Origin of the sequence: uncultured Ralstonia sp. (assembly GCA_913056305.1) — a bacterium.
Classification (GTDB): Bacteria; Pseudomonadota; Gammaproteobacteria; order Burkholderiales; family Burkholderiaceae; genus Ralstonia.
Genome location: CAJXMR010000010.1, coordinates 1 through 55,554, shown reverse-complemented (window position 1 = coordinate 55,554; position 55,554 = coordinate 1). Strand labels below are relative to the sequence as shown.

Sequence of the window (55,554 nt, the reverse complement as noted above, 5' to 3'; positions counted from 1 at the left end):
GCGCTCGATGCCGTACTGGGCGCGCCAACCCAGCAGCGACGCGGCCAGAGCCGGATCGGCATAGCATGCGGCGATGTCGCCGGAGCGGCGCGCGACAATTTCATAGGGCACCGGGCGGCCGCTCGCGCGTTGGTACGCCGCAACGACTTCGAGCACCGAGTAGCCCCGGCCGGTGCCCAGGTTGACGGTAAAGCCGCGGCCATCACGGCGCAGCACGTCCAGTGCGCTCAAGTGCCCGCGTGCCAGATCCACCACATGGATGTAGTCGCGCACGCCGGTGCCGTCGGGCGTCGGCCAGTCGCCGCCATAGATGGACAGTTTCTCGCGCTTGCCGACGGCCACCTGCGCCACGTACGGCATCAGGTTGTTGGGAATGCCGCGCGGGTCCTCACCGATCAGGCCGCTATGGTGCGCGCCCACCGGGTTGAAGTAGCGCAGATGGCCGATCTGCCAGGCCGCGTTGGAAATCTCCAGGTCGCGCAGCACCTGCTCGCCCATCACCTTGGTCTGGCCGTACGGGTTGGTGGCCGACAGCGGAAACGATTCGGTGATCGGCACCGTATGCGGATTGCCGTACACCGTGGCCGACGAGCTGAACACCAGTTGCCGCACGTTGGCATGGGCCATGGCGGCGCACAGCGTCACCAGCCCGCCGAGGTTGTTGTCGTAGTAGGCCAGCGGCTTCTGCACCGATTCACCCACCGATTTGAGCGCCGCGAAGTGGATGACCGCCGAAATGCGCGTGCTGGCAAACAGGTCATCGAGCAGGCGGCGGTCGCGCACGTCGCCCTGTACGAATTTGGGCGTCTTGGCGGTGATCTGCTCGATGCGCGCCAGCACCGTCGCGCTGCTGTTGCACAGGTTGTCCAGGCCGATCACCTGGTAGCCCGCATCCAGCAGTTCAACCCAGGTGTGCGAGGCGATATAGCCGGTGGCGCCGGTCAGCAGAATGGTTTCGTTCATTGCGTGCAGGGGTTCGAGGAAGAGAGCGGTTCGTGCCGCGCTTGTGTGGTGCCCGCGCGCGGCATCGGTGGTCTGGCCGGCCACGGCCTGGCGAGCCGACGAGACAGCGCGATCATAGCAAAGCGCAGCAAGGGATTACGGACCGAAATGCCAAAAAAATGGCGTTACGACGCGGGCCCTGGGTGGTTGGCCGCCAGCCACTCGGTGTACGCCCCGCGCAGGCGCCATGCCGAGGTCTGGTCGCGCAGGCCGAGCGCATACCCCACTTCAGCCGGGGCCGCCCCCGCATCGAACAGCGCCGCGGCATAACCGTTGCGCAGCGTTTGCGGCGAGAGCCGTTCGCTGCGATGCACCAATGCCGGCAGCGCCGCCAGCCATGCCTCCACACGCCGGTACACCGACGCCGCGTGCATGACGCGTCCGCTGGCATCGGCCACGAAGATGCGCTCACCGGGCACCTCGGCGTGGCCGCGCACGGCGAGCCAGGCGGCCAATGCCGGGCGCGCCCGCTCGAGCAGCGGCGCCACATACGATGGCCCGCGCACCGGCTCGACGGTGATGGTCTCCAGCGCGTCGCCCACCTGGCGCAGCAGCAGCGATTGCACCTGCGCCACCTTGAGCCCCGCGCCATGACACACCGCCACCAGCGCCCGATCGCGCGCCAGCTTGAAGGCACTGGCGTTGGCCGCGGCCTCGCCGGCACGCGCGCCCACCTCCAGCGAGGCCTCGATGGCCCCGCGCTCGGTCGTCGACAGGAAGGTGGTCGGATCGTTCTCGCCCTCGGCCAGCTTCTGGCGCACCGCCGAGCTGGCCGGGTTATGCGTGCCGGTGCGCAGCAACTCCAGCTGATGGAAGACGCGCTCGATCAGGCGCGCGTAGCGGTAGCGGTGCAGCTTGGTGAGGCCGGATTCGTCGAGAAAGGCGGCGATGTCGCCCGCGCTCCAGTCGGCCAGCGCGCGCTGATGCGATTCCGTCCAGCGCAGCCATTTGCGCCACATCGCGCGGTACACCGTGGCCGACGACTCGCGATAGCCGCGTGCGGCCAGCCAGTGCTCGAAGGCTTGCGCGGGCTGATCTGCCCAATCCCGCAGGCTGGGCTGGAAGAGATCCGGCGACGACGTGGCGGGTGGCGCGAGGTGTGGCGATGGGGCAGCAGACATGCAGGAAAAACGGGCGATCGCGAGCCCGTGCGGGCATTTAGCGTATCCTGCCGAGCGTAACACGCCGTTATTGGATCGCATCGTGAAGAAAACCGACCTCGAAAAACTCAAGGGCCTCAAGATCAACAACAGCCTCAAGCGCGATGGCCAGCGCGCCGGCAAGCCCGGTCAGGGCGCCAACAAGGCGACGCAGCAAAGCAAACTGCTGAACAAGCTGCTCGGCAAGCCCGCACCGGAGCAGGACAAGCCCTGACGCGCACCCTGTAAAACTAGAACCCTGCCCTGTTGTTCCAACGGGTGTCAGGGTGCTACCGTCCGGCGCGTTCCCACACCACAGACGCGCCGGCCCCATGTCCGCACCCTCCACGCCCTACCCCCACCTGCTCGCCCCGCTCGATCTCGGCTTCACCACGCTCAAGAACCGCGTGCTGATGGGCTCGATGCACACCGGGCTGGAAGACGGCAACCACTTCGATCGCCTGGCCGCCTACTTTGCCGAACGCGCACGGGGTGATGTCGGCCTGATGGTCACCGGCGGCTTCGCGCCGAACATCGCGGGCTGGACCAAGCCGTTTGCCGGGCGCCTGGCCACGCACGGCGCCGCCCGCCATCACCGCGCCGTGACCGACGCCGTGCACCAGGAAGGCGGCAAGATCGCGCTGCAGATCCTGCACACCGGCCGCTACGGCTACCACCCGTTTGCGGTCGCGCCCACCGCGCTGCGCTCACCCATCAGCCCGTTCACGCCGCGCGAGTTGTCGGCACGCGGCATCGAACGCCAGATCCGCGCCTTCGTGCGCTGCGCCGTGCTGGCCCGCGAGGCCGGCTACGACGGCGTCGAGATCATGGGTTCCGAGGGCTACTTCATCAACCAGTTCCTCGTCACCCACACCAACAAGCGCACCGACGACTGGGGCGGCAGCTATGCCAACCGCATGCGCCTTCCGGTGGAGATCGTCCAGCGCACGCGCGAAGCCGTCGGCCGCGACTTCATCATCATCTACCGCCTGTCGATGATCGACCTGATCCCCGACGGCAGCTCGTGGGAAGAAGTCGTGCAACTGGCCAAGGCGGTCGAGCGCGCCGGCGCCACCATCATCAATACCGGCATCGGCTGGCACGAGGCGCGCATCCCGACCATTGCGACCAGCGTGCCGCGCGCGGCCTTCGCCTGGGTGACGCAAAAGATGAAGGGCGAGGTCGGCATTCCGCTGGTCACGTCCAACCGCATCAACACGCCGGAGGTGGCAGAGAGCGTGCTGGCCGATGGCTGCGCCGACATGGTGTCGATGGCACGCCCGCTGCTGGCCGACCCCGACTTCGTGCGCAAGGCAGCGACAAATCGCGCGCAGGACATCAACACCTGCATCGCCTGCAACCAGGCGTGCCTGGACCACGCCTTCAAGGCCAAGACCGCGAGCTGCCTGGTCAACCCGCGTGCGTGCCACGAGACCGAACTCGTCATCCGCCCGACGCCCGCCCGCCGACGCTTTGCCGTGGTGGGCGCGGGGCCGGCAGGCTTGTCGGCGTCGATCACGCTGGCCGAGCGCGGTCATGCCGTTGACCTGTACGACGCCGCGCCCGAGCTGGGCGGCCAGTTGAACATGGCCAAGACGGTTCCCGGCAAGGAAGAGTTCCACGAGATGCTGCGCTACTTCACGCGCCGCGTGGAGGCGACCGGCGTGGCGCTGCGCCTGGGCGCGCGTGTCGACGCGCAGCAACTGCTTGCAGCCAAGTACGACGCCATCGTCATCGCGACGGGCGTGTCGCCGCGCAATCCGAAGATCCCGGGGCAGGATCACCCGAGCGTGCTCTCCTACATCGACGTGCTGCGCCATCGCAAGCCGGTGGGCAAGCGCGTGGCGATCGTCGGCGCGGGCGGCATCGGCTTTGACGTGGCGGAGTTCCTGGCGCTTGATGGCCACTCGCCCACGCTGGACCTGCCCACGTGGCGCACCGAATGGGGCGTTGGCGATCCGACCGAGGTGCGCGGCGGCGTGGATGGCATCCGTGCGCAGCCCGAAGCGCCCGCGCGCGAGATCGTGCTGCTGCAGCGGCGCGCCGGCAAGCTGGGCGCGGGCCTGGGCAAGACCACTGGCTGGATCCATCGCACCAGCCTGAAGAACATGGGCGTGCGCATGGTCGGCGGCGTCAACTACGAGCGCATTGGCGACGAGGGCCTGCTGGTGAGCTACGGCGACAAACGCGAAGCTGCTGAATGGCTGCCGGTCGATTCCATCGTGCTGTGCGCTGGCCAGGAGCCGCTGCGCGAGCTGGTCGAACCGCTGCAGGCGGGCGGTGCCAAGGTGCACGTGATCGGCGGCGCGGACGAGGCGCGCGAGCTTGATGCCAAACGCGCCATCGACCAGGGCACGCGGCTGGCCGCGTCGCTCTGAGGCGAAAGCACGCCGGGTGCGGTGGCCACCGCTCGCGCGGGATGTAAAGGATTTGCATCAAAACCGCGCTTTTACACGGGTGCCCACCCTCATATCGGCCGCAGATGTTGCTCTGACAACGCTTTCCCTGATCGGCCCGCTTCTTGCGTGAATTGGCGTATCCCGCACCCGTTCACGCATTGGCTTGCCTCAGACTGCTGCCCCCACTCCCCCGCCACACACGGCGCCCCTGCCGCCGGTCGATCCGGCGCGCACCGCCTTCCTGCTGGACTTTGACGGCACGCTCGTCGATCTCGCGCCGCAGCCGGATGGCGTGCACGTCCCGCCCACCCTGCGCGCAACCCTCACGGCGTTGCAGCGCGCCAGTGACGGCGCGCTGGCCATCATCAGTGGCCGCACGGTGCAGGACATCGAAACGCATCTCGCGCTGCCCGAGCTGGTGATTGCCGGCGTGCATGGCGCCGAACGCCGGCACGCCGACGGCATCGTGCACCGCCTGCCGGCCGACTATGCCGCGCTGGCCGCGCTGGCGGACGAACTGCGCGCGCAATTGCCCACCGTGCCGGGCGTGGTGCTGGAAACCAAAGGCATTGCCTTCGCGCTGCATTACCGGCAGGTGCCGGAGGCCGCTGATGCCGTGCACGCACTGGCGCAACGCCTGGCCAACCGCTACGCCGAGCACGTGCGCCTGCAGGCCGGCAAGATGGTCGTCGAACTCAAGCCGCACGGCGCCAGCAAGGGCGATGTGATCGGCCACCTGATGGCCGCCAAGCCATTCGCGGGCCGCATCGCGCTGTTCGCTGGCGATGACCTGACCGATGAAAGCGCGTTCGAGGCCGTCAATGCACTGGGCGGCTGGACCATCAAGGTGGGCACTGGGCCGAGCGAGGCACGCTGGCGCGTGGCGGATCCGGCCGGCCTGCGCGACTGGCTGGCAACCGTGGCGATGCCCGCACCGGGAGGTGCCACGTGAGCCGGCTGATCGTGGTGTCAAACCGGGTGGCGCCCATCGTCGAGGGCCAGGCCAGTTCGGGCGGTCTTGCCGTCGGCGTGCACGACGCGCTGCGCGACACCGGCGGCCTCTGGTTCGGCTGGAGCGGCGAGGTCATCCCCAGCACACCCACCGAGTCGAACGGGCCGTCCATCGTCCCCAAGGGCGCAATCACCTTTGCCACCGTGGCCCTGAGCCGGCGCGACTACGACCAGTACTACCGCGGCTTCTCCAACGCCACGCTGTGGCCGGTGTTCCACTACCGTGTCGACCTGGCCCGCTACGAGCGCCAGGAATACCACGGCTATCGGCGCGTCAACACGCGCTTCGCGCACCAGATCAAGGACCTGGTGCAGCCCGACGACATCCTGTGGGTGCACGACTACCACCTGATCCCGTTTGCCGACGAGTGCCGCGCGCTGGGCCTGCGCAACCGCATCGGCTTCTTCCTGCACATCCCGTTTCCGACGCCCGAGATCCTGACCACCATCCCGCCGCACGAAGAGCTGATGCGCGCCCTGTGCGCGTACGACCTGCTCGGCTTTCAGACCGAGACCGACCGCGTCGCCTTCTACGACTACATCGAGCGCGAGGCGCACGGCTACATCGAGCAGAAGGATCAGAACGGTGCCGTGCATGCCTACGGCAACACCCTGCGCGCCAAGGTCTACCCGATCGGCGTGCACCCGGATGAGATCGCGCAGCAGGCCATTTCATCGCTGGCGCGGCGCAATCCGTTCGCGCGCAACCCGGGCGACCGCGGCGACCGCCCGCTCAAGCTGATCATGAGCGTGGACCGGCTGGACTATTCGAAAGGCCAGCCCGAGCGCTTTCGCGCGTTCGAACAATTGCTCGATGATTTTCCCGACCACCGGCGGCACGTGACCTTCATCCAGATCGCGCCGACCTCGCGGCAGGATGTGCAGAGCTACCAGCAGATCCGCCAGCGGCTGGAGGCGGAATCGGGCCGCATCAACGGCAAGCACGCGGAGCTCGACTGGACACCGATCCGCTACATCAACAAGCAATATGAGCGGCGCATCCTGATGTCGCTGTTCCGCACCGCGCAGATCGGCTACGTGACGCCACTGCGCGACGGCATGAACCTGGTCGCCAAGGAATACGTGGCCGCGCAGGACCCGGAAAACCCGGGCGTGCTGGTGCTCTCGCGCTTTGCCGGCGCCGCGCACGAGCTGGATGCGGCGCTGATCGTCAACCCATATGACACGCGCGGCATGGCCGAGGCGCTCAACCGTGCGCTGACGATGCCGCTGGAAGAACGCAAGGCGCGCTACGCACACATGATGGAACGGCTGCACGCCGGCAACCTGACGCTGTGGCGCGAGCGGTTTCTGGCCGACCTGCGCAGTGCACCTGCCCGCTAGCGCGCGGGGCGACGTCGGCCCCGGCGTCGTTACAAAAAAATTGCTTGCTATTAGATAGCACGCAATCTAATATCCCGGCCATGGAACCGCGCAAGACACCCTCCCCGCACCCGAGCCTGGCCCTGGACCAGCAGCTGTGCTTCGCGCTGTACTCGACCATGATCGGCCTGAACAAGGTGTATCGCAGCCTGCTCAAGCCGCTGGGGCTCACGTATCCGCAGTACCTCGTGATGCTGGTGCTGTGGGAGCGCGACGCGGTAACGGTATCGGACATTGGCGAGCGGCTGTTCCTCGACTCGGCCACGCTCACGCCCATGCTCAAGCGGCTGGAAGCCGCGGGCCTGATCGAGCGGCAGCGTTCGGACGCGGATGAACGGCAGGTGATCATCTCGCTGTCTGCCGAAGGCCGGCAGTTGGAAGCGCGCGCCAAGGACGTCCCCGGTTGTATCGGTGCCGCCATGGAATGCGCGCCTGGCGAGCTGGAAACCTTGCGCACGCAGTTGAACGACATGCGGGGACGGCTCTTCAAGAACGCTGCCTGATCCGCACGGAACCACCCGACGGGTGCCTCATTGGGCCCGTTTTTTTGAATCAAATATATAGCACACTATTTAATAGCAAACTATTTTCAACACCTCGCAGCGGCTCCGACTTCCGCTGTACATCACCCCACCTCTTCACAAGGAGAAGCAATCATGTCGATCGAAACCGTCCTCTACCGTGCCCACGCCAACGCCACCGGGGGCCGTGATGGCCGCGGCATCACCGACGATGGCCGTCTGGATGTCCGCCTCGCCACGCCCCGCGAACTGGGCGGCGCTGGCGGTGAAGGCACCAACCCCGAGCAACTCTTTGCCGTCGGCTATAGCGCCTGTTTCCTCGGCGCGATGAAGTTCGTCGCCGCACGCGACAAGCTGCGCATCCCGGCGGACGTGAGCGTGCAGGGCTCCGTTGGCATCGGCGCCATCCCGAACGGCTTCGGCATCGAGGTGGACCTGAACATCAGCCTGCCCGGCATGGACCGCGCCGAAGCGCAAACGCTCATCGAGCGGGCCCACATCGTCTGCCCGTATTCCAACGCCACGCGCGGCAACATCGACGTGCGCCTGAATCTGGTCTGAGCTGCCCGAAAACGCCAACAACGATCTCAGGAGTCTTTGCCATGAACCGCATTGCCAAACTTGCCGCCGGTACGCTGCTGTCCGTCGCCGCGGGCGCCGCCTTCGCCGCTGGCAGCCCGGGCGTGGAGCGCAACACCCAGGCCTTCCTCGACGCCCTCGCCGCCGGTGGCGGCAAGCCGCTCGAAACGCTGTCGCCGGCCGATGCCCGTGCCGTGCTGGTCGGCGCGCAGGCGGGCGCCAAGGTGCCGCTGCCGCCCGCCGACGTGAGCGAAAAGACCATCACCGCGGACGGCCAGCCGATCCGCCTGACCATCGTGCGCCCGGCCGGCGCCAAGGGCGTGCTGCCCGCCTTCATGTTCTTCCACGGCGGCGGCTGGATCCTGGGCGATTTCCCGACCCACGAGCGTTTTGTGCGTGACCTGGTGGCCGACTCGGGTGCGGTGGCGGTGTTCTTCAACTACACGCCGTCGCCGGAAGCACGCTATCCGGTCGCCATCAACCAGGCCTATGCGGCAACGAAGTGGGTGGCCGAGAACGGCGCGCAGATCAACGTGGATGGCAAGCGCCTGGCCGTGGCCGGCAACAGCGTGGGCGGCAACATGGCGGCCGTGGTGGCGTTGATGGCCAAGGCGAAAGGCGCGCCCGCGCTGCGTTCGCAGGTGCTGTTCTGGCCGGTGACGAATGCCAGCTTCGAGAACGCGTCGTACGACGAATTTGCCGAGGGGCACTTCCTGACCAAGCCGATGATGCAGTGGTTCTGGAACGCCTACACGACCAACCCGGCGCAACGGCAGGAGATCTTCGCCTCGCCGCTGCTGGCCACGCCCGAGCAATTGAAGGGCCTGCCGCCCGCACTGGTGCAGACCGCCGAGAAGGACGTGCTGCGCGATGAAGGCGAAGCGTATGCGCGCAAGCTCGATGCGGCGGGCGTGAACGTGGTGGTCTCGCGCTACAACGGCATGATCCACGACTTCGGGCTGCTGAACGCGCTGGCCACCGTGCCAACCACACGCGTCGCACTGCACCAGGCCAGCGAAGAATTGAAGCTGCGTCTGAAGTAACCCGGCGTTCCGCATGAGGCATCCGCCGCGCACCTGCGCGGCGGTTTGCCATGCGTCTTACAACCGCGCGCTTCCGCTACGCAGCAATCGCTCCACGCCTTCGGCCTCGTCGTCGGCATGTGGTGCCAGCATGTTGGCCAGGACGGCGTTCATGCGCGCCCAATGCGAGCCGGGCCAATACACGCGCCGGCACACGTCGCAGGTGCTGAACAGGTGCTGACGCTCACGCACGCGCGGCGGCACACTGGCGGCGGCCTGCTCTGCGCTCAGCTGACGCAGCGGCACGTTGCACTCCAGGCAGCGCGAGAACGGCCGCGCCGCTTCGGCCAGACAGAAACGCGCCACGATCTCGCGCATCTGCGCCTGTGGGTCGCGTGCGCGGATGAAGGCGCCCCGGCGGATGCCGCGCCGCTTGAGCAGCTCGCGATCGCGTGAGAGGACGATCCAGTCTTCCGCCTCGGCCAGCGCCTCGATGGTGGCATCGGCGTAGTTGTTGTCGTAGGCGGTATCGAAGCCGGCCATGCGCAGCAGGCGCGCCGTGGCGCCCAGGTGCGCATCGCACAGGAAGTGCATGGGAGCGGTGGGCAACGCCGGTTCCACGTCCATGACGTCGACCGTACCGCACGCCGGCAGCAGGTCATCCAGCAAGGCGATGCGCCCATCGACATGCACGGCCCCCACCTCGGTATGCGGCACACCACAGGTTTCGATCGCGTGCTTGAGCGTGGCACCGGCCGGCCAATCGCGCGCTGCGGGCCGTGCACGTTGGGCGGACGGCAAAAGCGGCGTCAGGCTGGCATCGAACGAGAACAGGACGGTCGGCATGCTTCCCACGATACTCCGACCGCGCTGCGGCGGAAATGACAAACGCGGCGTGGCCTCAAAAGACCACGCCGCGCGAATGGAAAGCCTACGACGAGTAGCGGTGGCCCGAGGTGGCCCGGAGCTCAGGCCGCGCTGGCGAACTGCAGCCGCGGACTCTCCTTGAGCTGCAGGCACGGATGATCGGCAAACAGCGTCGCCACCCAGTCCACGAACACGCGCACCTTGGGCGACAGGTGACGGTTGTGCGGATAGATGACCGACACCGGCATCGGCTCGGAGATGTAGTCCGGCAGCACCTCCACCAGCTCGCCCGACTTGAGGTGCTCGTACACCAGGAAGCGCGCCGTCTGCATCAGCCCCAGGCCATGCAGCCCGCACGCCAACGCCGATTCCGCATCATTGACGGACACCATGCTGCGCACCTTGTGGATCTGCTTCTGGCCGTCGATGACGAAATCCCAATCCATGCGGCGGCCATTGCGCGGCGAAAAATAGTTCACCGCGATGTGGTCCTGCAGATCCTCCAGCGAGGTGGGCGTGCCATAGCGCGCAAGGTAATCCGGCGAGGCGCAATTGACCATCGAGAGCTGCCCGATGCGGCGCGCCACCAGGCTGGAATCCTGCAGTTCGCCCACGCGCACGGCGCAGTCCACGCCTTCCTGCACGAGGTCGACGGTGCGGTCGCTCATGCCGATCTCGAGCTGCAGATCGGGATACGCATCGTGAAAGTCGCGGATACGTGGCACCAGCAACCGTTTGCCGATCGAGCCCGGCACGTCGATACGCAAGTTGCCGCGCGCGCCGGAAGCGCTTTGCGAGAACGCGGCCTCGGTTTCTTCGAGGTCCCCCAGCAAGCGCACGCAGCGCTCGTAGTAGGCCGCGCCGTCAGCGGTGACATTCACGCGGCGGGTGGTCCGGTGCAGCAAGCGCACGCCGAGATGCGCCTCGAGACTCTGCACGAGGTTGGTGACGGTGGCGCGGGGTAATTGAAGGTTGTCGGCAGCCTTCGTAAAACTGCTGGCTTCCACAACGCGCGTGAAAACCTGCATGGCCTGCAAGCGATCCATCTGCGGCTCCTGAGGGTCGGACTCCACGGGCGAGGCGCACTACCGGAATCAGAACGGCAATGCGCAAGAACTGAGGAATCTGAAGGGGTGCACCCGGGCGGCGCGATCAGGACAGCAGCGACTACGGATTCTCGCAGTGCAACAGGACCGGCCTCGAGCAATGACACTTTGTAGCACAGCCGTCGATTTAGATTGTTCGGCTGTGACTAATAGTGATGTCCGATTATAGGCATTTATCCTCGTTCGTCTAATCACCATCATTCAGCCCATCGATATCCGGGTGTTCCGTAAAGGTATGCCCCGCCTGACATCATGGGTTCTTCTCCACCGCGTCTGGTTGTTTCGGACCGATCGCTTTCCGCTGTAGCGCCCGCCACCGACGTGCGTGCGACGGTGGCGTGCTCGCTTTCCGGTGCGGCGAATGCTGCGCACAAGCAGGAATTGCGCGGCGCAACATCCAGCTTGCCTGAGCAAGGGACCGCTTCCCCCGAAAGCGTGGCCGAGGCGCCGCTGCCGCGCGCCGTCGGTGTCGAAGATTATTGGACGCAAGGTTATGCCGGCCGCATCCGCCTGCGCGTCTTCCGTCCGGACGCGCTGGCCGAGGAGGCCGCAGCCCCGCTGCGCCACCCGGGCGTGCTGTACCTGCACGGCGGCGGCTTCGTGGGCGGCTCGATCGACGATGCGGACCTGCCCGCCCGCCATCTGGCGGCGACGCTGCCGGCGGTGGTGGTGACGGTGGGCTACTCGCTGGCGCCGGCTGCGCCCTTCCCGGCCGCGCCGGAAGACGCCTACGCCGCGCTGTGCTGCATGGCCGAGCACGCCGCCGCCTGGGGCATCGACCGCCGCCGGCTGGCCGTGGCCGGGCACGACGCGGGCGGCAACCTGTCCGCCGCGCTCACCATGATCGCCCGCGACCGTGGCGGCCCCGGCCTGGTTGCGCAGGTGCTGATCGCGCCCATGCTGGACCCGACCATGGCGCGCGTGCGGCCGGACCGCCTGGCCAATGCCGACATGTCGGCCGAGGAATGCGCGGCGTGCTATCGCCAGTATCTGCCCCGCCCGACCGAACGCGTGCACCCGTATGCCGCGCCGGTGGAGTCGCGCCGCCTGCAGGGCCTGCCGCCCGCGCTGCTGCTGACCGCGCCGCAAGACTTGCTGCGCACGGAAGCCGAGCGCTACGCCGGCGCGCTGATCGAGGCCGGTGTCGCCACGCAGGTCGTGCGCGTGGGCCATGCCTGTCACCACTCTATCGCCATCGACCGTGCGGCACTGGATGAAGTCGCGTGCTTCCTGCGCTGGCACCTGGGGCTGACACGGCAGGCGGCGCCGCGCAAACGCCGCGCTCGGACCGACCGGAAGGACCGGTCGGCCACGGCAGAGGAAGCGCCCGACTGATGCGACACGGCAGAAGCCTCCCCTCATTGCACTCATGAATTCAGCTCAATAGGGCATGCGGTTTATGTGGCTTTATCAATCACTGGCGCTGGTTTTCAATCCCGGAGCAACGTAGACCTGCGAGCCAGGCCCACTGCCCCGTCCGGCGCGAACGCGGGAGTCCCTGGCACCACCCTGACACAACAAGAAACGGAGTGCGAGGCCGCGCGCATGCGAAGCATGCTGCGGCCCAAGCGTTTTCCAAAACTTTCCTCTTTGCCCATCCCAACGAAATCGAGTGACATCATGAGCCTGTCCAAACGCACTATCGCCTTGGTCGGCGCCGCCGTGGTTGGCGTCGCTGTCGTGGGCACCTACGACCTCGTCTCCAGCGCCGGTGCCTCGCAGCAGCCGGCCGCCGCCCCCGCTGCCACACCGGTGGACGTCGCGCCCGTCATCGCGCGCAACGTGACGGAGTGGGACGAGTTCTCCGGCCGCATCGAAGCCGTCGAACGCGTCGAGATCCGCCCGCTGGTGAGCGGCACCGTCACGGCCGTCCACTTCAAGGACGGCAGCATCGTCAAGAAGGGCGACCCGCTGTTCACCATCGACCCGCGCCCCTACGCTGCCGAAGTGGCCCGCACGCAGGCGGCACTGACCGCCGCCAAGTCGCGCGTGGCGTACACCACGTCGGAGCTGGACCGTGCGCAGAAGCTGGTGGCCGACAACGCCATCGCCCGCCGCGAGTTCGAAGAGAAGGAAAACGCCGCACGCGAGGCACAGGCCAACCTGCAGGGCGCCGCCGCCGCACTCGATGCGGCCAAGCTGAACCTGGAGTACACGCACATCGTGGCGCCGGTCGCGGGCCGCGTGTCGCGTGCGGAGATCACCGTGGGCAACGTGGTGGCCACGGGTGGCGCCGCACCGGTGCTGACCACGCTGGTCTCGGTCTCGCCGATGTACGTGGCCTTCGATGCCGACGAGCAGAGCTACCTGCGCTACTCCGCCAAGGCAGCCCAGGGCACGAAGACGCCGGTCTACATCGGCCTGGCCAATGAAGACGGCTACACGCGCGAGGGCGTGATCCAATCGGTCGACAACCGGCTGGATGTGCGCTCAGGCACGATCCGCGTGCGCGCCACGCTGGACAACGCCGACGGCCGCCTCACGCCGGGCCTGTACGCCCGCGTGAAGATGAGCAGCGGCGCCCCGCACGACGCCGTGCTCATCAGCGACAAGGCCATCGGCACGGACCAGGACAAGAAGTTCGTCCTGGTGGTGGATGCCGCCAACAAGACCAGCTACCGGCCGGTCACGGTGGGCGCGTCCATTGATGGCCTGCGCGTGGTGAAGGCTGGCCTGAAGGCCGGCGAGCGCATCGTCGTCAACGGCATCCAGCGCGTGCGCCCGGGCGACGCCGTGGCACCCAACGCGGTGACCATGGACAGCCTCGTGGCCAAGCGCGCGGTGCGCCCGGGCGCGCTGCCCGACGCACCCGCCGCGCCGGCCGAAGCCGCCGCCCCCACGCCCGCCACAACCCCGGCCGCCAAGGCAGAACCGCAGGCCAAACCAGCGAACGCCAAGACCGCCGTCGCACAACGCCTGCCGGCAGATCGCGCCTGAATGCGGCGCCTGATCGCGTCTGAACCTCATCGCTCTCATCGCATCAAGCCATGAACTTCTCTAAATTCTTCGTGGACCGCCCCATCTTCGCCGGGGTGCTTTCCACGCTGATCCTGCTGATCGGGATCATCTCGATCTGGCGATTGCCGATCTCGGAATACCCCGAGGTCGTGCCGCCCTCGGTGGTGGTGCGCGCGCAGTTCCCGGGCGCCAACCCGAAGGTGATTGCCGAAACCGTCGCCTCGCCGCTCGAAGAGCAGATCAACGGCGTCGAGAACATGCTCTACATGCAGTCGCAGGCCAACAGCGACGGCAACATGACCCTGACGGTGACCTTCAAGCTGGGCACCGATCCGGACAAGGCCCAGCAGCTGGTGCAGAACCGTGTCTCGCAAGCCCTGCCGCGCCTGCCCGACGTGGTGCAGCGCCTGGGCGTGACCACCATCAAGAGCAGCCCCGACCTGACGATGGTGGTGCACTTGCTGTCGCCCAACGACCGCTACGACATGACGTACCTGCGCAACTACGCGGTGCTCAACGTCAAGGACCGCCTCGCACGCATCAGCGGCGTGGGCCAGGTGCAGCTGTTCGGCTCGGGCGACTACTCGATGCGCGTGTGGCTGGACCCGAACAAGGTGGCCGAGCGCGGCCTGACCGCCAATGAGGTGGTGCGTGCCATCCGCGACCAGAACGTGCAGGTGGCGGCCGGCGTGATCGGCGGCTCGCCCTCGGTGCCGGGCACGGACCTGCAACTGTCCGTGAACGCCCAGGGTCGCCTGAAGACCGAGCAGGAATTCGGCGACATCATCCTCAAGAGCTCGCCCAACGGCGCGGTCACGACCCTGCGTGACGTCGCCCGCATCGAACTGGCCGCGTCGGAATACGGCCTGCGCTCGCTGCTGGACAACAAGCAGGCGGTGGCGATTCCGATCTTCCAGGCGCCGGGCTCCAACGCGCTGCAGATCTCGGACGACGTGCGCAAGACCATGGCCGAGCTGAAGCAAGACTTCCCGGAAGGCGTGGACTACCGCATCGTCTATGACCCGACGCAGTTCGTCCGGTCGAGTATCGAGGCCGTCACGCACACGCTGCTGGAAGCCGTGGCGCTGGTGGTGCTGGTGGTGATCCTGTTCCTGCAGACCTGGCGTGCGTCGATCATCCCGCTGCTGGCGGTGCCGGTGTCCATCATCGGGACGTTCGGGCTGATGCTGATGTTCGGCTTCTCGATCAACGCGCTGTCGCTCTTCGGGCTGGTGCTGGCGATCGGGATCGTGGTGGACGATGCCATTGTGGTGGTGGAGAACGTCGAGCGGAACATCGCTGAAGGGTTATCCCCACGCGAGGCCACCTACAAGGCCATGCGCGAGGTGAGCGGTCCGATCATCGCCATCGCACTGACGCTGATTGCCGTGTTCGTGCCGCTGGCCTTCATGTCGGGCCTGACCGGGCAGTTCTACAAGCAGTTCGCGCTGACGATCTCGATCTCGACGGTCATCTCGGCGTTCAACTCGCTCACGCTGTCGCCGGCGCTGGCTGCGCTGCTGCTCAGGAGCCATGACGCACCGAAGGACTTGCTGGCGCGGGTGATGGAGCGCGGGCTGGGCTGGATCTTCCGTCCGTTCAACCGCGTGTTTGGCGCCGCGTCGGAGTCGTATGGCCGCAGCACCTCGCGCGTGATCGGTCGCAAGGCAGTCATGCTTGGCATCTACCTGGCGCTGATCGGCCTGACCGCCGTGCTGTTCAACAAGGTGCCAGGCGGCTTCGTACCGATGCAGGACAAGCAATACCTGGTGAGCTTCGCGCAACTGCCCGACGGCGCCTCGCTCGACCGCACGGAAGACGTGATCCGCCGCATGTCGGACATCGCCCTGAAGCACCCCGGCGTGGAAAGCGCCGTGGCCTTCCCGGGCCTGTCGATCAACGGCTTCACCAACAGCCCGAGCGCCGGCATCGTGTTCGTCACGCTCAAGCCGTTCGACCAGCGCAAGAGCGCCAACCTGTCGGGCGGCGCGATCGCCGGGCAGCTGAACCAGCAGTACGGTGCCATCAAGGACGCGTTCATCGCCGTGTTCCCGCCGCCGCCGGTGCAGGGCCTCGGCACGGTGGGCGGCTTCAAGCTGCAGCTGGAAGACCGCGGTTCGGTCGGCTATGAGCAGCTCTTTGCCGCCACGCAGGCCTTCATGGCGAAGGCACGCAAGACGCCGGAGCTGGGCCCGTCGTTCTCGAGCTACCAGATCAACGTGCCGCAGTTGAATGCGGATCTGGACCGCGTCAAGGCCAAGCAGCTCGGCGTGCCCGTCACGGACGTGTTCGACACCATGCAGGTCTACCTGGGCTCGCTGTACGTGAACGACTTCAACCGTTTCGGCCGCACCTACCAGGTGAAAGTCCAGGCGGATGCGCCGTTCCGCGCCCATGCCGAAGACATCCTGCAACTGAAGACCCGCAACGCCGCCGGCGACATGGTGCCGCTGTCTTCTTTGCTGCGCGTGTCGCAAGGCTTCGGGCCAGACATGGTGGTGCGCTACAACGGCTATACCGCTGCCGACATCAACGGCGGCCCGGCCCCGGGCTTCTCGTCGGGCCAGGCGCAAGCCGCAGTGGAGCGCATCGCGCATGAAACGCTGCCCAAGGGCGTGCGCTTCGAGTGGACCGACCTGACGTATCAGCAGATCCTGGCTGGCAACTCCGCCGTGTGGATCTTCCCGTTGTGCGTGCTGCTGGTGTTCCTGGTGCTGGCCGCGCAGTACGAAAGCCTGACGCTGCCGCTGGCCGTGATCCTGATCGTGCCGATGAGCCTGTTCGCCGCCATGCTGGGCGTGTGGGTCTCGCATGGGGATAACAACATCTTCACGCAGATCGGCCTGGTGGTGCTGGTGGGGCTGGCGTGCAAGAACGCGATCCTGATCGTGGAGTTTGCGCGCGAGCTTGAGCTGCAGGGACGCACCATCGTGGAAGCCGCCATCGAGGCCTGCCGCCTGCGTCTGCGCCCGATCCTGATGACGTCGATCGCCTTCATCATGGGCGTGGTGCCCCTGGTGATGTCGACCGGTGCCGGCGCTGAAATGCGCCATGCCATGGGCGTGGCCGTGTTCGCGGGGATGCTGGGGGTGACGCTGTTCGGCCTGTTCCTCACGCCGGTGTTCTACGTGCTGCTGCGCACGCTGGCCTCGCGCCGTGGCCAGCGCTCGGAGGACGCACCCGACCTGGATCTGGACGCAGGTGGCTCGGCACTGCCGCTGCCCTCCGGCCAACACTAATCAAGACAACGTTATGAACGTGTTCAAACAACCATCTGGTCAGGCAGTGCGGCCGGGCCGCTGGACCCCGCTGGCGCTGGCCGCCGCGCTGTTCCTCGCGGCCTGCTCGCTGGCCCCGACCTACGAGAAGCCGGACGTGGGCACGCCCAACGCCTTCAAGGAAGCAGTGCAGCCCGCCGACGCACCGCTGGCCGCCGGCGAACAGGGCAAGTGGAAGACCGCCGAGCCCTCCATGCCCACCGACGGTGCGTGGTGGAAGGTCTTCAATGACGCGACGCTCGACAGCCTGGAAGCGCAGGCGGCCGAAGCCAGCCCCACGCTGGCCGCCGCCGCCGCGCGCGTCAACCAGGCCCGCGCTTTCGTGCAGGCCAATCGGGCCGCGCTCTTCCCCGAGATTGATGCCGGCTTCGGCGGGACCCGCCAGCGCCCGTCGGATGCATCTGCCGGCCTGCCGGTCGGCGCGCCCGTGCCGGCCCAGACCTACTGGCGCGCGCAGGCCACCGTGGCGTATGAAGCCGACCTGTTCGGCCGCGTGCGCAACAGCGTGAGCGCCGCCGATGCCGACGCCGAGCGCGTGGAAGCGCTGTACCGCGCCGCCCGCCTCTCGCTGCAAGCCGATGTGGCACAGACCTACTTCAGCCTGCGCACGCTCGATGCCGAAGAGGCCCTGCTGGCCCGCACCGTGGTCGGCCGTGAAGAAGCCCTCAAGCTGGTGCAGCGCCGCTTCAACACCGGCGACATCGGCGAGCTGGATGTCGCCCGTGCCGATGCCGAACTGGCCACCGCCCGTTCGGATCGCATCGGCGTGCAACGCCGTCGCGCGGTGCTCGAGCATGCGCTGGCAACGCTGCTGGGCAAGGCGCCGTCCAACTTCACGATGAACGCCGATCCGCTGCAGGCAGCCAGCGTGCGCGTGCCGTCGGGCCTGCCCTCCGCCCTGCTGGAGCGCCGCCCCGACGTGGCCGCCGCCGAGCGCGCCATGGCTGCGGCCAACGCGCGCATCGGCGTGGCACGCGCGGCGTTCTTCCCGCAGCTGCAGCTCACCGGCGGCTTCGGCTTCGAATCGCATGACATTGGCGATCTGCTCAAGTGGGGCAGCCGCACGTGGCTGCTCGGGCCGCTGGTCGGCACCGCGCTATCGCTGCCGATCTTCGATGGCGGCGCGCGCAGCGCGGGCGTGAAACAGGCCCGCGCCGCGTACGAGGAGAATGTCGCCAACTACCGCGAGAGCGTGCTGGTGGCCTTCCGCGAGGTGGAAGACAACCTGTCGGACCTGCGCCTGCTGGCCGATCAATCCAAGGCCCAGGGCGACGCCGTGCGCGCCTCCTCGCGTGCCGCGCAGCTCTCGCGCACACGCTACAACGCGGGCTCGGTCAACTACCTGGACGTGATCGATGCGGAGCGCAACATGCTGTCGGCGCAGCGCATTGCGGTGCAGCTGGACGGCGGGCGTGTGAATGCGACGGTTGGGCTGATCAAGGCGCTTGGCGGTGGCTGGGGTGACCTGCCGGCGGCCCAGGCGACGGTGGCCAAGCAATAGAGCAGATGGGTAAGCGAAATTCAGCGCGGCTTCGGCCGCGCTTTTTTTTGTGCAGTCCCCCCCCCAAAAAAAACGCGGCGCCTTACGACGCCGCGTGCTGCACACCTGGGGGGAGCACAGAGTTAAACCGTGTCGAGCGTACGGCCCCGCGTTTCCGGCAGAGTCAGCGCGGCGAGGATCAGCAGCGCGTACGCGCCCGCCGCAAAGAGGCCAATCGCATGCCCCAGCGACGAATGCGCGCTCACCTGCCCGATCAGGAATGGAAAGCACGCGCCGATTGCCCGGCCGACGTTGTAGCAGAAGCCCTGGCCCGAGCCGCGCACCTCGGTCGGAAACAGTTCGGTCAGGAACGCGCCCATGCCGGCAAAGATGCCCGAGGCAAAGAAGCCGAGCGGAAAGCCGAGCAGCAGCATCGCCGCATCCGTCACCTCAAGGTGCGTGTAGAGCAGCGCCACCGTCATCGACCCGAGCGCGAACAGGATGAAGTTGCGCTTGCGCCCCAGCCGGTCGGTCAGGAACGCGCTGGTCAGGTAGCCCACGTACGACCCGATGATGACCACGGCCAGGTAGCCGCCGGTGCCGAGCACGGTCAGGTGGCGCTCGGTCTTGAGGAACGTGGGCAGCCAGGTGGTGATGGCGTAGTAGCCACCTTGGGCACCGGTGGTCAGCACGGCGGCGCGCAGCGTGGTCGACAGCAACTTCGGCGAGAAGATGGAGAAAAAGCTGGTGGCGCCTTCGGCAGATTGCCGCGTCTTGGCTTCCCGGAAGACCTCCGGCTCCTTGACCAGCCGGCGCAGGAAGAACACAAACACCGCCGGCACGATACCCACCAGGAACAGCACACGCCACGCTGTTTCCGGCGGCAGCACCGTAAACAGCCACGCATACAGCAGCGCCGACACCCCCCAGCCCAGCGCCCAGCCGGCCTGCACCATGCCGACCGCCTTGCCGCGGTCCTGCGCGCGGATCGCCTCGCCGATCAGCACGGCGCCGGCTGTCCACTCACCGCCAAAGCCGAAGCCCATCAGCGTGCGTGCGATCAGCAGTTGCTCGTAGTTCTGCGCGAGGCCGCACAGGAAGGTGAACACCGCAAACCACAGGATGGTGATCTGCAGCGCGCGCACGCGGCCGATGCGGTCCGACAGGATGCCCGCAATCCAGCCGCCCACCGCCGAGGCCAGCAGTGTGCAGGTGCCGATCATGCCGGCGTCTGCCTTGCTCAAGCCCCACATGCCGATCAGCGTGGGGATGACGAAGCTCAGGATCTGCGTGTCCATGGCGTCGAGCGCGTAGCCGACCTTGCAGCTCCAGAACGTGCGGCGCTCCTGCGTCGAGATTTCGCGGTACCAGCCGAACGGTCCGCCCGAGGGCGCAATGGCCTGCTCATTCGCCGGCGGCTGGGCCACCGTCGCTTCTGTCGTCATGGTGTTTCCTCCTTTGTCAGTGCTGTCTCGATCGTGATGCTGCGAAGCCTCTGCGGGCTTCGTCACATTCAGTGCAATGCCGCCGTGCGCAAGTCGGTGATCAGCATGTGGCCCGGCGCGTGCGTGATGCAAAGTTCGGGCCGGGCCTGCTGCACCACGGCCTGGGGCGTGACGCCGCAGGCCCAGAACACCGGCACCTCGCCGGGCAGCACCGGCACGGCGTCGCCCCAGTCGGGCTGCGCAAGGTCTGCGATGCCGATGGCCTCCGGGTCGCCAAAGTGCACCGGCGCACCGTGCGCGCGCGGCATGCGCGAGGTGATCTCGATGGCGCGGATGGCATCGGGCACCGACATCGGCCGCATCGATACCACCAGCTTGCCCGCCAGCCGTGCCGTGCCCACCGTCTCGATGGAGGTGCGGTACATCGCCACGTTGCGCGACAGGTCGATGTGCCGCAGCGGCACGCCGGCTTCGATCAACGCATGCTCGAACGAGAACGAGCAGCCGATGGCGAAGGCGACCATGTCATCGGTCCACAGCGCCTCGACTTCGATCGGCTCGTCCTCCAGCACACCATGGCGATAGACCCGGTAGCGCGGCACGTCGCGCCGCACGTCGATGTCGCGCCCGAGGTGGCGGAAGACCGGCACGCCCGGCTCGGTCACGTCCAGCACCGGACATGGCTTGGGGTTCAGCAGGCAGAAGCGCAGGAACTCGTTGGCCCACGGCTCGCGCAGCATCACGATGTTGGCCTGCACATGGCCGTCGCACAGGCCGCTGGTGTGCCCTTGCAGCACACCGGACCGAGCGGCCAGCCGGGCCGCATAGGGGGTTGCGCAGGTGACGTCGCCGCCGGCCCGTCCCAGCGTGGACACGGGTTCCGCTTGGGGCCGCGCGCTGGTTGCCGGGGCCGTCTCCACTGCCGTGTTCATGCGCTTTCCATTGCCGAGTTGATCGTGCGGTGGATTGTGAAAGCGCGATGACACCCGGTCCAACGAAACTTTTGGATGCCCGGCGATAGAAAAAGACGATTGCCCTGGCAGGTGCCGCCCCGCCATGGATGCCCGCTGTAGAATCGCACCCCGCGTTCCGCAAGCGACACAACCCCCGCCCCATGGACTACCAAGGCATCCTGGAAACCATCCAGCGCGACATCCAGCCGTTGCTGGGCAAGGGCCGCGTGGCCGACTACATTCCGGAGCTGGCCCGCGCCAGCGCCAGCGATTTCGGCATGGCCATCGTCACCCTGGGTGGCGATGTCTATCGCGTCGGGCAGGCCGAGGTGCCGTTTTCCATCCAGAGTATTTCCAAGCTGTTTGCGTGCACCCTAGCCTTCCAGCTCGAAGGCGAATCGCTGTGGCAGCGCGTGGGACGCGAGCCATCCGGCAATGCATTCAACTCGCTGGTGCAGCTCGAATACGAGAACGGCATCCCGCGCAACCCCTTCATCAATGCCGGCGCGCTGGTGGTGACCGACGTGCTGTGCCGCCGCTTCGTGCAGGCCGAGACCGCCATGGTGCAGTTCATGCGCCGGCTGGTCGGCAACGGCGCGATCGACTACGACCCGCGCGTGGCGCAATCGGAGCGGGACCATGCGGACCGCAACCGCGCCATGGCGCACTTCATGCGCAGCTTCGGCAACCTGCAGATGCCTGTCGAGACGGTCATCGACGCCTACTGCCGGCAATGCGCCATCGAGATGCATTGCGTGGATCTTGCACGTGCCGTGCTCTTCCTCGCCAACGGCGGCGTGGTGCCGTGGAGCGGCGAGCGCGTGATCGAAGCCAGCCCCGCCAAGCGGCTATCCGCACTGATGCTGACCTGCGGCACGTACGATGCCGCCGGCGATTTCGTTTACCGCGTCGGCCTGCCGGCCAAGAGCGGCGTGGGCGGCGGCATCGTGGCCGTGCTGCCGGGCGAGTTTGGCGTGTGCGTGTGGTCGCCGGGGCTGGATGTCAGCGGCAATTCGCTGGCGGGGCTGCAGGCGCTCGAATGGCTGACCACGCTCAGCGGCCGGTCGATCTTCTAAGCGCCTGCGCGCCTACGCGGCCACCGTGGCCGGCTCCGCCGCCACCAGGGCATAGCGCGGCCCCACCGACTGGCACAGCTCATGCGCCATGGTGCGCGCCAGCGCAACGATGGACTCGTGCACCTCCAGCCCGGCGCCAGCCCGCCACGAGGCCACCACCGGCAGTGGCGGCAGGGTCGGTTCGACCTCCAGCACCGTCAATGCACCGCTTTCGATCCGGTCGCGCACCAGCAGGGTGGGCAGGGCACCGATGCCGAAACCATCGCCCACCAGCCGCGTCATCGCCGCCACGGAGTTGACGCAGTTGATGCGCGGCGAGGCCACGCCATTGAGGTGCAGCAGGTTGAGCACATCCTGATGCGGACGTGAGCTGCGCACGAAGGTGATGAGGCGCTCCTGTGCCAGCTCGGCCAGGTTGGCGTATGGGTGTGCGAGCCGCGAGTTGCTGGCCACCACCCAGTGGATCGGGTAGCGCGCCAGCTCCACGTTGCGCACGCTCTCGGCACGCAGCAGCTCGGTCTGGAAAGCGATGTCGAGCAGGCCCTTGTGCAGCTGCTCGACCAGGTGCATGGCGCTGTCGGCCACCAGCTCGATCTCCAGCGCGGGAAACATCTCGGCGGTGCGCGCAATGAGCGGGCTCAGCCAGGTGTGGATGACGCTGTCCATGGCGCCCACGCGCACCCGGCCCTCGAAGCCCGGCCGTTGTGCCACCGCCGCCTGCATCTGATGCAGCGTGCTGACCATGCGATCGGCATACTCGAGCACCTTGTGGCCATCGGGCGTCAATTGCACACCGCGCGTATCGCGGTCGAACAAGCGCACGCCCAGCTCCTCTTCCAGCGCCGCGATGCGGGCCGAAATGGACGCCTGCGTGGTGAACAGCTTGTCCGCCGTCAGGCGGAAGCTGCGCAATCGCGCGACCCAGACGAAGGTCTCCAGGAATCGCAGGTTCATGCCGTGTCCCTTGTGTGCTCGCCAGCCGGTTCAATGATGGCGCATTCTGGGCGCCGCTGTGCCCGGGCGCAAGCCACCCCCCACCAAATTCAGCAGCGGTCATCCGCGTGCGGCGCAATGCGGAGATACGACATTCGCCCCCGCCTCACCCGCCATCACGACTTGGATGCCACGTAGGGCGTGCCGACCGCTTGATCCCCCTCGGCCCAGCGCAGCAGTGCCGCCACGTCGCGGAACAGCGTGCGGCTGATGCTGGTGTCCATGGGCACCGTGTCGTGCAGGCGCTCGGCCAGGCCGGCATTGGCGGCGGTCGGCACGAGATGGCGTTCGGCCATGCGGCGCATGCGCTCCGCCGCCTCGCCGCTGGCCTTGGCGATCACCATCGGCAGGGTGTCATCACCCGGGTAGTACAGCGCCACCGCATGGCGCGGGCTGAACACCACCGCCGTGGCGATGCGCATGCGGTCTTCCAGCGCGCTGTACTGGGCCTCCCGGGCCAGCTGCCGCCGCCGCGAGGCGATGTGTGGATCGCCCTGCATCTCGCGGTGTTCGCGCCGCAGCTCCTCGGTCGACATGCGGTTCTTCTTGAGGAACTCATGCCGCACGTGCCAGTAATCGATGGCGGCCATGACGACGTACACCACGGCCGCCCAGCCAAACAACATCAGCACCAGATGCGCAGCCACCGCCAGCACCGCCGCAGGCCGGCCATAACCCGCCTGCAGCGGCGCCGAGAGCGAACCGCGGACCACCGTAACCAGCACCAGCGCCAGGCAACCGACCTTGAGCAACATCATGGCCAGCGCGACCAGGTTGCGCACCGAGAACACCCGCTGCAGCCCCTGTGCCGGATTGAGCCGCGACAGCTGCGGCGCCACACGCTTGGGCGCGAACAGGCCGCCCACCTGCGCAAACGCGCCGGCCACAGCCAGCAGGATGACCAGCAACGCCACGCTCGCCGCCACCATCATCCACGTGGCCCCGGCTGACACCAGCACCTGCTGCAACACCGCCCCCGGGTCGCGTGCCCGCGCCGCTGCACCAACGGCCCCCAGCAATAGCCCGCGCAGCCGCTCGATCAGGTACGGCCCACCCTGCCACAGCAGCGCCAGCACGCCGATGAACACCAGCGTGCCGCCCACGTCTGCGCTGCGGACCACCTCCCCCTCGCGGCGCGCGTCCTGCAGGCGCCGCGGCGTGGGCTTGTGTTGCTTCTCGCTCATGAGGCGGGGCTGTGCAGCAGCGCGCGCAACAGCCAGACCATCTCGCCGTTGCTGCTGAGGAAGGTCTTCAACGACTCGAACACGAAGCCGAGAAACAGCACCATCATCAGCACCGCCAGCAGGCTCTTCACGGGCTGCGCAAACAGGAAGACGTTGAGCTGCGGCACCGCGCGGTTGATCAGGCCAATGCCGGCTTCGGCCACCACCAGCACGATGATCACGGGCGCGGCCAGCTTGACGGTCCAGCTCATGACGCTGTCGGCTTCGTGCACGGCAAACTGCTCCAGCGCCGCCTGCGCGCTGGGCAACATGCGCTCCACCGGCCACAGCGCGTAGGACTCGAAGAACGCGCCCAGCATGACGTGCAGCCCACCGCCGGTCACGAACAGCGTGATCGCCAGAAAGCCGAGAAAGCTGGCGGTAGCGCCGCTCTCATGCCCGGCCACCGGATCGAAGAACGACGCATTGCCCGAGCCGGTCTGGAAATCGATCAGGTGGCCGATGTTCTCCAGTGCCCACAGCAGCGCGCCAAAGGCCATGCCCAGCAGCACGCCGATCAGCGCCTCCTTCAACGCCAGCGCCATCCACAGCCCGCCGCCCTGCACCGTGAGCGCCGTGCCCTCCATGGCGGGGGCAACGAACACCGCGAGGATGGCGATCAGGCCGCTGCGCACCATGCCCGTGACCACACGCCCGCTGAACACCGGCACCATGAACAGGATCGGCAGCAGGCGCGGCAGCACCAGCAGCGCTTGCCGGAACAGCCCTTCCATCGCGGCGGAGTCGTAACCTTGCATGGGTGGCTAGGGGCGCGCGGCCCGGCGCGCTTGCAGCGCCTGCAGCGCCTCGAGCGCGGCGTCCTCTTCCTGCAGCGCCTGCGCGCGGCGCGCCGCTTGCACCGCACGCTGTGTCACGCGATCCACCGCCTCGCACTTGGCATTGGCACCTGCCACCAGCTTCTGCACGCGCGCCTGCTCGGCGTGTTCGCTCAGCAGGACCGTGGTGGCGTGTGTCGATTCGGCGTGCGCCTGCAGAATCTCGCGCTGCAGGGCCAGGCGCTCGGCATTGGCGCCGTGCAGCAGCGCCACCGCGGTGCGCGCGTCCTGTTGCACCGCCTCGCCGATGGCCGCGTCGTAGGCCGATTTGGCCGACACCGATTGCTGCAGGCCCTGCCAGGCCGCCGCGCCGCGCTGCTCGGCCTGGGCAACAACCGCGGCCTGGCGTCGCGCCCGTGCCACGGCACTGAGCTTGCGCGCCTGCCGCACCCGCGCGAGCTGGTGCAGGACATCGCTCATAGTGATTCCACCAGCGCGCGCAGGTCTGACACCGTGCCATCCAGCGGATGGTGCGCGTCCGTGTCCTGCTCGAAGAAGCGGCCAAGCGCCGCGTGAGCGCGCAGCGCGACATCGCCCAGCGCATCACTGCCCTGGCGGTATTCACCAATCTGCACCAGCAATTCGATCTCCTGGTATTTCGCCATCAGCTCCCGCACCCGCTGCGCGCTTGCCCGGTGCGCGGGCGTCGTCACCAGCGGCATCACGCGGCTGATGCTCGCCAGCAGGTCGATGGCCGGATAGCGCCCCGCCAGCGCCAGCTTGCGCGACAGCACGATGTGCCCGTCAAGGATGGAGCGCACCTCTTCGGCAATCGGGTCGCTCTCTTCGTCGCCCTCCACCAGCACGGTGTAGAAGGCCGTGATGACGCCCTGGGCGCCGGCGCCCGCGCGCTCCAGCAACTGCGGCAGCACCGAGAACGTGGACGGCGGGAAGCTGCGCCGCGTCGGCGGCTCGCCACTGGCCAGGCCGACCTCGCGCTGCGCACGGGCAAAGCGCGTGAGCGAATCGACCAGCAGCAGCACGTTCTTGCCGCGGTCGCGAAAGTACTCGGCCACGGCAGTGGCCACCATCGCGCTCTTCACGCGCTCCATGGCGGGCCGGTCGGAGGTGGAGACCACCAACACCGTCTTGCGCCGCGTGGCCTCCGGCAGGCACAGCTCCAGGAATTCGCGCACCTCCCGGCCGCGCTCGCCAATCAGGGCGATCACGTTGACGTCGCTCTGCGCGCCGCGCGCAATCATGCCCAGCAGCGTGCTTTTGCCCACGCCCGGCGGCGCGAAGATCCCCAGGCGCTGCCCCACGCCCACCGTCAGCATGGCGTCGATGGCGCGCACGCCGGTGGAAAGCGCCGTCTCGATGCGGCGACGGGACAAGGGACTGGGCGGCTCGGCATGGGTAGACGCGCGCTCGGTGGCAAACACCGGGCCGCCGCCATCCATGGGCGCACCCAGGCCGTCGATCACGCGCCCGAGCAACGCATCCCCCACCCCGAATCGATGCGCGCTGCCAGAGGGAATCACCTCGGTGGCCGCCGACAGGCCATGCACGCCGCCCAGCGGTGTGAGCAGCGTGGTCTGCCGCTCAAAGCCGACCACCTCGGCGTAGACGCTGCGCTCGCCGGGGGTGCGCAGCTCGCACACCTCGCCCAGCCGCGCCTGGATGCCCGAGGCGTTGAGCATCAGCCCCACCGCGCGGTGGATGCGCCCGCGCATCCGCACACCGGCGCCCAGCCCCCCCAGGCCATCCTGCCGCTCCAGCACGTCGCGCAGGCTGCGCTCCAGGTCGGCCTGGTCGATGGCGTGACGGGTGGTGGCCTGGCTCATGCCGGCGCTCCGACGATGGCCGCGCGCAACGCGGCCAGCTGCGTGTCGATGCCGGCCTCCAGCACGCCGGATGCTGTCTCCACCGCCAGGGCGTCGTCGCGCAGCGAGGCGTCGGGCACGATGCGGATGCGCTGCGTGGCGGTGGCGACCGTCGCCAGCGCGCGCTCGACATCGGCCACGCGCGGCGGCGCGATGCGCACCGTCAGCGCGGGCTCCTGTTCGATCAGCGCCTCCAGGCGGGCAAACGCCTTGGCGTAGATGGCGTCGCGCGGCAGGTCATCCGCCAGCTCGCGCACCGTGCGCGTGACCAGCTCGGCCATCAGCTGTTTCATGGCCGCCAGGGCGCGGGCGTTGGCCAGCGTGTCGGCGTACAACCGCGTGGCGGCCTCCAGTTCGCCTTTGGCAAAGCCTGCCGCGAAGCCCTCGCGCTGCTGCGTCTCGCATTGCGCGCGGGCCTCATCCAGCAGGCGCGTGCGCTCCTGCTGCGCGTTGGTCAGGATGCTGGTGGCGTTGAGCAGCGCGGCGTATTCGTGCTGCTTGAGCACTTTGCGCTCACTCAGGATCTGCAGCTTGTCGGTGGTGATCAGAAAAGCCAGTCCCATGCCGGTACCTGTTCAGGAATCAAGCTCAGGCGCAGCAGCTCGCCCAGTTCTGCGCGCTGCGTGCGGCCCAGCAGATAGGGCGGGCGGTGTCCATCGGCCCCGCCCCGGGGGAATTTGAGTGCGAGCCGCCGGCCGACCGCTGGCCCATAAGGCTGCAGGAAGTCCAGCAGCAGTTGGCGCCCGCGCGCGCGCAGCGTCTGCACCGCCAGGCGCGGGTACTGCCGCTGCGGCTCCAGGATCTCGCTCACCGCATCGAAGGCCGGCATGCGATAGAGCACGAACGTCACGGCGTCCGCGCCAAAGGCCGTGTCGATGACCTGCTGCATCTTGTGCGACACCTCGGCCTCGCGCAGCCACTGCCGGTGCAGGCAGAGGCCGCAGCAGGCGGCCAGGTGTTCGAGCGCATCGGCCGGCAACAGCGCGATGCGCTTTTCTGCGGTGCTGAAATCGTAATCGCGCGTCGCATCCAACCCGTGTGCCTGCAGCAGCGCGCGCGCCAGCACGGCGCGCCCGGCCTCGCCATAGCGGGCGGGGTCGCGCAGGTGCGCCGGCCACTCCATGGGCAGCCACGACGGATCGATATACCGATCGGGCCGCAGGTTGAACGTGGCCACCAGGCCAGCCAGGCGCCCAGCGAGACTCATGCCGCCGGCCTCTCGCGCCGGGCCGTGAGCGTATCGAAGGCACCGCGCCGCCAGGCCACCAGCCCGGTCACGACCACCGCCGCCACGATCAGTAGCCCCAGCAACCAGACCAGCGGGTTGCGCGTGCTGAACGTGCCCAGCAGCGCCACGCCCTTGCGCGGCTCCACCGGCACGGGCTGCACGCCCTGCAGGAACAGCGACACATTGTCGTAGCTCAGCCCCTCGATGCTGTGGGCGACGAGGTCCTTCACCATCGGCGCCATGGCGGTCAGGTTCACCCCCGGCCGGTAGCGGATGTAGACCGCCGCCGAGGCCGGCTTGACCTTGTCGCCCAGCGGGTCGTTTTCCGGAATCACCACGTGCACGCGCGCCAGCATTACGCCTTCCACGTCGAGCAGCGTGCGCGAGAGCTCCTGCGAGATGCCGTAGATGTAGCGCACACGCTCCTCCGCCGGTGTGGCGACCAGCCCCTGCTTCTGGAACACCTCGCCCAGCGAGGCCAGATGCGGGTGCGGCAGCCCTTGCGCGCGCAGGGTGGCCAGGGCGGCAGACATGTCGGCGTTGTCGACCGTGAGCGTCCAGGTGCGGGCGTCCTGCCCGTCCTGCGCGACCTTCTGGCCGCTGATGCCCGCGGACGACAGCGCGGCCACCATCTCGTTGACTTCCGGCTCGGACAAGCCGGTGTACAGCTCCTGCTCGCACCCCGCGAGCCCGAACAGGCACGCCAGCGCGAGCAGCACTCCCAGCAATCGCTTCATGTCAGCTGTCCTGGTTCTTCAGCAGCGAATGGCTCACGCCGTTGGCGGCCTGGGCGAAGCTCATGTCCATCTGGTATTCGGCCAGCGTCATGGAGGCGAAATAGCTGAAATCGGCCAGCTTGACCATCGTCATGGTCACGTCGGTCTTGTCGAGCGAGTCGAGCATCTCCTGGCGCTTGGCGTTGATGCTGGTGTAGCGCTGGTTGAGGTCGCGCCCGTAGTCGCGCCATTGCGCCATGGCGCCATCCGCTCCGGGGCCACGCGTGAAGGTGAAGGCGGCCTCCTGGGTGTGCGCTGTCGTGGGCACGGCGCTGGTGGGCTGCGCGGTGGCCACGTCGGGACGCATCATGCCGTTGAACTGGGCGGCGTCCGGCGCGTGCGCGGCCTGCGCGGACGGCATGCCGGCGCCCTGCTCGACATGCCCGCCGCCTTGCGCGGCTTGCGCCGCCGGGTTCGACTGCGCGTGGCCAGCTACCTGGACACCACTGGCCGGTGCCGCGCCAGCCTGCGTGGCGGCCACCGCCGCGATGGCTTGGGTTTCGATCGACATCGTTCCCTCCTGGATCGATGGGAAGACGGCGGCAGGCTCACACCCGCCGCCGCATGGGTCATCCGCCGTCAGCTGGCGCGGGCGCCGTCGCGAATGGCGCCGGCAGCCGCAGCCGACGTACGGTTCTGCGACTCCGCCGCGCCGATCATGGCGTTGGCCGCCGTGTTGATGGCAGAGGCGGCCTGCGTGGCCTGCGCGATCTTCATCTGGTCTGCGGACGATTGGTTGATGCTGCCGATGGCGCCGTCGACGCCGGTAGGTGCTGTTGCCATGGTGCTCTCCTGTTGTCAGTCAAAAGGGTCAAGAAATGAACTGCCTGTAACAACCGGCCGCAAGAACCGCCTTGCAGCCGCACGACCCACCGCGGCACGCGCGCAGACAAGGGGGAATGCCCGCGCGCTACGGTGTTTGCGGCTGGACCGGCCAATTGACCGATTGCCCGCCGCGATCGAGCACCACACCATCGGAAGCGATGCTCTTGACCTGCAGGTCGCCCTTGACGCGGGCGCCCTCGAAATACAGTTGGCCGTCCTTGGTCTGCACGAAGCGCGTGCCGTCTTCGTCTTCGTACGTGCCGACGATGGCGGGCAGGCCGTCGGCGCGCGGCGTTTCCACCACCACCGTGGGTGGCGCGGGGCCATCCCACGCCACACGATCGACCACCTCCACCGCCGGCCTGGCATCGCGCGCATAGTTGCGGATGCGCTGCCAGGCCTGTGCGCGGTCGGCGGTGCCGCTCACCACGATGCGGCCCTGCCCGCCATACGCCACGCTCAGGCCCGCCGTGCCGCTCGTCCCGCCGGCGCTGAAGTACTGCTGCGCGGCCGCCAGCAACTCACTCACCACGTACACCTCGCCCACGGACACCTCCGTCATGGCGCGCGCTCGGGCCAGCAGCGCCTCGCGGTCCGGCTCGGTCGGCACGTAGCCGGTCACACGCAACGTGCCGTCGGTGGCGGGTGCCACGGCAATCTCCGCGGGGTCGCCCAGCGCGTGGCGCACCTGCTGCGCCCGTGCGGCCGGATCTCGGCCCCAGATCGACCAACCCGACCACCCATCAGGCCCCGCAAAGGCGACCATGCCGCCGGCCAGCGCCACCGCCAGCCACAACGCGATGCCGGCAAACAACCACGTGCGGCCGCGCCCCGCCTTGCCCGACCAGCGCGCCACCCACCGCGCCGCCGCCGCCGGCAGCCATGACGGCAAGTGCTCGGCGGCCGTGGCCTGCGCACGCACACCTTCGGCTGCTACGGTTGGCATGCGGATGGTCCCGGCCCGCTCGATGCCGATGCGGATGGCGCCCAGCGTGATCACGTCCCCCGGCACCACGCTACGGCGCGTGTCACCAAACGCCTCGCCATTGAGCGCGGCAGCGCCCTCCTCCAGCCGCCGTACCGACACGGCGATCCCCCCCACGTCGAACATCAGCTGGCGCGGCGCCACGCTGCTGTCGGGCACGATGATTTCGCAGGTGGGCGCCGAGCCGACCACATTCGTGCCCATGCGCAGCGGCATGGCCCGCCCATACAGCGGCCCGCTCAGGAAGCACAGCTTCCAGGGCGATCTATCCGAGGCGGGTGCGATGGACGGGTTCATGCAGTCTCGACACGGGAGGCGTCGGCAGCGTGCCGGGCACGGCGGCGCCCGCAGGTGCTGCCGGCGCTGCGGGCGAGGGCACCGGCGGGCTCACCCCGGGGATCGACACAGCCGGCACCTCCGCCGGGCTGGTGCTGGCCGTGGTCAGGATGCGCGGGGTCAGCAGATAGAAGCGCTCCATGTGCTGGCCGGTCTTGTTGGTGTACTTGAACAGGTTGCCGATAAAGGGCACGTCAGACAGCAGCGGGATGCCCGACTTGGTGTTGTTCAGGCTGTCCGAATTGAAGCCGGCAATCAGCAGGCTCTTGCCCTCCTCGATCATCGCCTTGGTGACGATGGAGCGCTCCTGCACCACCGGCAGCTGCGAGACCTGGTCGTTGGTCAGGTTGCCGTCGTCGATGTCGATCGACATCATCACGCTCATCTGGCCGGCTTCGCTCACGATCAGGGGCGTCACCTTCACGCTGGTGCCGGTGGTGATGCCGTACAGCGACGCATCCTGGAAGCCCGACACCGGCACGTAGAAGTGGATCAGGTTCTCGAGGATGGCCTCGGTGTTGTCCAGCGCCAGCACCTTGGGCTTGGCCTGCAGCTGCGCGTTGCCGCTCTGTGTGAGCGCGTTGATGCGCGCGAGCAGGTAGTTGCGCAGGCTGCCGCCGATGGATGCCGTCAGCGCCAAGCCCAGCGGCGTGGTGCTGCCGGTCTGGCCGGCTTCCGTGCTGCCAACGTTGAAGGTGAGCGGCGGGTTGTTGGCGTTGCCGTACTGGAAATCGCCGTGCGTGGTGTGCAGGCGCCAGTCCACGCCCAGTGAATCGAGCGAATCCGTGCTGATGTCGATGATGGTCAGGTTGATCTCGACCAGGCGCGGCTTGGCGTCCAGCGAGGCGATTAGCCGCTCGTACTGCGCCATGTGCTCCGGCACGTCGCGGATCAGCACGGCGTTGATGCCGGCATCCGCCTCGATGCGCGGCAGGTCCGAAGGTGTGCTGCTGGCTGTCGCCATGGCTGGCGCACCGTAGCTGCTGTCCTGCCCGCCGGCCAGCGGAATCTCGATGCGCGGCACATTGATGCTGTCGCCCGAGCTGAGCTTGACCTGACGCGTGGGCCCGGTCAGGCGCATCGCGTTCGAGCCGGAGCTTCCCGCGCTGCCGGCGGCCATGTTGGGCGCGCCCAGCAACCGGCGCAGCATGGTCGCAATGCCCGGAATGCTGACCGGCTTGCCGGAGCGGTTGATCTCGACGTCGCCGGCCCAGGCGTACTTGAGCGGGAAGGCGCGGATCTCTGCGCGATCCGCCCCACGCGCCGGATCGGCAATCGACGCAATCGCCTGCCGCACCAGCTCCACGTAGCGCTTGGGGCCCGACACGTAGACGGTGTTCTCCTTGTCGCTGATCATCAGCGGAAAGCGCTGGTCGGTGATCTGCATCACGCGCAGGATCTGCGTCAGCTCCGGCCCGCTGCCCTTGGGGATGGGGAAGACCTGCGTCTGCGCGTCGTCGGCGCGATCCACGTAGATGAGCGAGCCGTCGTAGTACCACGTCAGGCCATAGGTGGCGCACACGGTGTTGAGCGTGCCGGCCGGCGAGCCGGAAAACTTGCCGTTGATGGTGCCCTCCACCTTCGGGTCCACCACCGCCGTCACGCCCTGCGAGGCGGCCAGCTCGCGAATGAAATCGCCCACCTTCTTGCCTTCGGCCACCAGCGTGAAAGGCCGGTTGCGCCAGTGCAGGTCGGCTGCCTGCGCCACAGCCGTCGTCGCCACATAAGCCAGCAGCCCGATGCAGGCCACCGATGCACTCCATTTCAGAAAACGCTTGCGCTTGTTCACGCGTGTTCTCGCTCGGTTATGTTGTTGTTCAATTGGCGCCCCGCTTTGGCTCTAGAAGGGCGCCGCACCGCCGTAAAACACCTGCTCCAGTGCCATGCGGGCAAAACGCAAGACCTCGCGCCCACCCCAGCCCGCCAGCACCACGATCGTCACCATCACCGCGATCAGCCGCACCGACATGCCGATGCTCTGATCCTGGATCTGCGTCACCGCCTGCGCGATGGCAATCAGCAACGCCGATACCGTCGCCACCGCCACCACCGGCAGCGACACCAGCAGCACGAGCAGCAGCCCCTGGCGCGTGGTTTCGAGAATGGCGGCGGTCATGGCGTGTTCCTCTATGTCTTGTCTAGTCGTACCTTCAGGCCGGATTGACGATCCAGCCCACGGTCTTGAGCTCGACGTCTTCGTCGATCTCCTGGTACGACAGCACCGGCAGATCGCCAAAGACGGGCTGCAGCATCGTCTTCACGTAGCGCCGGCAGTTGAGCGACACCATGACCGCCAGCGGATGGCCGTTCGGGCCGGTGGGGCTCGGGCGCGAGCCGCCCACGGCCTTCACCACCTGGTCGGTCACGGCCTGCCGAACCTCGCGTGTCAGGCTCAGCACGCTGCCCTGCTTGGTGTGCACCACGGCCTGCTCGATGCGCTCCTGCAACGATTGCTCGAACAGCACCACATCCAGCGCGCGGCCCGCCCCGCAGAACTGCTCGGTGATCTGCCGACGCAAGTCCACGCGCACCAGCTCCACCAGGCCGATCACATCGTCCGGCTCCTTGGGCGACCACGTGATCAAGCTCTCGAAGATGGCGCGCAGGTTGCGGATCGACACGCCTTCCTGCACCAGCCGGCGCAGCACGTCGGTCACGCGCTGCGGCGGCACCAGGCGTGTGAGTTCGGCCACCAGCTCGCCGTGTTCGCGGCGCATCAGCTGGATCAGGTTCTGCGTCTCCTGGATGCCGAGCAGCGCTGCGGCGTTACGCGCGATGAGGGCTTCGACCTCCGCCGCCAGGCGGTCTTCCGAAGGCGCGCTACCGGCGGGAATGGCATCGCGCTCGGGCAAGGTGCCCCCGCCCGCCGACACGTCCTGCACGAGCAGCGCATAGCCGTGGCTGGGCAAGGTGGCGTCCCAATTCAGCTGCACGCGGGGGAACACCGCGCCCAGCTTGCGCTGCACGCGCGACTTGGCCTCGGCCAGCTTGGTCTGCAGCGCCACCAGGTCGATCTCGCGGCGCAGGTCGTCGGCCAGCCGCACGGCAATTGGGGCGGCAATGCCTTCGGACGGCGAGCTGCCGTCGTCAGGTGCGACCTGCCCTGCTTCGCTCCCCAGCACCAGCAGGTCCAGCGGTGGCGTCTGCCGGCGCTGGCGCATGCGCAGCAGCGCCGCGCCGGCCGTGCCGATGGCCAGCAACAGGAACGACCACTTCGGAAACCCCGGCACCAGCAGGAACGCCAGCAGCACGCCACTGGCCATCAGCAGGCCGCGCGGCTGGGCGGAGATCTGCGCGCCGATCTGCTGGCCGAGGTGGCGGGCGTCGCGGTCGCGCGTGGCCACGCGGGTGGTCACGATGCCGGCCGCGATCGACACCAGCAGCGACGGGATCTGCGAGGCCATGCCGTCGCCCACGGTCAGGATCGCGTAGCGGTGCAGCGCATCGCCGATCGACATGCCGTGCATCAGCGCGCCCACCGCAATCCCGGCCAGGATGTTGATGGCCGCGATGATGATGCCGGCAATGGCATCGCCCTTGACGAACTTCATGGCGCCGTCCATCGCGCCATGCAGTTGCGATTCCTGTTCCAGCGCCTCGCGGCGGCGCTTGGCCTCGTCAGACGAGATGATGCCGGCGCGCAGATCGGCGTCGATGCTCATCTGCTTGCCCGGCATGGCATCGAGCGAGAACCGTGCGCCCACTTCCGCCACGCGCTCCGAGCCCTTGGCGATCACGATGAACTGCACGACGGCAATCACCAGGAACACCACGCCGCCCACCACAAAGTTGTTGCCGACCACCAGCTTGCCGAAGGTGTCGATCACGTGGCCCGCGTTGGCCTGCAGCAGGATCAGCTTGCATGACGCGATGTTCAGCGACAGCCGGAACAGCGTCGTGAACAGCAGCACCGCTGGAAACGACGAGAACGCCAGCGCTGAAGGCAGGTACATCGACACGCACAGCAGCACGATGCTGGCGGCCAGGTTGAGCGAGATCAGCCCGTCGAGCACCACGGTGGGCAGTGGCAGCACGAACAGCGCCACCACCGCCACCACGAACACGGCGATCGCAATGTCGTAGTTCAGCAGGCGCGCCCAGCGCGCACCCGAGAGAGGAAAGTCCAACGCTGCTGCCAGATTCCGAGGCTTTGCCATAAGGCGTCTTGGTTCAACGCGTGGGCCCGCTGGCCCTTGATTTATCGATGCGCACGGGCGCTTTTGGCACCCGCTCCCGCTTGCAAAAAGTGTAGGGGTGGCGACAACCGAGGCTCAACGCTGAAACTCGTAGTCCGATGTGGAATCTCCGACGACATTTCGTGGTCGACTACGTTTTCCGGTAGTTCAAGACGGCACGCCTGCGCCACTACAGTGAGTGCATTCCATTGCGACGCGGGAGACCCCGGTTGAGTGCAGCGAATGTGGGTGCCGGTAGTGCCGCCCAGATGCCGATCCTGTTTGGCGAAGAACACATCGTGACCGATGGGGACCTGGCCCGCGCCAGCGCCCCGGCCCGGCCGGAGTCGTTTTCCGAAACGGCGCAGGACTTGCGTGCCGCACGCAGCGCGCAGGAACGGCAGTTGCTGCTGCGCGCCGTGCTGCGCAGCATCGGCTTCGACTGGTTGTGCTACTACCGCCTGACCCGCATCGGCCAGACCATCACCCGCGTGATGTATTTCCGCGCCTACTCGCCGCCCAACTGGCCCAAGCGCTACGTGGACGAGCGCTACTACGAGATCGACCCGCGCCTGTCCTTCGCGCTGCGCTACGAGTGGCCGCTGGTGTGGGACCTGACCGACCTGCGCACGGTCCCCACCACACTGGCGGAAGGCGAACGCCTGCACCGCCTGCTGCAGGACGCCGAGCGCGCCGGCCTGCGCAGCGGCGTCAGCTTTGGCGTGGTCAGCCCGCACAGCCTGGAGCACAGCGTGATCTGCTTCGGCTCCGGCAATGCCGCCCGCGGTTGGATTGCCGACAACGTGGTCGGCCAGGCCTATGCCGTCGGGCTGGGCCTGCACGAATTTCTGATGCAGCACGCCAAGCCGCTGCACGTCGATGCGCATGCGCGCACCCTCACGCTGGTGCAGCGGCAGATCCTGGAATTCATCACCAGCGGGCTGTCGGACAAGGCCATTGCCGAGCACCTGAACATGTCGCCGCACAACGTCGACTACCACCTGCGCCAGCTCAAGAAAAAATACGGCGCGCAGAACCGCGTGCAGCTCGCCTACATGGCCGGCCGCATGCAGATGACATGAATGCGCTCGACGCCCACACGCTGTCCGCCGCACACCTCTGCGCGGTGGACCAAGCGCTGGCCCGCACGCTGTCGCGCCTGTACCAGGGTCGCGCGGCGCTGGCGTTCCGGGTGCATGACGTGGGCTACGAGGCGCGTTGCGAAGCGCATGCGGGGCCATCCGCGGCACGTGCCTATCGCCTGATGCTGGGTGACGCGGCCGGCTGGCTGCTGCTCGACGCTGCAGCTGAGCGCGCCTGGCTGGGTGATGCGGCCCCTGCGGAGATTCCGCACGCATTGCGCAGCGCGGTCCTGGCCGATGCGCTGGCACCGCTCGCGCAAACGCTGGAACAGCGCACCGGCCAGGCCGTGCAATGGCTGCCGGAGGCTGCCGCGGCCGACATCCACCTGGGCCGGCCCGACGTGCTGCAACTCACCCTCACGCGGCCCGGCGTTGCCGATGACGCAGCAGACAGCGCGCCTGGTGCGACTGCCTGGTCGGCCCGTGCCGGCCTGCTGTTCGACCACCCGCAGACGCTGGTGGCGCACTGCCCCGCCACGCTGGAGGCCGCACCGCTGCCGCTGTCTGCGTTCATGGGCGCGCCGGTGCCGCTGCACTTCGAACTGGGCGGGACCTTGCTGTCGCGCCGGGATTTCGCGGCCATCGCCCTGGGCGACATCCTGCGCATCGAGAAATGGATGCCTGCCGGCGCCGCCCTGCGCTGCGTCGCCAGTGTGCGAGGCCAACTGCGGCTGCGGGTGTTCGGCCTGGTGCAAGGCAGCCGCATCGTCGTGGAAAAGGTGGAGGAGACCCCAATGACAAGCAGCAACCTGCCCCCCGCCCAGGGCGCCACCCAAGGCGCCGATCAAAGCGCCGCTGAACCCGCCTCGCGCCCGCTGCCCGCCGACAGCCTGGACGACATCGAGCTGGTGACCACCTTCGAGCTGGAGGAGCGCCGCCTGTCGCTGGCGGAGCTGCGCGCGCTGCGCTCCGGCACCGTGTTCGAGCTGGAGCAGCCGCTCAACCAGGCAGTCATACGCATCCTTGCCAACGGCATGCCGGTGGGGGAAGGCCATCTGATCGCCGTCGGCAACCGGCTCGGGGTGCGGGTCTCGCGCTTCATCGGCCAGCCGCTGTCCGAGCCAGAGCCGCAATCGGAGTCGGCCTGACCCACCCACAACCCACCACAAGAACATGGGGAACCTACCCAATCCCGTAGCGATGATCGCCGTGGTCGCGGCGCTGGGCATCGCGCCGTTTGCCGCGCTGATGGTGACGAGCTACACCAAGCTGGTGGTCGTGTTCGGGTTGCTGCGCTCGGCGCTGGGCATCCAGCAGGTGCCGCCCAACATCGTGCTCAACGGCATCGCATTGATCCTCACGGTGTTCATCATGGCGCCGGTCGGCATGCAGATGGCCGACAACCTGCGCGGACGCAACTTCAACCTGAGCGGCCAGATGGGCGTGGACGATGTGATCGCCATCGTCGACGCCGCACAGCCGCCGGTGAAGCAGTTCCTGCAGGCGCACACGCTGGAGTCGGAGCGCAACTTCTTCGTCAGGTCCGCCACCAGCATCTGGCCGAAGGAGCGCGCCGCCGCGCTCAAGAACGACGACCTGACCGTGCTGGTGCCCAGCTTCACCCTCACCGAGCTGATCAAGGCGTTCCAGATCGGCTTCGTGCTGTACATCGTCTTCGTGGTGGTGGACCTGGTGGTGGCCAACCTGCTGCTGGCGCTGGGCATGCAGATGATCTCGCCCACCACCATCTCGGTGCCGTTCAAGCTGCTGCTGTTCGTGATGCTGGATGGCTGGTCGGTGCTGATCCACGGGCTGGTGTTGTCGTACCGCTAGCGCCATGCGAACGGCCTTGCATATGCTCCTGGCGGCTGCATTGGCCATGACGATGGCCTTGCCGCCGACGTCGGCCCACGCCGGCCCGCGCATCGACGCGCGCACCTTTGCCACGCTGGCGGCCACCTGTGCGCCACACGTCGACCGTGTCACGCTGGAGGCGTTGGTGCGCACGGAATCGGCCTACAACCCGTACGCCATCGGCGTGGTCGGCACGCGCCTGGCGCGCCAGCCCGCCACACTGGAAGAGGCCGTGGCAACCGCACACGCGCTGGAGCGCCAGGGCTACAACTTCAGCGTCGGGCTCGGCCAGGTCAACCGCTACAACCTCGCGCGCTTTGGCGAAACGATCGAGTCCGCCTTCGACGCCTGCCGCAACCTGCGTGCCGGCAGCACCCTGCTGGCGGAGTGCTTCAGCCGCTCGCTGCCGCGTTATGGCGATCCGCAGCAGGCGTTGCGCGCCGCGCTGTCGTGCTACTACAGCGGCAATTTCGAGACCGGCTTCCGCCACGGCTATGTGCAGAAGGTGGTGGCCAATGCGGCCGAGGTTCCGGCCATTGCACCGGAGGCTGGCGCACAGGGCGGCGTGCAGCCGATCCCGGTGGTGCCGGCCAATGGCAATGGCGGCGGCGCGCCGGCAGCGCGCAATGCGCAGCCGGCGCAGCGTCATCCACCCAAGATGTTGTCGGGGAGTGCCTGTACCGGCCAGAACAGCCGGCAGGTCATGATCATCGCCTGCAACCGCGCCGACGGGGCATCGTGCCTGCGCTGCATGGCGCTGCCGCGCTGAGCCCGCGGCAGCCTTTGCATCAGATCAGGTTGAGCCGCCCGGCAATATAGGCGAGCTGGGCGCGGTTGGTCGCTCCATACCGGCGGCGGATCAGGCGCAGGTGGTAGTCCACGTTGTGCGCGGTGGTGGACAGCCGGATGGCGATCTCCTTGTCGCTCATACCCGAGGCCAGGCAGGTCAGCACGCGACGCTGCATGACCGAGAGCGGGGCCTCCTGCTCCCAATCCCGCGCCTTGCGCGCGAACGTTTGCAACGGCGCGCGCCAGACCTGGTGCAACGCCATCCCGAACATGATGGCCTGCCCAAGCACGCTGTCGGTGATCCAGTCGCGCGCGGCATGCGCCGATGCCAGGCTGACCACCGCGTGGCTCGTGCTCTTGCCGGCGCCCAGGCTGAACATCACGCCGCTGCGCACGCCGTGCTCATCCATGGCCTGCAACAGCGTGCGCAGCGCCGGCTCCATGCGGGGCTGGCTGCGCGCAAGCGTCGAGAGGTCCCACACCAGCGGCAGGCCGGTGGCAAACACCTGCGGCAGGCGCGGGTCCACGGCAAACAGCCGCTCTTCGCAATAGCGCTGGGCAAAGCGCGGGGTGACGTAGTTGCGGATCATCGCCACCGTGGGAGCAGTGCCTTCGTGCTGCTCGGTCAACGCGTAGGTGAGCGAGGAGAACCCCATCAGGCTCATCAGCCCCGACACGATGCGCGCACGCTCGGCAACGGTACGGGCGGCGTGCAGTTCGGCTGCCAGCCGCAAGCGCCCGGGCGGGATCGGCACGGTGTCGAAGCTCAGCGCATGTTCATCCACCGCCAGCACGTCGGTGCCGGCCGGCAGCGGGATGAAGAAGCGATCGCCGTTGGCGGCGGCATCCGGGCTGGGAAGCGTCGGAAAACCTTGGGCCGGGCCCGGCCAAGGCATGCTGTCCGGCTCGGCGCCAAGATGCTCAAGGGGGTCATGGGTGATGCGTGCGGGGGCGCTGTCGTGAACACCGTCCGGTGCGGTGCGCATGTCCAGCAGGGGCGCCAGTTCTTCTGCGCGGGGAAAACGTACTGCCTGCAAACCATCTGTGCGATGTGCGGCGGCCATTGCCGTCCTCCGGTCTCGTTGGGGAATACCACGCTCGGCCGGCACGGCAAAATGCCCGACGCGGCCGAGATTGTTCCCCCCCGGGGGATGACTGACATTGCGGGGCGACCCGATGACGCCACAGTGCCGGATCGCCGAAAACGACGCCCGGTCTACGTTTTGGCGCAATTGTTGCAATTGTGAAGGTTGCCTGTCCAACAAAACTTTTTAATTGCCCACCCCCGACGCCGGTTATGTTGTAGCGCAGCATAACAATGGCGGGCGATTATCCGCATTCCCATGCGGCCATTTTCAAATGGGCATGACGCCCATCAATGGCCAAGGATTGACCCACCGTTATAGTCAACTCTATATTGCGCATGGCACACTTGACGTGTTGCCCGACACCAACCTGGCGCCTGCGCCTGAAACCAATCGCATGATCAACCCCATCTGGACGCCCCTGCTGCTGTCGCTCAAGGTTGCGGGCTGGGCGACCGCCCTCAATCTCATCCTCGGCGTGGCCGCGGCCTATGCACTTGCCCGCATGCGCAGCCGCCTGCGCGATCTGCTGGATTCGCTGCTGACGCTGCCGCTGGTGCTGCCGCCCACGGTGCTCGGCTATTACCTGTTGGTCGTGCTGGGACGGCGCGGCGTGATCGGCGCCTGGCTGGACGGCGTCGGTATCCAGCTCGTATTCACCTGGCAAGGCGCGGTGATCGCGTCGACCGTGGTCGCATTTCCGCTGGTCATGAAATCCGCCCGCACCGCATTCGAAGGCGTGGACCATCAGCTGGAAAACGCGGCACGCGTGCTGGGCCTGTCGGAAGCCGCCGTGTTCTTTCGCGTGACCCTGCCGCTGGCCGCGCGCGGCATTGCCGCCGGGGTGCTGCTGGCGTTTGCACGGGCGCTGGGCGAATTTGGTGCGACGCTGATGATTGCCGGCAACCTGCCCGGCCGCACGCAGACGCTCTCGGTCGCCATCTATGAAGCGGTGCAGGCCGGTGACGATGCCACTGCCAACACGCTGGTGCTGATCACGTCCGTCACCTGCGTGATCGTGCTGGTGGTGGCCAGCCGCCTGCTGCAGGGCCGTGCCCCCAGCCTGCAGGAGCAGCCGGCATGAGCCTCGACATCACCGTGCAAAAGACGCTGACGAGCGCGGCGCGCGTGTTCTCGCTGGACATCGCCTTGCACTCCGAATCCCGCCGCGTGGTGCTCTATGGCCCCTCGGGCGCCGGCAAGAGCCTGACGCTGCGCGCCATCGCCGGGCTGATGACACCCGAGCGCGGCCGCATCGTGCTCAACGGCCAGACGCTGTTCGACCATGCCGAGCGCATCAACCTCACCACGCAAACGCGCCGTGTCGGCTATCTCTTTCAGGACTACGCACTGTTCAACCACCTGACGGTGGCGCAGAACATCGCCTTCGGGCTCAAGCGCGGCTGGCTCAATCCGCCGCGCCGGCTGCGCGACCCACGCGTGCAACAGTGGATCGACACCTTCGAACTGGGCCCGGTGGCTGCCAACTATCCGTCGCAGATCTCCGGCGGCCAGCGCCAACGCGTGGCGCTGGCCCGCGCGCTGATCGGCGAGCCGTCCATGCTGCTGCTCGACGAACCGTTTGCCGCGCTGGACCCGGCGCTGCGCACGCGCATGCGCTCCGAGCTGTCGGCCCTGCAGCAACGCCTGGACGTGCCAATGCTGATGATCACGCACGACCCGGCCGATGTGGAAATCTTCGGCGACCACGTGTTTGAGCTGCGCGACGGCCGCGTGGTGGCCGATGCGGTGCGCGCGCCCGGCGCGGCCGCGGTGGTGCCGTATCCGCACCTGGCGGTGGTCTCCGGCTAGACGCTTAGCCGGCCAGCCCCAGGATCACGCTCGACGCCTCGAACACGGCCACGCAGTCCACGCCCTCGGCCAGCGCCAGTGACTCGACGGCACTGCGCGAGAGCATCGCCACCAGCACGGTGTCGCAGGCCGCCGCGTTGGCGTCCTGCAGGTGCAGGCGCACCTCGCTCTGCACCGCCCCTTCGCGGATCTCCGTCACCACGCACGGCAACTGGTTTTCCGCCGACAGCTTCCATTCGCCCGCGCCGCGCAGCAGCATCATCGCCGGGGCCTTGATAAGGGCGACCACGTTCGCGCCCGGTGCCAGCCCGAGCGCCTGCGTGCTTTCCTGCGTGATGGTGGCCACCACCGCCTGGCCGCCCGGCAGGCGCAGGGTGATGGCATCGTTGACTGCACCCGGCGTGACGGTCTCGACCGTGCCGAACAGCGTGTTGCGGGCGCTGGTGCGCAGCATCAGCCGGCGCAGCATGTCCACGTCTTCATGCGCGGCCTGGGCAGCGGCATCGAGCCGCGCGACAAAGCGCCGGTGCTCGGCCTCCAGCACCCGGAAGCTCTCGATCAGCCGCTGCGCACGCGGTGTCAGCACGCTGCCGCCACCGCCCTTGCCGCCCGTGGTGCGCACCACCAGCGGCTCGCCGGCCAGGTTGTTCATGGTGTCGATGGCGTCCCAGGCGGCCTTGTAGGACAGGCCCACGGCCTTGGCCGCCGCCGTGATGGAGCCGGTCTTGCCGATGCTGGCGAGCAGTTCGATGCGCCCGCGCCCACCCCAGTTGTCGTCACCTGCGCGCAGCCAGATGCTGCCGTCGAGTTCCAGCATGTCGTCTCGTCGTGATTGGAGAATGCAACATGCGGATGGTAGCGCCGATCAGCGTGCGATCGGGCCGACAGCCAGGATCAAGCGGGAATCATGTGCGGCGACCGGGCGTAGAGCAGCACCGAGCGTGCCAGCAGCAGCCCACCCAGCAGGCCGAACAGGAAGCTGAACAACGTCATGAAGCCTGCGGCATGCTGCACCTCCGGATGGATTGCCAGCATCACGTTGTAAGCGTAGCGCGCCGAGAACAAGCCGAGGATCACGACCATCGGCACCCAGCTGCCCGGCAGGTGCACCGTGTTGCCCGATTCCGCGTGGATGCCCTTGGGCGGCGCCATGCGCGTGAGCAGGAACGCCGCCGCCACCGCCAGCAGCCATGCCGCCAGCGCGAGCGGGCTGCCGCCGCTGGCCATCGCCACGCCATAGAGCGAATACCCGGCCACCACCACCGGCAACACGATCAGGCGCCGGCGCGACACCGTACGCGGCCGGGTCTGCATCAGCCCGATCGCGATCAGCGCGGCAAAGACGGCAAACACCCAGGTTGGCGTGTTGGACAGGATGGATGCGAACATGGCGGTCTCCGGTGTTGGTATGCCGCCAGCTTAGGTGGCGGCCCAAGCACCAGGGAGCGCAATGCGATGAACGGCAGAAAGTCTGGCGCGAACGGTCAACCCAGCGCAGCCCGCACCCCGGCATCCACCACCGCCAGGTGCGCGCGCAGCAGCCGGTCGAACCCTTCGGCCGTGACCGGCTTGCCAATGTAGTAGCCCTGGATCTCCTGGCAGCCCGCCTTGGCGAGGAATTCCACCTGATCAGCATCTTCCACGCCTTCGGCCGTGACCGTCATGCCGAGTGCACGCGCCATGGCGACGATGGCCTCGGTCAACGCCACCGAATCCGGGTCGTGCGGGATGCCCGTGATGAACGAGCGGTCGATCTTGACGTTGCTGATCGGGAAGCGCTGCAAGTACGACAGCGACGAGTACCCCGTGCCGAAATCGTCGATCGAGATACGGATGCCCTGCGCGGTGAGCGCGTCGAACATCGGGCGCACCTCGTCAGCGCCGCCCATCAGCAGGCTCTCGGTAATCTCCACTTCCAGCGCGGTGGGCGGCAGGCCGGTCTCGGCCAGGGTCTGCTCGATCACAGGGACCACGTCGCCGGCCTGGAACTGGCGCGCCGACAAGTTGACCGCCATGCGGAAGTCGTAGCCCAACGCCTGGTGCCAGATGGCGGCCTGCTCGCAGGCGCGGCGCAGCACCCATTCGCCGATCGGCACGATCAGCCCGGTCTCTTCCGCCACCGGAATGAACTCCACCGGCGAGACCGCGCCCAGCTTGACGCTGTTCCAGCGCAAGAGCGCCTCGGCGCCGACGATGCGATGGCTCGCCAGGTCGTACTTGGGCTGGTAGACCAGTTGCAGCTCGTTGTTGTCGCGCGCGTCGCGCAGCGCGGTCTCCAGCAGGTAGCGGCGCTGCAGGCGCGCGTTGAGCTCGGCCGTGTAGAACTGCGCGCGGTTGCGGCCGTTCTGCTTGGCGCGGTACATGGCGGCATCGGCCGAGCGCAGCAGGTCCGAGCCGGAGAGGCCGTCGTGCGGATAGATCGCCACGCCCACCGACACACCCAGGTAGTAGCGCCCGTTGACGGTATCGAACGGCTCGCGCATGACCGACAGCAGCCGTTCGGCCAGCAGCGCGATGCGTTTGCCCTCGACGCGCTGCTCGATCAGGATGACGAATTCGTCGCCGCCTAGGCGGGCGATCAGGTCGCCCTGGCCGATGCAATCGGTCAGACGCGCGGCGGCGCTTTGCAGCAGCGTGTCGCCGCAGGCGTGGCCGGCGGTGTCGTTCACGCTCTTGAAGCGGTCGAGGTCGAGGAAGAACAGCGCCAGTTCCTTGCTCTCATCGCGCGCGCGCTCGATGGCGCCTTCCAGGTGCGTGATGAAGAAGCTGCGGTTGGTCAGGCCCGTGAGCGCATCGTGCGAGGCCAGATGGCGCAGGCGCTGCTCGGCGCGCTTCATCTCGGTGATGTCGGCAAACGACAGCATGATGCTGCTGGGCGTCGCCTCGCCATGGCGGCGGATCGGGATGATGTTCTCGCGTATCCACACCAGCTCGCCGCTCTTGAGCAGGAGCCCGTAGACCTTGCCGAGGATCGGCTCGCCGCTGCGCCGGACGATCTGCGAGGGCAGCACGTCGCGTGCAATCTCCTTGCCGTTCTCGTCCACCACGCGCTGCAGCGGGTCGAGCCGGTTGCGCCCGACCAGCTGGCCCGGGCGCACGCGCAGGATGCGCTCGGCGCTGGCATTGGCAGCCAGCACCACGCCGTCCAACGTCTGGATCAGCACACCCTCGTTCAGGTGCGAGATGGCCAGCCGGTAGCGTTCTTCGCTCTCGGCCAGGCCACGCTCGATGGTGTCTTTCTGGATGGCGACGCCAGCCAGGTGGGTGATGTCGTCGAGGAAGCGCTGCTCCTCTTCGGTGGGCAGGCAGGACTGGCGGTAGAACAGCGCCAGCGCGCCCAGCTTGTCACCGCGCGAAGAGCGGATCGGCAACGCCCACGCGGCGGCAAAGCCGGCGGCCAGCGCGGCGGTGCGCTCGTGCTGCCAGCGCGGGTCGGTCGCAATGTCGCCGATGAGTGCGGCGTCACCCAGGTACACCGCGCAGCCGCAGGCGCCCGTATCGGGGCCGATGGGCGAGCCTTCAAGCGTGACGGCATAAGACGCAGGTAGCGTGGGCGCTGAGGCCACGCGCAGGGTCTGGCTGCCGGCATCGAGCAGCAGCACTGCCGCCATGGCGTTGGGATACACCTGCTCGACATACAGGCACAGATGGCGCAACACCGTCGACAGTGAAGCATTGGAAGCGAGTTGCGCGAGCACTGCATTCTCCGAGGCCAGCAAGCGGCGCGCGTGCAGCGCCTCGGCGCGGGCCTGCACGGCATTACGTTCGAGCGCATGGCGGGAACCCGCCTCGCGCATGACCAGCATCAGCCCCGGCCGGCCGGCATGCAGGCAGCGCGCCGCCTCGCTCGACACCAGCACATGGGAAAAATCGGCACGCACGAGGCGATGCTCGACCGGCTCCACTGGCAGGCTGCCGTCAGCCATGCGGGCCAGGCGCGGCATGACCTGCCCGACGTCATCGGCATGGATCAGGCTGGCCAGCTCCACCCCGGCCAACCGCGCGGGTTCGGCCGCACCCAGCAGGTGCGCCGCAGCCGCGTTGGCCTGCACGATGCCCCCATCGACCAGCACCAGCACCGCGTCGGCCGACAGGCGCGCGAGCGCTTCGAACTCCGCCGTCGCGGCGTCCGACGGCGGTGCCACCGACGCCGTCGATGCCACGGGCGCCATGGCCGCGCTTACAGGCTGCGGTGCGGGCTCCGGTGCAAGAACGGCGTCAACAGGATGGGCACCGGCGTGGGCCGGAACAAAACGGGTCATCGGAAAAGATGGGTGCGTGGACTGCGTCTGCCCGAGGCGCGATAGCGCGCCTGATCTGCTCAACAACGGCAGACGGGGCGAAAACTGTAGCACTGGCGCCCAACGCCATGAGACCGGCATGGCGGGCGTCCTGAGATGGGCGCCGTGCCGAGCCCGCGAGAACCACACAAAGAAAAACCCGCGCTCAGTTGACGAGGCGCGGGCGGAAGTCTCAGGACCGTGTCGATCTGTTCCTGAGAGGAGAACCGACGCTGAGCCAGACAGCCCCCGGAGGGCTCCAGGCTCACACGTCAATAATAGGTGGCCTCGACAAAAAACAAAGGGGTGAAAAGGCAGGGAAAACCATTCCTTTTTATTTCTGCCCCAACATCTTTCAGCCGCTGCTGAAGCCTGCAGCGCCCCAACATGCAGGCCACGCCATGTGATTCGGACAAGGGTGCGAGGAAAATATCGCCTTGTGCATATTGTTTGGTCTGAATCGGCATCGGGAATGTTCCCGGGAGGGCCGATTATGTCGATTGCATGAAGTGCATTGCACCGGCGTGATATCAAGTTTCATGCACCTGTGCCGATAACGTCGGTAACCCATGCTGTCCAGACACTGGGCAGCGCAGTAGAAATCATTGCAACCGGTTTCGCATGCCTTCACTCTCATCGCCTTCCAGCACGCCGCGCCGCCGCGTCCCGCAGCGGCTGATCGCCACGGCCCTGCTTGCCGGGCTCATCGCGCTGCCGCGCGCACGGGCTGCAAACACGGCGCCGGCCAGCCCTGCTGCGCCGCTCGCGTCGGCCAGCGCGGTACGTGCGGCCACCCCGGCAAAGAAAACCGGCGAGTCGCCCACCTGCCAGGCCATCATGCAACGCCTGTCGGGCAGCCTGTCGGGCACGCCCAACCAGCCCGGCAAGCCGGGCGCGCCGGTGCTCGTTGACGTGGACAAAGCCGGTGTGACCATGGCCTGCAGCCATTCGGATGCCGTCGTCATTCCCATGCCGCCCGGCACCAAGACGCGATGACACCAACGCGAGGCCGGATCGCCCGGATCATCATCGCAGCCGCGTGCGCTGCAACGGTCGGCACCGCCATGGCGGTGCCCGGCGCGGAACGCTGGATCGCGCTGCCCTCACAACCCGACAGCATCGCCTCGCTCGACGCGGGGTCGGTGCAGCGCATGCCCAGCGGCCCGGTGAGCGCCTGGGTGCGCGTGGAAGCCCGCAACCCGCGGGGCCTGCGTGCGCTGCGGCAGATGTTCGGCGCAGTACGTGGCGATATGGCCGATTTTCTCTACACCATCGATTGCCGCAGCCGACAGTTCACGGTCTCGCGCGCCAAGCTGTATCAGGGCGCCCTGACCGTCAGCGAGACGCGTTTCGGCAACGACGCGGGCTGGCAGCGCGTTGACGGCGTCGGCTTGGCGGCGGCGGTCGCGCACGAACTTTGCGCGGGGTAGTCCCGCCGGCCTCTCGGTCCACGTGCGCGGGCCATCGTTGGTAACATCTGCGGGTGCGCCCCGCTCCCGCCTCCCTTCCGGCTGACCCCCGTGTGACCGCTGACGCCAGCGTCTTCGGCACGCTCGCACGCGGCTCGCGCGCCGCGCTCGAACGCGTGGCCAACCTGGGTGACGGCGTGACCGCCGCGGTCTGGCGCAACGAGCATGACGAAGCGCACTACAGCCAGCCTGGGCACCACACGCTGTCGGTCTATCTGCAAGGTGGCTACACCACGCACCGGCAGGACCTGCCGAACCTCTTTGGTGCACCGGGGCGGGTCTGCATGCTGCCAGCCGAGCACGAGTCGGCCTGGGTGATCGAGCAGCCGATGCGCTTCGTGCATCTGTACTTCACGCCCGACGCGCTGGCCGGTCATGCCGTGCGCCTGCTCGACGCCGAGCCGCGCCTGTTCACGCTGCACGACCGCACCTTCATCGAAGACGCACACCTCGCGCTATCGTGCGCGCGCATCGCCCAGCTCGACTGGACCGATTTCGACGACCGTATGCGCGCCAACGCGCTGGCCAACGACACGCTGTCCTACCTTGTCCAGACGCAGGGCCGCACCCGGGCACTGGCGGTGCGCGGCGGGCTGGCGCCGCACGTGTGCCGACGCCTTGCCGCGTGCATCGAGGCCGGCCTGCACCTGCCGTTGTCGCTGGGCGCACTGGCGCGCGAGGCGAACCTGTCGGAATTCCATTTCGCGCGCATGTTCCGCGCGTCGTTTGGTGTCGCACCGCACGACTGGGTGATGCAGCGCCGGCTGGCCCGGGCGCGCGAACTGCTCCGCCATACCACGCTGCCGTTGGCCGCCATTGCCGACCAGTGCGGCTTTGCCAGCCCCAGCCACTTCAGCCGGCGCTTTGCCGCGCACGCGGGCGCTGCGCCGTCGCGCTATCGGCAGGCCTGGCAGGGCGACGCCGCTGCCGGCTAGCGCAGGCGCACGACACGTCATTGCGGCCGGCTCGCTGCATAGGCAAAAAACGAACGATCGTATTTTCAGCACCCGCTGAAAAGCCTTGCTGCGCCTAGCGTTTTCCACGATAGAGGTGGCGTGTGCGGTGCGATACTTTGGAACTGGGTTCCCCATGGAGAGCGCCATGTTTACCCATATCCTGCTACCGACAGACGGCACCGATCAGTGCTGCAAGGCCATCGACGGCGCGCTGAAACTCGCGCGCGCGACCGGCTGCAAACTGACGGCCTACACCTGCATCGAAGAATTCCCGAGCATGGCCTATTCCGGCGGCGCCGGCGAATGTCCATACGCGCACTACATGGAACAGGTGCAAGGCCATGCGAAGGACTGCATCGAGCGCATCGCCGAGCGTGCCAACGAAGAAGGCGTCGTGTTCGACAGCGATGTCACGCAGTTTGCCGAGCCCTACCTCGGCATCCTGGACGCGGCGCGCCGGCACGCGTGCGATGTCATCTTCATGGCCTCGCACGGGCACCGCAGCCTGATGGGCCGATTGCTGATCGGCAACGAGACACGCAAGGTGCTGACTTACGCGAGCATCCCGGTGGTGGTGTACCGCTAGCAATGGAGCGGTACACCGGCGGGGTTACAGCGGTGGCTGGGTCGGCGCACCTGCGCCAGCTTCCAGCTCGGCCACGCGCTTCGCTTCGCGCTCGTTCACCTGACGGCGCTGCTCCGGCGTGAGCACCTGCAGGATCTTCGCGCCGGCCTCGGCGTGCAGCTGCGCCTCGCGGGCAACGGCGCGGCCCAGCGCATCGGTCAGGGCACGGGCGCGCGCCTCGTCGTACTGGCCGGACATCACCATCTGACGCAGATCGCGGCGGGCGTGCTCGATCGCCTTGTGCTGTTCGCGCGCTTGCGGCATCTGCGCGTATTCGATCGCGAAGATCTTGTCCTGCTGCTCCTCGGTCAGCTTCAGGCCGTGCAGGAACATGCCGCCATGGTGGTGCCCCATGAAGCCGTGGCCCATCGGACCTACCGGACCCATCGGGCCGTGTTCCATCATGCCGGGACCATGTTGCGGTACGGGCGGCATCGGCGTGGCTTGCGGCGCAGAACTTTGCGCGTAGGCCATGCAAGACAACAGGAGCCCGGCGGCAACGGCGGCCAGGCGGCGGCGGGAGGTGACTGCAAACATGTTGGACTCCTAGCGGGATCAAGGGTCTGTTCCCATACTGAACGTACGCACGTTGCATATGGGAACAGCCCCTGGCCGGTGACACCGGCCATGTCCCCACTCTAGTGTCCGAACTTGCACCAACGGTGGGCGAACGGTGAAGTCTTCTTGGAACTCTGCTGAGGCAACGACCGGCGCTCAGGCATCGAGCCGATAACCGACGCCGTAGACGGAGTGGATCAGGTCCGTGCCCGGACTCACCTGCTCCATCTTGCGGCGCAGGTTCTTTACGTGCGTATCGACCGTGCGGTCGGTCACCACGCGGTGGTCGTCGTAGATCTGCTCAAGCAGGTTGGCACGCGACAGGATGCGCCCGGGCGCATTCGCCAGCGCGTTGAGCAGGCGGAACTCCACCGGCGTGAGGTCCAGCCGCTGGCCGCGCAGCGTGGCGGAATACGCGGCGCCATCGATCTGCAGCGCGCTCTCGGCCGGGCCGCCGTTGCGCTGCACGCGGCGCAGGATGGTCTTGATGCGCGCCACCAGTTCGCGCGGGCTGTAGGGCTTGCAGACGTAATCGTCGGCGCCGAGCTCAAGGCCGAGCAGGCGGTCGATCTCCTCCACGCGCGCGGTGGCCATGATGATGGGCACCTCGCTGAAGGCGCGCACCTCGCGGCAGATCTCCAGGCCATCCTTGCCGGGCAGCATCAGGTCCAGCAGCACCAGTTCAGGATTGCGCTCGCGCACGCGCTGCACGGCTTGCGCGCCGTCGGCCAGCCATTCGGTTTCATAGTGGGCGGCGCGCAGGTAGTCGGTCATCAGCGCGGCGAGCTTCGGTTCGTCTTCAACGATCAGGATCATGGCGGGCAACGGAAGAATCCGCGGCGGGCAGGCGGATGGCGATCCACAGCCCGCCCAGCGGTGAAGGTTTGGCTTCGATGGCGCCACCGTGCGCGTGCACGATGGTCTGGCACAGGCTCAGGCCCAGGCCGGCGCCACCCTGGGCGCGGCTGCGGGATGGGTCGGCGCGGAACAGGCGATCGAACACGCGCGGCAGCATGGCCTCCGGCACGCCCGGCGCACTGTCCTGCACGTCCAGGCATTGCCAGGCGGCGTCTCGATGCACGTGGATGCGCAGTGTGCCGCCCGCGTCGGTATAGCGCAGCGTGTTCTCCAGCAGGTTCTGCATGAGCTGGCGCAAGCGCTGCGGATCGCCCTGGATGGCCACCTCGCGCAACGCGCCCACCGGCAGGTCGAGCTGCAGCGCAATGCACTTCTCCATCAGGCGCGGGGTGAAGCCCTGCACCGCACTGCAGACGGTATCGGCCAGGTCCAGCGGCTCCAGGTGGAAAGCGAGCGCACCCACGTCGGCCAGCGACAGCTCGTACAGATCGTCGATCAGCTTGCTGAGCGTCGCCACCTCGGCCTGCAGCGAGGTGAGCGAGGCCGGCGTCAGCGCGCGCACGCCGTCTTCCAGCGCCTCCAGCTCACCGCGCAGCACGGCCAGCGGCGTGCGCAGTTCGTGCGAGATGTCGGCCGTCAACTGGCGGCGCATCTTCTGATTGGCTTCGAGCGATTCGGCCAGGCGGTTGAAATCGGCGGCGAGGCGGCCGATTTCATCGCCGGAGCGCACGTCGACGCGGGCGGCGTAATCGCCGTCGGCCATGCGTTGTGTGGCGTCGGTGAGGCGGCGCATGGGCGCGAGCACGCCGCGCGCGAGCAGCACCGACACCCCGGCCGCGAGCAGCACCGACAGCGCGGCGATGATCCAGGTCGCGCGCAATTGCTGCACCTGGAAGGCCTGATCGGCGCCCTCGGGCACGTGCATATGCGGCGGCATGGCCAGCCAGCCGATGGTCTGGCCGTTGTGGTGCAAGGCGTGCCATTGCGAGCCTGGGCCGGGCGGCGGGCCGTCACCGGCAACCGGGGCGCGGGCGGCATCGAGCAGCCAGATGGGTGGGCGCATGCCCGGCTGGTCGCCGAGCGGGCCGGGGGGATGTGGCATCGGCGGGTGATCGCCCCCGTCCGCGCCCGGCGGCGGGCCCATCGGTGCCCCCGTCGGTGCCCCCATCGACGGAGGCGGGCCCGGCGGGGCATCTGGCGGCGGCGGATCAAAGCGCTGCGCGGGCAGCGGCGCGTCGGCATGCCCGCCACCGAGTGCGGCCCGGGCGCGGGCAGCCTCGCGGCGGACGAGGCGATGCCAGGCTTGACGGTCGTTGCGCAGGAAATCCCAGTTGCCGTGCTCGGCATAGGCCGCTTCGATGCCTTGGGCCAGCACCGTCATGCGCTCGGCCTCGCGTGCGTTGACGTAGTCGAGGAAATTGGCGTCGAAACGCCAGCGCACCGCCACGCCCATGGCCAGGGCGACGACGATGCTCAGCGCGAACAGCGCGACAAACAGCTTGGAGGTGATACCAAAAGACGGGCGCATCAATCGATCAGGACTACGCAGCGGCAAGACAGCATGGGCGTGTGCGCGGCACGCAGTGGCAAAGCGCGGCCAACCCAGCCTGATGTTACCGGTATCGGCGGCCGCGGGCCTCGCCATGGAGGATCGCCCGAGCATAACAACCGCCCCGCGCCAGAAAGTGAGTGAAATAAGGAGAAAATCGCAAGGCAGCACCACCATATGCCGTCGCCAGCACCTCGGGCGGCGAGCATGCGGCCACGCTGCACGCTATGCTGCTGCCAGCGCCAGTCGACCTTGGCGCAACCACTCTCGGGAGACACCGTGGCAACCCGACCGCCGCACCATCCGTTCACGATGCTCCGCTGCGCTATCGCCGGTGTGGAAGCCGTGGCCGCCGATACGCCCCGCACCTTCGGCCGCCATACGCACGCGCAGTACGGCATCGGCGTGATCGAGCGCGGCGCACAAAAGTCGTTGAGCGGCCGCGGCGTGGTGGAGGCCGGCGCGGGTGACGTCATCACGGTCAACCCCGGCGAGGTGCACGACGGCATGCCGCTCTCAGATGCCGGCCGCGCCTGGCGCATGCTCTATTTCGACCCGGCCATCGTCGCGGACATTGCCGGCGACCTCCCCACCGGCCCCGGCGATGCCGAATTCATCCACCCCGTGCTGCGCGATGCCGTGCTGTCACGCCGCGTGCGCCACCTCTTTGCGCAGATGACCGCGCCGCAGGCACTGCACGATGCGCTGCTGCGCGAGCAGTTGCTGCTGGCGGTGCTGGCCGATGCCTTGCAAACGGCGCAGCGCACGGCAAGCATCCCCGATGGCATCCAACGCGCCCGCGCGCGCATCGACGACGACCCTGCCGCAGCCGTCTCGCTGCAAGACCTGGCGCATGACACGGGCCTGAGCCGCTTCCAGGTGCTGCGCGGTTTTGCCAAGGCCACTGGGCTGACACCACATGCGTATCTGATGCAGCGGCGCGTTGCCATGGCGCGCCGGCTGATCGCGCGGGGTCTGCCGCTGGCCGAGGCGGCCGCCGCCTGCGGCTTTGCCGACCAGAGCCACATGACGCGCCTGTTCGTGCGCGAGTACGGTGTCTCGCCGCGCATGGTGGCCGACGCGGCGGGCTGAGCACCGGCCCACCGCCCGACCACCCCGCTTCTCCCTTCCTGCAATTTCGTTCAAGACGCGCCCCGTCCTGCGCGGCGATCCTGCGGTCTTTCCCAGACCGAGGAGCCGTCATGTCAAAACGCCTCGAAGGCAGCCTCTACCTTGCACTGGCGATGGTGCTGGTGGGCAGCACGGTGAGTGCCAGCAAGATCATCGCCGCCGGCCTGCCGCCCTTCACGGCCACCGCGCTGCGCTTTGCCATCGCGTTGCCGCTGTTCCTGATCGCGTTGCGCCTGACTGGCACACGGTGGCCCGCGCTGAGTCGGGCCGACTGGCTGCTGCTGTTCCTGCAGGCTGCGGCCGGCAGCGTGGGCTACACGACGCTGCTGATCTCGGGCCTGCGGCATACGTCAGCGGCGGACGCGGGCGTGATTGTCGGCACGCTGCCGGTGGTGTCGGCGCTGATTGCCATCGTGCTGCTGGGCGAGCGGCCCGGCCGGGCGGTGCTCGGCGCGATTGCGCTGGCCACGGCGGGCGTGCTGTTCATTGCCGTGCAGGCGGGCGGCAGCGGCACGCATACGTTGCTCGGCAACGGGTTGATCCTCGGCGCCGTGGTGTGCGAGGGGCTCTTCATCCTGCTCAACAAGCGCCTGCGCACGCCGCTGCCGCCACTGGTGCTGTCGACCGCAATGGCTGGCTTCGGCTTGCTCGCCGCCGCCTTGCCGGCGGTCTGGGAAGCCCCCTGGCAACTCGGTGCCTCGCCGCAGGTGCTGCACGCCGTGGCCGCGGTCGCCTACTACGCCATCGTGCCGACGGTGGGCGGCTTCGTGCTCTGGTATGCCGGCGCAGCGCGCGTGAGCGGCACCGAGGCGTCGCTGTTCACCGCGCTGGCGCCGGTGTCGGCCGTGATCTTTGCGGCCACGCTGCTCGGCGAGCCGGTCAGCGGCGGGCAGATCGAAGGCATCGTCTGTGTGCTGGCCGCCGTGCTCAGCCTGGGCATGAGGCGCAGCAGTACGCCCTCCCGATCCCTCTCCACCACGTCGACCTGACCATGCACTTCACCCATGCCCCGCAGATCTGGCAGGACTTTCCCGAGCTGGCGGCGGGGAGCCTGTCCGTGAAAGACGTCCGCCCGGATGCCTCCGTCGACGAGGCCGTCGCCCAGCTGCATGCGGTCGCTCAATCGCGCCTTGCCGCCACATCCGAGAGTGACCTGCCGGAAATCCAGGCCTGGCGCCGCACCTTCTCGCGCATGGGCTTGAAGCCCACCCAGTACCGCTGCGCGGCGGAATCGCTACTGCGGCGCTTCAAGAAGGACGGCACGCTACCGCGCCTGCATCCGTTGATCGACCTGTGCAACGCGGCGTCGATGGCGTTTGCGATTCCGGTGGCAGTGTTCGATGTGGCTGCCATCAATGCACGCTTGACGGTGCGTCGCGCCACCGGCGACGAGCGTTACCAGACCTTTGCCGGCGAGATCGAGCACCCGGAGCCGGGCGAGGTGATCTTTGCCGATGCGGCCAACCGGGCGCATGCGCGGCGTTGGTGTCATCGGCAAAGCGGGGATTCGGCGATCCGTGCGGGGACGTCGGCTGCACTGATCGTGGCGGAGGGGATGCATGCGAACGCTGCCACGGACGTTCGCATGCTGTTGGAGGTGTTGCAGCAAGCGCTGGTGGCGGCCTGCATGACCGCGTCGATGCCACACCCGTTGAGCGCGGCGGCACCAGCGGTCGAGTTTTAGGCCTCCGCCTCCGGCGCCGTCACCTCTTCCATGCGCTCGATGCGCACGCGCACGATGCGGCGGCTGCCGGCTGCCAGGATCACGAAGCGCAAATCGTGGCGCACCAGCGCATCGCCCACCTCGGGCAGGCGGTCCCACTGGTTGAAGAGGTAACCGCCCAGGCTGGTGGCGCCGCCACCCTCGTCGAGCAGCCAATCGACGTGCAGCACGTCTTCGAGCTGGCGCAGGTCTGCCTCCCCGGCCACTTCCCAGCAGCCGTCGGCCAGTTCGACCACGTTGAGGCGTTCGTCCTCGTCGGGGAACTCGCCGGCAATGGCTTCGAGCACGTCGATGGGCGTCACCACGCCCTGCACCACGTCCAGCGGATCGGTCACCACCAGCATGCGCCCGCGCGCACGCTTGA

54 protein-coding genes (1 of these 54 only partly in view) are annotated in these 55,554 nt (G+C 67.9%); 25 read left to right on the top strand and 29 right to left on the bottom strand.

All coding sequences use genetic code 11. The annotated features are described in order from the left end of the window. Nucleotides 1-963: the 5' portion of a UDP-glucose 4-epimerase GalE gene (gene galE, locus QZ609_RS03485; protein ID WP_295491134.1), read on the bottom strand. 63 nt of this gene lie to the left of the window's left edge; the window shows 963 of its 1,026 coding nt (coding positions 1-963); its start codon is at nt 961-963; its stop codon lies beyond the left edge, outside the window. Nucleotides 964-1,127: 164 nt separating this feature from the next. Then, nucleotides 1,128-2,123 carry a tyrosine-type recombinase/integrase gene (locus QZ609_RS03480; RefSeq protein ID WP_295491132.1) on the bottom strand — a complete coding sequence of 332 codons (996 nt, stop codon included), beginning with the start codon at nt 2,121-2,123 and terminating at the stop codon, nt 1,128-1,130. Between QZ609_RS03480 and QZ609_RS03475 the strand changes: the two genes are divergently transcribed. From QZ609_RS03475 to QZ609_RS03445, 7 genes are all read left to right on the top strand, one after another. Continuing rightward, nucleotides 2,122-2,376, top strand: a complete 255-nt coding sequence (locus tag QZ609_RS03475) for a hypothetical protein (protein ID WP_295491158.1) — start codon at nt 2,122-2,124, stop codon at nt 2,374-2,376. The genes QZ609_RS03480 and QZ609_RS03475 overlap by 2 nt on opposite strands. Before the next feature lie 97 nt (nt 2,377-2,473). Next, the gene (locus QZ609_RS03470) at nt 2,474-4,519 is read left to right on the top strand and encodes an NADPH-dependent 2,4-dienoyl-CoA reductase (protein WP_295491129.1); all 2,046 of its coding nucleotides are present in this window, start codon (nt 2,474-2,476) and stop codon (nt 4,517-4,519) included. Nucleotides 4,520-4,703: 184 nt separating this feature from the next. Next, complete coding sequence (gene otsB / locus QZ609_RS03465) at nt 4,704-5,492, top strand: trehalose-phosphatase (protein WP_295491126.1); 789 nt, start codon at nt 4,704-4,706, stop codon at nt 5,490-5,492. Continuing rightward, on the top strand, nt 5,489-6,895 hold the full coding sequence (otsA, locus tag QZ609_RS03460; RefSeq protein ID WP_295491123.1) for an alpha,alpha-trehalose-phosphate synthase (UDP-forming): 1,407 nt from the start codon (nt 5,489-5,491) through the stop codon (nt 6,893-6,895). Before otsB ends, otsA begins: the two co-directional genes overlap by 4 nt. An 80-nt stretch (nt 6,896-6,975) precedes the next feature. Continuing rightward, on the top strand, nt 6,976-7,437 hold the full coding sequence (locus QZ609_RS03455) for a MarR family transcriptional regulator (RefSeq protein WP_295491120.1): 462 nt from the start codon (nt 6,976-6,978) through the stop codon (nt 7,435-7,437). Nucleotides 7,438-7,590: 153 nt separating this feature from the next. After that, nucleotides 7,591-8,016: an organic hydroperoxide resistance protein gene (locus tag QZ609_RS03450; protein ID WP_295491118.1), complete on the top strand. Its 426-nt coding sequence runs from the start codon at nt 7,591-7,593 to the stop codon at nt 8,014-8,016. A 41-nt stretch (nt 8,017-8,057) separates the two neighbouring features. Beyond that, on the top strand, nt 8,058-9,077 hold the full coding sequence (locus tag QZ609_RS03445) for an alpha/beta hydrolase (protein WP_295491116.1): 1,020 nt from the start codon (nt 8,058-8,060) through the stop codon (nt 9,075-9,077). A 57-nt stretch (nt 9,078-9,134) separates the two neighbouring features. Here QZ609_RS03445 and QZ609_RS03440 read toward each other — a convergent pair whose 3' ends face one another. Together QZ609_RS03440 and QZ609_RS03435 are read right to left on the bottom strand one after the other, a co-directional pair. Beyond that, entirely contained in the window at nt 9,135-9,902 is a 768-nt protein-coding gene (locus QZ609_RS03440; RefSeq protein ID WP_295491114.1) for a Mut7-C RNAse domain-containing protein, read from the bottom strand. A gap of 122 nt (nt 9,903-10,024) precedes the next feature. Continuing rightward, entirely contained in the window at nt 10,025-10,969 is a 945-nt protein-coding gene (locus QZ609_RS03435) for a LysR family transcriptional regulator (RefSeq protein ID WP_295491111.1), read from the bottom strand. Between the two features lie 312 nt (nt 10,970-11,281). Between QZ609_RS03435 and QZ609_RS03430 the strand changes: the two genes are divergently transcribed. The 4 genes from QZ609_RS03430 (at nt 11,282) to QZ609_RS03415 (ending at nt 18,766) form a co-directional block, all read left to right on the top strand. Beyond that, a complete protein-coding gene (locus QZ609_RS03430) occupies nt 11,282-12,364 on the top strand; it encodes an alpha/beta hydrolase (RefSeq protein WP_295491108.1) in 1,083 nt (360 codons plus the stop codon). A 285-nt stretch (nt 12,365-12,649) separates the two neighbouring features. Then, nucleotides 12,650-13,966, top strand: a complete 1,317-nt coding sequence (locus QZ609_RS03425) for an efflux RND transporter periplasmic adaptor subunit (RefSeq protein WP_295491105.1) — start codon at nt 12,650-12,652, stop codon at nt 13,964-13,966. Nucleotides 13,967-14,016: 50 nt separating this feature from the next. Beyond that, complete coding sequence (locus QZ609_RS03420; protein WP_295491104.1) at nt 14,017-17,226, top strand: efflux RND transporter permease subunit; 3,210 nt, start codon at nt 14,017-14,019, stop codon at nt 17,224-17,226. A gap of 13 nt (nt 17,227-17,239) precedes the next feature. Beyond that, complete coding sequence (locus QZ609_RS03415; protein ID WP_295491101.1) at nt 17,240-18,766, top strand: efflux transporter outer membrane subunit; 1,527 nt, start codon at nt 17,240-17,242, stop codon at nt 18,764-18,766. A gap of 122 nt (nt 18,767-18,888) precedes the next feature. Here QZ609_RS03415 and QZ609_RS03410 read toward each other — a convergent pair whose 3' ends face one another. Then, a complete protein-coding gene (locus tag QZ609_RS03410; RefSeq protein WP_295491098.1) occupies nt 18,889-20,190 on the bottom strand; it encodes an MFS transporter in 1,302 nt (433 codons plus the stop codon). Between the two features lie 68 nt (nt 20,191-20,258). Next, entirely contained in the window at nt 20,259-21,122 is an 864-nt protein-coding gene (locus QZ609_RS03405; protein ID WP_295491096.1) for a putative hydro-lyase, read from the bottom strand. A 182-nt stretch (nt 21,123-21,304) separates the two neighbouring features. On the opposite strand from QZ609_RS03405, the gene QZ609_RS03400 reads away from it, so the two are divergent. Next, nucleotides 21,305-22,219, top strand: a complete 915-nt coding sequence (locus tag QZ609_RS03400) for a glutaminase (RefSeq protein ID WP_295491093.1) — start codon at nt 21,305-21,307, stop codon at nt 22,217-22,219. A 12-nt stretch (nt 22,220-22,231) separates the two neighbouring features. Here the strand turns inward: QZ609_RS03400 and QZ609_RS03395 are convergent, their stop codons facing one another. The 14 genes from QZ609_RS03395 to QZ609_RS03330 form a co-directional block, all read right to left on the bottom strand. Beyond that, entirely contained in the window at nt 22,232-23,173 is a 942-nt protein-coding gene (locus QZ609_RS03395; protein ID WP_295491090.1) for a LysR family transcriptional regulator, read from the bottom strand. Between the two features lie 155 nt (nt 23,174-23,328). Then, on the bottom strand, nt 23,329-24,396 hold the full coding sequence (locus QZ609_RS03390) for an EscU/YscU/HrcU family type III secretion system export apparatus switch protein (RefSeq protein WP_295491088.1): 1,068 nt from the start codon (nt 24,394-24,396) through the stop codon (nt 23,329-23,331). After that, a complete protein-coding gene (sctT, locus tag QZ609_RS03385) occupies nt 24,393-25,193 on the bottom strand; it encodes a type III secretion system export apparatus subunit SctT (RefSeq protein WP_295491086.1) in 801 nt (266 codons plus the stop codon). The genes QZ609_RS03390 and sctT overlap by 4 nt, the downstream gene beginning before the upstream one ends. A 6-nt stretch (nt 25,194-25,199) precedes the next feature. After that, complete coding sequence (locus QZ609_RS03380; protein ID WP_295491083.1) at nt 25,200-25,691, bottom strand: hypothetical protein; 492 nt, start codon at nt 25,689-25,691, stop codon at nt 25,200-25,202. Next, the gene (locus tag QZ609_RS03375) at nt 25,688-27,055 is read right to left on the bottom strand and encodes a FliI/YscN family ATPase (protein ID WP_295491082.1); all 1,368 of its coding nucleotides are present in this window, start codon (nt 27,053-27,055) and stop codon (nt 25,688-25,690) included. Before QZ609_RS03375 ends, QZ609_RS03380 begins: the two co-directional genes overlap by 4 nt. Further along, nucleotides 27,052-27,657, bottom strand: a complete 606-nt coding sequence (gene sctL, locus QZ609_RS03370) for a type III secretion system stator protein SctL (RefSeq protein ID WP_295491081.1) — start codon at nt 27,655-27,657, stop codon at nt 27,052-27,054. The genes QZ609_RS03375 and sctL overlap by 4 nt, the downstream gene beginning before the upstream one ends. Further along, the gene (locus tag QZ609_RS03365; protein WP_295491079.1) at nt 27,639-28,301 is read right to left on the bottom strand and encodes a SctK family type III secretion system sorting platform protein; all 663 of its coding nucleotides are present in this window, start codon (nt 28,299-28,301) and stop codon (nt 27,639-27,641) included. The genes sctL and QZ609_RS03365 overlap by 19 nt, the downstream gene beginning before the upstream one ends. Continuing rightward, on the bottom strand, nt 28,298-29,059 hold the full coding sequence (sctJ, locus tag QZ609_RS03360; protein ID WP_295491075.1) for a type III secretion system inner membrane ring lipoprotein SctJ: 762 nt from the start codon (nt 29,057-29,059) through the stop codon (nt 28,298-28,300). The genes QZ609_RS03365 and sctJ overlap by 4 nt, the downstream gene beginning before the upstream one ends. Before the next feature lies 1 nt (nt 29,060). Continuing rightward, entirely contained in the window at nt 29,061-29,609 is a 549-nt protein-coding gene (locus tag QZ609_RS03355; RefSeq protein ID WP_295491072.1) for a hypothetical protein, read from the bottom strand. A 68-nt stretch (nt 29,610-29,677) separates the two neighbouring features. Beyond that, on the bottom strand, nt 29,678-29,881 hold the full coding sequence (locus QZ609_RS03350) for a hypothetical protein (RefSeq protein WP_295491069.1): 204 nt from the start codon (nt 29,879-29,881) through the stop codon (nt 29,678-29,680). A gap of 127 nt (nt 29,882-30,008) precedes the next feature. Then, nucleotides 30,009-31,205: an FHA domain-containing protein gene (locus QZ609_RS03345; protein ID WP_295491066.1), complete on the bottom strand. Its 1,197-nt coding sequence runs from the start codon at nt 31,203-31,205 to the stop codon at nt 30,009-30,011. After that, on the bottom strand, nt 31,174-32,994 hold the full coding sequence (sctC, locus tag QZ609_RS03340; protein ID WP_295491155.1) for a type III secretion system outer membrane ring subunit SctC: 1,821 nt from the start codon (nt 32,992-32,994) through the stop codon (nt 31,174-31,176). Before sctC ends, QZ609_RS03345 begins: the two co-directional genes overlap by 32 nt. Nucleotides 32,995-33,084: 90 nt before the next feature. Continuing rightward, a complete protein-coding gene (sctS, locus tag QZ609_RS03335; RefSeq protein ID WP_295491062.1) occupies nt 33,085-33,360 on the bottom strand; it encodes a type III secretion system export apparatus subunit SctS in 276 nt (91 codons plus the stop codon). 34 nt (nt 33,361-33,394) lie between these two features. Beyond that, nucleotides 33,395-35,401 carry an FHIPEP family type III secretion protein gene (locus QZ609_RS03330; RefSeq protein WP_295491059.1) on the bottom strand — a complete coding sequence of 669 codons (2,007 nt, stop codon included), beginning with the start codon at nt 35,399-35,401 and terminating at the stop codon, nt 33,395-33,397. 248 nt (nt 35,402-35,649) lie between these two features. Here QZ609_RS03330 and QZ609_RS03325 point away from each other — a divergent pair, with 248 nt between their 5' ends. Genes QZ609_RS03325 through QZ609_RS03310 form a run of 4 tightly spaced genes read left to right on the top strand, consistent with a single transcriptional unit; the run spans nt 35,650 to nt 39,124 of the window. Beyond that, nucleotides 35,650-36,501, top strand: coding sequence for a LuxR family transcriptional regulator (locus QZ609_RS03325; protein ID WP_295491057.1), 852 nt, complete (start codon nt 35,650-35,652; stop codon nt 36,499-36,501). After that, nucleotides 36,498-37,649: a type III secretion system cytoplasmic ring protein SctQ gene (gene sctQ / locus QZ609_RS03320; RefSeq protein WP_295491054.1), complete on the top strand. Its 1,152-nt coding sequence runs from the start codon at nt 36,498-36,500 to the stop codon at nt 37,647-37,649. Before QZ609_RS03325 ends, sctQ begins: the two co-directional genes overlap by 4 nt. Nucleotides 37,650-37,674: 25 nt before the next feature. Continuing rightward, the gene (gene sctR / locus QZ609_RS03315; RefSeq protein WP_295491052.1) at nt 37,675-38,334 is read left to right on the top strand and encodes a type III secretion system export apparatus subunit SctR; all 660 of its coding nucleotides are present in this window, start codon (nt 37,675-37,677) and stop codon (nt 38,332-38,334) included. A gap of 46 nt (nt 38,335-38,380) precedes the next feature. Continuing rightward, nucleotides 38,381-39,124 (top strand): lytic transglycosylase domain-containing protein, encoded by a 744-nt coding sequence (locus QZ609_RS03310; protein WP_295491152.1) that lies wholly within the window; start codon nt 38,381-38,383, stop codon nt 39,122-39,124. Nucleotides 39,125-39,143: 19 nt separating this feature from the next. Here the strand turns inward: QZ609_RS03310 and QZ609_RS03305 are convergent, their stop codons facing one another. After that, a complete protein-coding gene (locus QZ609_RS03305) occupies nt 39,144-40,208 on the bottom strand; it encodes a LuxR family transcriptional regulator (RefSeq protein ID WP_295491049.1) in 1,065 nt (354 codons plus the stop codon). A gap of 418 nt (nt 40,209-40,626) precedes the next feature. Here QZ609_RS03305 and modB point away from each other — a divergent pair, with 418 nt between their 5' ends. Then, nucleotides 40,627-41,313 carry a molybdate ABC transporter permease subunit gene (modB, locus tag QZ609_RS03300; protein ID WP_295491047.1) on the top strand — a complete coding sequence of 229 codons (687 nt, stop codon included), beginning with the start codon at nt 40,627-40,629 and terminating at the stop codon, nt 41,311-41,313. Next, nucleotides 41,310-42,041 (top strand): sulfate/molybdate ABC transporter ATP-binding protein, encoded by a 732-nt coding sequence (locus QZ609_RS03295; protein WP_295491044.1) that lies wholly within the window; start codon nt 41,310-41,312, stop codon nt 42,039-42,041. The genes modB and QZ609_RS03295 overlap by 4 nt, the downstream gene beginning before the upstream one ends. A gap of 4 nt (nt 42,042-42,045) precedes the next feature. Here the strand turns inward: QZ609_RS03295 and QZ609_RS03290 are convergent, their stop codons facing one another. The 4 genes from QZ609_RS03290 to QZ609_RS03275 form a co-directional block, all read right to left on the bottom strand. Continuing rightward, a complete protein-coding gene (locus tag QZ609_RS03290; protein ID WP_295491042.1) occupies nt 42,046-42,858 on the bottom strand; it encodes a TOBE domain-containing protein in 813 nt (270 codons plus the stop codon). A gap of 77 nt (nt 42,859-42,935) precedes the next feature. Then, complete coding sequence (locus QZ609_RS03285) at nt 42,936-43,451, bottom strand: DUF6622 family protein (protein WP_365900854.1); 516 nt, start codon at nt 43,449-43,451, stop codon at nt 42,936-42,938. A 74-nt stretch (nt 43,452-43,525) separates the two neighbouring features. Continuing rightward, on the bottom strand, nt 43,526-46,303 hold the full coding sequence (locus QZ609_RS03280; RefSeq protein WP_295491037.1) for an EAL domain-containing protein: 2,778 nt from the start codon (nt 46,301-46,303) through the stop codon (nt 43,526-43,528). A gap of 290 nt (nt 46,304-46,593) precedes the next feature. Next, the gene (locus QZ609_RS03275) at nt 46,594-46,788 is read right to left on the bottom strand and encodes a hypothetical protein (protein WP_295491034.1); all 195 of its coding nucleotides are present in this window, start codon (nt 46,786-46,788) and stop codon (nt 46,594-46,596) included. A 154-nt stretch (nt 46,789-46,942) separates the two neighbouring features. Between QZ609_RS03275 and QZ609_RS03270 the strand changes: the two genes are divergently transcribed. The 4 genes from QZ609_RS03270 (at nt 46,943) to QZ609_RS03255 (ending at nt 49,332) form a co-directional block, all read left to right on the top strand. After that, nucleotides 46,943-47,317, top strand: a complete 375-nt coding sequence (locus QZ609_RS03270) for a glycoprotein (protein ID WP_295491032.1) — start codon at nt 46,943-46,945, stop codon at nt 47,315-47,317. A gap of 68 nt (nt 47,318-47,385) precedes the next feature. Then, nucleotides 47,386-47,751 carry a hypothetical protein gene (locus QZ609_RS03265; protein ID WP_295491150.1) on the top strand — a complete coding sequence of 122 codons (366 nt, stop codon included), beginning with the start codon at nt 47,386-47,388 and terminating at the stop codon, nt 47,749-47,751. A gap of 47 nt (nt 47,752-47,798) precedes the next feature. Then, complete coding sequence (locus tag QZ609_RS03260; protein ID WP_295491147.1) at nt 47,799-48,725, top strand: AraC family transcriptional regulator; 927 nt, start codon at nt 47,799-47,801, stop codon at nt 48,723-48,725. Nucleotides 48,726-48,891: 166 nt separating this feature from the next. Continuing rightward, on the top strand, nt 48,892-49,332 hold the full coding sequence (locus QZ609_RS03255) for a universal stress protein (protein WP_295491030.1): 441 nt from the start codon (nt 48,892-48,894) through the stop codon (nt 49,330-49,332). 24 nt (nt 49,333-49,356) lie between these two features. Here QZ609_RS03255 and QZ609_RS03250 read toward each other — a convergent pair whose 3' ends face one another. The 3 genes from QZ609_RS03250 to QZ609_RS03240 all read right to left on the bottom strand — a co-directional run bounded on the left by QZ609_RS03250 (nt 49,357) and on the right by QZ609_RS03240 (nt 52,315). Continuing rightward, nucleotides 49,357-49,908: a Spy/CpxP family protein refolding chaperone gene (locus tag QZ609_RS03250; protein ID WP_295491027.1), complete on the bottom strand. Its 552-nt coding sequence runs from the start codon at nt 49,906-49,908 to the stop codon at nt 49,357-49,359. 177 nt (nt 49,909-50,085) lie between these two features. Next, the gene (locus tag QZ609_RS03245) at nt 50,086-50,745 is read right to left on the bottom strand and encodes a response regulator (RefSeq protein ID WP_295491144.1); all 660 of its coding nucleotides are present in this window, start codon (nt 50,743-50,745) and stop codon (nt 50,086-50,088) included. After that, nucleotides 50,729-52,315 (bottom strand): ATP-binding protein, encoded by a 1,587-nt coding sequence (locus QZ609_RS03240; RefSeq protein ID WP_295491024.1) that lies wholly within the window; start codon nt 52,313-52,315, stop codon nt 50,729-50,731. The genes QZ609_RS03245 and QZ609_RS03240 overlap by 17 nt, the downstream gene beginning before the upstream one ends. Before the next feature lie 333 nt (nt 52,316-52,648). On the opposite strand from QZ609_RS03240, the gene QZ609_RS03235 reads away from it, so the two are divergent. The 3 genes from QZ609_RS03235 to QZ609_RS03225 all read left to right on the top strand — a co-directional run bounded on the left by QZ609_RS03235 (nt 52,649) and on the right by QZ609_RS03225 (nt 55,151). Beyond that, nucleotides 52,649-53,428, top strand: a complete 780-nt coding sequence (locus tag QZ609_RS03235) for an AraC family transcriptional regulator (protein ID WP_295491142.1) — start codon at nt 52,649-52,651, stop codon at nt 53,426-53,428. Nucleotides 53,429-53,538: 110 nt separating this feature from the next. Beyond that, the gene (locus QZ609_RS03230) at nt 53,539-54,456 is read left to right on the top strand and encodes a DMT family transporter (protein WP_295491021.1); all 918 of its coding nucleotides are present in this window, start codon (nt 53,539-53,541) and stop codon (nt 54,454-54,456) included. Between the two features lie 2 nt (nt 54,457-54,458). Next, nucleotides 54,459-55,151: a phenylalanine--tRNA ligase beta subunit-related protein gene (locus QZ609_RS03225; protein WP_295491019.1), complete on the top strand. Its 693-nt coding sequence runs from the start codon at nt 54,459-54,461 to the stop codon at nt 55,149-55,151. Here QZ609_RS03225 and QZ609_RS03220 read toward each other — a convergent pair. Further along, on the bottom strand, nt 55,148-55,554 hold a 407-nt coding region (locus QZ609_RS03220), incomplete at its 5' end, for a transporter associated domain-containing protein (RefSeq protein ID WP_295491016.1). The two genes, QZ609_RS03225 and QZ609_RS03220, sit on opposite strands and share 4 nt — an antisense overlap.

Bases quoted from the DNA above. Each gene is read 5' to 3' on its own strand.
- sctQ (WP_295491054.1), top strand. From the start codon at position 36,498: ATGAATGCGCTCGACGCCCACACGCTGTCCGCCGCACACCTCTGCGCG.
- QZ609_RS03410 (WP_295491098.1), bottom strand. From the start codon at position 20,190: ATGACGACAGAAGCGACGGTGGCCCAGCCGCCGGCGAATGAGCAGGCC.
- QZ609_RS03350 (WP_295491069.1), bottom strand. From the start codon at position 29,881: ATGGCAACAGCACCTACCGGCGTCGACGGCGCCATCGGCAGCATCAAC.
- QZ609_RS03415 (WP_295491101.1), top strand. From the start codon at position 17,240: ATGAACGTGTTCAAACAACCATCTGGTCAGGCAGTGCGGCCGGGCCGC.
- QZ609_RS03470 (WP_295491129.1), top strand. From the start codon at position 2,474: ATGTCCGCACCCTCCACGCCCTACCCCCACCTGCTCGCCCCGCTCGAT.
- QZ609_RS03395 (WP_295491090.1), bottom strand. From the start codon at position 23,173: ATGAACCTGCGATTCCTGGAGACCTTCGTCTGGGTCGCGCGATTGCGC.
- QZ609_RS03445 (WP_295491116.1), top strand. From the start codon at position 8,058: ATGAACCGCATTGCCAAACTTGCCGCCGGTACGCTGCTGTCCGTCGCC.
- QZ609_RS03435 (WP_295491111.1), bottom strand. From the start codon at position 10,969: ATGGATCGCTTGCAGGCCATGCAGGTTTTCACGCGCGTTGTGGAAGCC.
- modB (WP_295491047.1), top strand. From the start codon at position 40,627: ATGATCAACCCCATCTGGACGCCCCTGCTGCTGTCGCTCAAGGTTGCG.
- QZ609_RS03280 (WP_295491037.1), bottom strand. From the start codon at position 46,303: ATGACCCGTTTTGTTCCGGCCCACGCCGGTGCCCATCCTGTTGACGCC.
- QZ609_RS03365 (WP_295491079.1), bottom strand. From the start codon at position 28,301: ATGAGTCTCGCTGGGCGCCTGGCTGGCCTGGTGGCCACGTTCAACCTG.
- QZ609_RS03400 (WP_295491093.1), top strand. From the start codon at position 21,305: ATGGACTACCAAGGCATCCTGGAAACCATCCAGCGCGACATCCAGCCG.
- QZ609_RS03330 (WP_295491059.1), bottom strand. From the start codon at position 35,401: ATGGCAAAGCCTCGGAATCTGGCAGCAGCGTTGGACTTTCCTCTCTCG.
- sctJ (WP_295491075.1), bottom strand. From the start codon at position 29,059: ATGAAGCGATTGCTGGGAGTGCTGCTCGCGCTGGCGTGCCTGTTCGGG.
- QZ609_RS03230 (WP_295491021.1), top strand. From the start codon at position 53,539: ATGTCAAAACGCCTCGAAGGCAGCCTCTACCTTGCACTGGCGATGGTG.
- QZ609_RS03355 (WP_295491072.1), bottom strand. From the start codon at position 29,609: ATGTCGATCGAAACCCAAGCCATCGCGGCGGTGGCCGCCACGCAGGCT.
- sctS (WP_295491062.1), bottom strand. From the start codon at position 33,360: ATGACCGCCGCCATTCTCGAAACCACGCGCCAGGGGCTGCTGCTCGTG.
- QZ609_RS03430 (WP_295491108.1), top strand. From the start codon at position 11,282: ATGGGTTCTTCTCCACCGCGTCTGGTTGTTTCGGACCGATCGCTTTCC.
- QZ609_RS03425 (WP_295491105.1), top strand. From the start codon at position 12,650: ATGAGCCTGTCCAAACGCACTATCGCCTTGGTCGGCGCCGCCGTGGTT.
- QZ609_RS03225 (WP_295491019.1), top strand. From the start codon at position 54,459: ATGCACTTCACCCATGCCCCGCAGATCTGGCAGGACTTTCCCGAGCTG.
- QZ609_RS03440 (WP_295491114.1), bottom strand. From the start codon at position 9,902: ATGCCGACCGTCCTGTTCTCGTTCGATGCCAGCCTGACGCCGCTTTTG.
- QZ609_RS03235 (WP_295491142.1), top strand. From the start codon at position 52,649: ATGCTCCGCTGCGCTATCGCCGGTGTGGAAGCCGTGGCCGCCGATACG.
- QZ609_RS03390 (WP_295491088.1), bottom strand. From the start codon at position 24,396: ATGAGCGAGAAGCAACACAAGCCCACGCCGCGGCGCCTGCAGGACGCG.
- QZ609_RS03305 (WP_295491049.1), bottom strand. From the start codon at position 40,208: ATGGCCGCCGCACATCGCACAGATGGTTTGCAGGCAGTACGTTTTCCC.
- sctR (WP_295491052.1), top strand. From the start codon at position 37,675: ATGGGGAACCTACCCAATCCCGTAGCGATGATCGCCGTGGTCGCGGCG.
- QZ609_RS03275 (WP_295491034.1), bottom strand. From the start codon at position 46,788: ATGCCGATTCAGACCAAACAATATGCACAAGGCGATATTTTCCTCGCA.
- QZ609_RS03480 (WP_295491132.1), bottom strand. From the start codon at position 2,123: ATGTCTGCTGCCCCATCGCCACACCTCGCGCCACCCGCCACGTCGTCG.
- QZ609_RS03345 (WP_295491066.1), bottom strand. From the start codon at position 31,205: ATGAACCCGTCCATCGCACCCGCCTCGGATAGATCGCCCTGGAAGCTG.
- QZ609_RS03455 (WP_295491120.1), top strand. From the start codon at position 6,976: ATGGAACCGCGCAAGACACCCTCCCCGCACCCGAGCCTGGCCCTGGAC.
- QZ609_RS03375 (WP_295491082.1), bottom strand. From the start codon at position 27,055: ATGAGCCAGGCCACCACCCGTCACGCCATCGACCAGGCCGACCTGGAG.
- QZ609_RS03255 (WP_295491030.1), top strand. From the start codon at position 48,892: ATGTTTACCCATATCCTGCTACCGACAGACGGCACCGATCAGTGCTGC.
- QZ609_RS03240 (WP_295491024.1), bottom strand. From the start codon at position 52,315: ATGCGCCCGTCTTTTGGTATCACCTCCAAGCTGTTTGTCGCGCTGTTC.
- QZ609_RS03250 (WP_295491027.1), bottom strand. From the start codon at position 49,908: ATGTTTGCAGTCACCTCCCGCCGCCGCCTGGCCGCCGTTGCCGCCGGG.
- QZ609_RS03265 (WP_295491150.1), top strand. From the start codon at position 47,386: ATGGCGGTGCCCGGCGCGGAACGCTGGATCGCGCTGCCCTCACAACCC.
- QZ609_RS03475 (WP_295491158.1), top strand. From the start codon at position 2,122: ATGCAGGAAAAACGGGCGATCGCGAGCCCGTGCGGGCATTTAGCGTAT.
- QZ609_RS03270 (WP_295491032.1), top strand. From the start codon at position 46,943: ATGCCTTCACTCTCATCGCCTTCCAGCACGCCGCGCCGCCGCGTCCCG.
- QZ609_RS03245 (WP_295491144.1), bottom strand. From the start codon at position 50,745: ATGATCCTGATCGTTGAAGACGAACCGAAGCTCGCCGCGCTGATGACC.
- QZ609_RS03450 (WP_295491118.1), top strand. From the start codon at position 7,591: ATGTCGATCGAAACCGTCCTCTACCGTGCCCACGCCAACGCCACCGGG.
- sctL (WP_295491081.1), bottom strand. From the start codon at position 27,657: ATGGGACTGGCTTTTCTGATCACCACCGACAAGCTGCAGATCCTGAGT.
- QZ609_RS03290 (WP_295491042.1), bottom strand. From the start codon at position 42,858: ATGCTGGAACTCGACGGCAGCATCTGGCTGCGCGCAGGTGACGACAAC.
- QZ609_RS03420 (WP_295491104.1), top strand. From the start codon at position 14,017: ATGAACTTCTCTAAATTCTTCGTGGACCGCCCCATCTTCGCCGGGGTG.
- sctT (WP_295491086.1), bottom strand. From the start codon at position 25,193: ATGCAAGGTTACGACTCCGCCGCGATGGAAGGGCTGTTCCGGCAAGCG.
- QZ609_RS03310 (WP_295491152.1), top strand. From the start codon at position 38,381: ATGACGATGGCCTTGCCGCCGACGTCGGCCCACGCCGGCCCGCGCATC.
- QZ609_RS03405 (WP_295491096.1), bottom strand. From the start codon at position 21,122: ATGAACACGGCAGTGGAGACGGCCCCGGCAACCAGCGCGCGGCCCCAA.
- QZ609_RS03295 (WP_295491044.1), top strand. From the start codon at position 41,310: ATGAGCCTCGACATCACCGTGCAAAAGACGCTGACGAGCGCGGCGCGC.
- QZ609_RS03380 (WP_295491083.1), bottom strand. From the start codon at position 25,691: ATGAGCGATGTCCTGCACCAGCTCGCGCGGGTGCGGCAGGCGCGCAAG.